Here is a 57,342-nt window from a genome sequence, read left to right on the forward strand (position 1 = left end):
GGTATAGGCGCTGGGCGCCCAGACGCCGTCCACCAGGGCCGCGTCCTTCAGCCAGAGATCAGGCGCCCTGGGCAATTCCCAGGCCCAGTAGCCGTAGCGGGGACCCAGCACCCGCCTGGGGCCGAGATAGGCCAGCGCGGCCAGAAGTTCCGGCGCATTGAGGTGGAATATCCAGGGGCCCGGGGCCGGCGCGGGCCCGGCCTTGCCGATCCAGTCGAGCTGGGCGGCGGAAACGTCGATGGTCTCCACCGGGACGCCAAGCGCCTCGAAGGCGCGGACGGCGAGGCGGGCCGAGGCGGCGATGCCGTGTGACCCTTCGAAATAGCCCACCACGCGGATCGGTCCGCCCACCGTGCCGGCGGCGTGGGGCGCCCGGGCCGACGACCGGACATAGGCCGACAGCGCCCGCGCCAGCACCGGCTGGGCGGCGCGGCGCAGAGGTTCGGGGATCAGGCCGCGCCAGAGGCGCCGCGCGCTGGCGACCGGGCTCATCGCCGCGCCGAACGCCAGGACACGCCGTGGGCCAACAGGGCGATGGCGTCGGCCGCGCTGAGTCCCGGTGCGGTCTGGAACACAACCTCACCCACCTGGGCGGGCGGCGGGACGACCTCACCGGAGGCGGCGCGGAAGCAGGTGGTGGCGCTCTCGAAGACCGGGGCGGCGGCGGTGTCGGTCCATCGTTCCATCACCATCAGGGTCTCGCAGGCGCCGGTGGCGGCAATGCGGCGCGGGACCAAGCCCGCATGGCGCACGCTGAGCCGGGCCAGGCGGAAGAGCGGGTGGTTGCGAACGGCGACGGGGAGGGCGGCCAGATCGACGCCCACCTCGGCCAGGCCGCCGCCGATCAGCCAGCGCAGGAAGGCGAAACGCTGGTGGAAGCTCGTCAAGGGAAAGAGCCTCTGCAGGTCGCCGCGACCCTCCCAGATGCGGAGGAAGAGGCGCGGGAAGGGCAGTCCCCGGGCGAGGTGCGTGACAGCCGCCTCAAGCGTGGGATCGACCAGTCCTGCCGGCCACCCGGCGCGGTCGGCCAGGCCATAGGCCGCGATCGCGGACGCCTCGCCGACCGCGTAGCGGGTTGCGCGGGCGACGACCTCGGGACCGGCGCCGGCCAGCAGGCGCGCGTCGAAGCGGCCGGCCAGGGCCTCGGGGCCCAGCAGCCAGGCCTGGAGGCCCGCGGGGTCGGTGGCGAAGCGGTCACGCAAATCCCTGCGGGCGGCCAGCATCGCGGCCACGGCCGCGGCCGGGTTGGCGTTCAGCCACGTCGTCAGGTCGCTGGACGCGGCGAGCCAGGGTCCCTCCGGCGGCGCCAGCGGCTGGCGGGCGTCAGCCTCGCCCGGGGCGTCCAGCCAGGCCTCGGCCGCTCGGCTCAAACCGCCGCCGAAGGCCTCGCCCGCCCGCGCGGCGTCCAGCATCCGGCGGCGTTCCTGAGGCGTCACCAGCCGGCCCGAGGGGAAGGCGCGGTGGCCGTAGGGGGTCTCCCGGGCCTGCGCATGGCCGTTGCGCAGCATGGCGGCGGCGTAGACCTGCAGCAGGTCGGCCAGGGCCGAGCCCGGGGCGACCTTGATGCGGTCCTGGTGCTTGGAGAGCAGGTCGGGTCGGGCGGGGTCGAAACCGGAGAAGTGGAAGAAGCCCAGGCGCTCCCCCTCTACCCGCCAACCGTCGGCGCCTTTGGAGAGCTCGCGGCCTTCCAGGTTCCAGTAGGCCAGGTTGAGGGTTGGCGTGCGCAGCAGGGCGAGATCGCTCACCAGGCCGGGCGCGAGGTCCATCCACTTCTGGTCGGTGAACAGGCCGGCGGCGAAGTCGACACGACAGTCGAACCTTAGCTTCTCCGCCCACCAATCCAGCAGGGCTTCGATCTGCGGCTCGTTGCGCACCGCCATGAAGCCGAGATTGTAGGCGCCCGAGGTCAGGATGACGTGGTCGTTGGGATTGGCCTCGCCCCGCAGCGGCCGGGTCAGGTGCGGCGTCAGGACCAGGGGCGCGCGGGACAGGCCCTCGCGCACCTCGGTGAGCGGCCGATAGACGAAGATGTCAGGGTCCAGATAGACCACCGAGCTCACGCCCGGCTGCGCCAGCAGGGCGCGGAAGGCATGCGGCTTGACCGCCGTGTTCAGTTCCAGGGCGTCGTAATAGGCGCACAGGTTGGCGAAGTCGGGGACGAGGTCGCCCGCCTCGATCACCCGGACGCCCTTGTCGGCGAAGGCGATGGCGCCGTCGGTGGCGATCACCACCCGGGCGACATCAGGCTCGGCCACGCCGAGGCTCTCCATCAGCGTCGCCGCCTGGGCCGCATAGTTGCGCGAAACGATGGTGAAGACGACGTCCACGGGGTCTCGCGCCTGTCTCTGGGATCGTTTGTCTAGCAGCCCGGGGCCGCGGCGTCAGGCGTCGGCGAGCAGGTCGTCCAGGTTCTTGACGCTGGTGACCGCAGAGGCGACGCCGCCCTTCATCACCATGACCTTGTTGCAGTAGAGGCGGATGAGGTCGATGTCGTGGGAGGCCAGGACCAGGATGCCGGCCCGCTCCATCAGCGACAGCAGACGCGCATGAGCGATCTTCTGGAACTGGGCGTCGCCGACGGCGATCCATTCGTCCATCAGCAGCACGTCGGCCTCGACGGCGGTGGCCACGGCGAAGGCGAGCCGCGCCTGCATGCCGGCCGAATAGGTCTTCAGCGGCATGGCCAGGAAGGGGCCCAGGCCGGTGAAGTCGCCGATCTCCTCCAGCTTGTCCTCGATCTCGCGGGCGGTGAGGCCGGCGATGCGGCCGCGCAGGCGGATATTGTCGTAGCCGGTGGCCGAGGCGTCGATGCCGAGGTTGAGGTCCAGCAGGGAGGCGATCTTGCCGTGGATCTCGATCTGGCCCTCGTCGGGCTCATAGGCTCCCGACAGCGCCCGCAGCAGGGTGGTCTTGCCCGAGCCGTTGTGGCCGATCAGCCCCAGGCGGTCGCCGGCCTTGAGCTTGATATTGACGCCGGAGAGCGCGGTGACCTCAGTGGCGCCGGTCAGGGACGAGCCGAGACGGCCGCCCACGGTGACCGTGGCCAGGCTCTTCTTCAGCGACTTGGCGTCCACCCCATAGACGGGGAAGCGCATGGTCAGGTCGCTGACCATGATGGAGACCTGGGGACCCTTCATAGGTAGTGCACGATCCGGCGGCGGGTGAGAGCGAAGGCGCTGAAGGCGCCGAGCCAGCCCAGCAACGCCAGCAGGGCCAGGACTGGATAGGTCCCCGATCCCGACTGGCCGCCCATCAGGGGCGTGCGGATGCCATCGATCATGTGGAAGAAGGGGTTCAGCACCAGCAGCGCATGGCCCCGGCCGCCGCTCATCCGGCCCGGCTGCCAGAAGATCGGGGTCATGAACATGGCGAACTGCATGATCGAGCCGACGATCTGCGGCACGTCGCGGAAGCGCGCCGAGGCGATGCCCACCGCCATGCTGACCCAGGAGACATTGAGCATCAGCAGCGCCAGGCCCAGCAGGGCCATGGGGATGTTGGACACCTTCCAGTAGCCGAACCAGATCAGCACCACGACCACGATCACCAGGTGGTGGGCGAGCGTGATCAGGTTGCGCAGCACCGTGCGCCACACGAAGGTGAACATCGGCAGGGATGTCTGGCTGAGCATGCCCGAGGCGTGGACGAAGGTGTCGCAGCCCTCGGTGATGACCCCGACGATGACGCCCCAGAAGACGATGCCCAGGGCCACGAAGGGCATGTATTCCTGGATCGGGACCTTGAAGATCTCGGCGTAAAGGAAGCCCATCCCCAGGACCATCAGGCCCATGGAGAGCGTGATCCAGAAGGGGCCGAGGATCGAGCCGCGATAGCGCGAGACGATGTCGTGCCAGGCGAGCGACCAGGCGAGGTCGATGCGTTTCGTCGAGGCCTTGAGGTCGGCGAACGCCATGCCGAATTCGTGCACGGCGCCGCGACGGCCCGTGCGCAGCATGTGTTCCGAGGTTTGCATCAACTCTCCCGACCGGGGCCGCTGGTAACAGGTCGCATTTTGCGGCGCAAGCGTGGCGCAGGGCGGCGAAACGCTCGGAAATCGGTGAATTTGCGGGCTGCTGCCTAGAGCTCGCTCTCGTCCTCGAAGGGCGGGGGGCTGGTCTTCATGTGGGCGTGGTCGGCGCGGTACTGGTTGAAGTGGCGGCGATCGGCGGGGCTGGGCTGGGCGGTGTCGCGCACCATGCCGCCATAGGCCAGTTCGCGGGCGGTGCGTTTGCGCACCACGAACTCGATGCCGCACTCGCCGATCGGGGTCAGGGTCTGGTCAAACCGGGGCAGGTCATAGCGGAAGGTGGCGTTCAGCAGGGCCAGCCGCTCGATATCGGCGGCCTCGCCCAGGCCCGAGAGCAGGTCCACCAGGTTGATGGACCTGTCGCTCCAGGAGCGGGCCTTCAGGATCGTGAAGGTCCACTTGTGGTCGCGGTTGTGGGTCGAGGGGAAGACGCCCTGCTCATAGAGATCCTCGTCGGGCACCGTCACCACCAGGAAGCCGCCGGGCTTGATGACCCGGAACCAGGAGGCGAGGCCCTCCTTGGGGTCGATCAGATGCTCGAGGCAGTGGCTGGAATGGACGAAGTCGAGGCTCTCAGGCGCCAGGCCCGCCAACTGCTGGGCGTCGCCGTCCTCCCAATCCCAGACCCGCACCGCGGTCAGCGCCGGGAAGAAGCCGGCGTACAGGGACAGGGGATCAGGCTTGCCGCCGATGTCGAGGCCGTCGCCCACGAACCAGCGCCGGGCGAAGTTGGGGTCGGCCATGCGCCGGACGATGGATTTCGAGAGCTCTTTCACGCCTTGGCTCTAACCGTTTTCGCCGCTCACCGCACCACCCAGGATTCGGCGCCCGCGCCGGTGAAGCGCGCCGACTGCGCCGCGCCGCCGAAGTTGGTCAACAGGCGCTTGAGGCCATCGCGCTTGGTGGGGTCGATCAGGAACATCATGAAGCCGCCGCCGCCGGCCCCGGAGACCTTGCCGCCGAAGGCGCCGAAGGCCTTGGCTTCCGCATAGACTTCATCGATCCGGGTCGAAGACATCCGGGTGGCGGTCAACTTCTTCGACGCCCAGCCGCTATCGAGGAGTTCGCCGAACCGCGGCAGGTCGCCGGCCAGCAGGGCCTCGCGCATGGCATAGGCGCTGGCCTTGATGTCGTGCAGGGCCTGCAGCGAGGCCGGCGCGTGGGCGCGCATGTTGGCGGTCTGCTCCTCGATGATCGAGGCCGACTCCCGCGACACGCCGGTGAAGTAGAGCACCAGCGAGGCCTCCAGCTCCTTCATCACCGTGGGATCGACGGCGACCGATTCGACGTCCACGCGGTCCTGGTCGTGGAAGTGCATGACGTTCAGCCCGCCGAAGGCCGCGGCGTACTGATCCTGGTGGCCGCCGGCGAGGCCGAGGTCGCGGCGCTCGATGTCATAGGCCAGGGCGGCCACCGCATGGGGCGTCATCTCGATGTCGAGGAACCGGCGGAAGGCCTCCACCATGGCCACCACAAGGGCCGAGGAGGTCCCCAGGCCAGAGCCCGGGGGGCAATCGGCATAGGTGGTGAGCGTGAGCGGGATGGCCTGGCCGCCGGTGTGCTCGGCCATGAAGCGGTTATAGACCCCCTTCAGCAGCCGCAGGGGCTCGTCGGTGGGCAGGGGGCTTGTGGCCGCGCCGTTCCAGAAGTGCTCGCGGTCGGCGGCCACCAGCCGGACCTGGCCGTCGGTGCGGCGCTCCAGGCTGACATGGGCGAACAGGTCGATGGCGGCGTTCAGCACCACGCCGCCATGCTCATCGCAATAGGGGGAGACGTCGGTGCTGCCGCCGCCGAAGCCGAGCCGGAGCGGTGCGCGGGCGCGCACCAGATCGTGGGGCATGAGTCTCGCCGGTTGGTGGACGTTGGCCCCTCGGGGTAGTCGCAGGCCGGGCGCTTTGCAACCTGCCAGGAGCCGTGTATCCGACCGGGTGAGGAAACCCCTGATGCCGCCGACAGACTCCGACGCCACGATGGTCCAGGCCCGCTCGGCCCGACCCCTTGGCGCGCCTGTGTCGGGCCTGCCCAGCCTGGAGGACTCCGGGACCTGGATCATCATTCCCTGCTACCGGGTCCGCGATCACATCCTGAAGGTGATCGCCAAGATTCCTGCCTGGGCCGAGGGCATTGTCTGCATCGATGACGGGTGCCCTGACAAGTCGGGCGATTTCATCGAGGCGGCCAAGGCCGACCGCCGTGTCGTCGTTGTGCGACTGTCGAAGAATCGCGGGGTCGGCGGCGCCGTGCTGGCCGGCTATGCCGAGGCCATCCGCCGGGGCGCCCGGGTGCTGGTCAAGGTGGACGGCGATGACCAGATGGACCTGGGCTACATCCCGCACCTGGTGGCGCCTATCCTGCTGGGGGAGGCCGACTACACCAAGGGCAACCGCTTCACCTCCATCAGCCACCTGAAATCGATGCCGGGCGTCCGCGTGTTCGGCAATGCGGCGCTGAGCTTCGCCGCCAAGGTCTCCACCGGCTACTGGAACGTCTTCGACCCCACCAATGGCTTCACCGCCATCGAGGGCTGCGTGGCCGACCGGGTGATGGAGAAGCAGATCTCGCAGCGGTTCTTCTTCGAGACCGACCTGCTCTACCACCTGGGCACGCTGAGGGCGGTGGTGCGCGATGTGCCGATCCCCGCCCGCTACGGCGAGGAGGTCAGCAACCTGCGGATCGGCGCCATCGTGGGGCCCTTCGCCCTGAAGCACTTCACCAACTTCTGCCAGCGGGTGATGGGCCAGTACTTCGTGCGCGACTTCCATGCCGCCACCCTGGAGCTGATCTTCGGCGCCATCTTCCTGGCGTTTGGCGGGACCTACGGCATCCACTGGCTGGCGACCCGCGACCCGCACCAGACGGCTTCGGCCGGCGTGGTGATGGCCGCCGCCCTGCCGGTGATCGTCGGCACCCAGATGCTGCTGCAGGCGATGAACTTCGACGTGCTCAACACCCCCTCGCGGCCGATCCACCCCTATCTGCGCACCATTCGCCAGATGGAAGCCGCCGAGCACGCGCCGTGAAGGCGGTCGACTACCTGCTATGCGGCGGCTTCGCCGTCGCCCTGCCGATCGGCCAGCTGCTGTTCAAGTGGGCGGCGCTCTATCAGGCCCAGATCGCCGGGCCGATGCCCTGGAAGCTGCTGAAGAACTTCCCGCTGATGGGCGCCTTCGGCTGGTACGGGCTCACGGCCCTGGTCTGGTTCTACATCCTGACCCGGACGCCGCTGTCGACCGCCTACGCCTTCTCGATCCTGGGCTCGGCCCTGGTGCCGCTGATGGCCTGGGTGATCTTCAAGGAGCCGGCCAGCTGGAAGTTCGCGGTCGGCTACGGCCTGATGCTGGCGGGCTTCCTGGTCATTCTGCAGGCCAGGCCGTCCTGATCGAGGCCGCCACCTCGGCATAGGTCACCCCATACATCCGCTCATAGAGGAGGGGCCCCGGATGGGGGCGCTGGCTGATGCGGATCGGGTCGAGGGCCTGGTGGGCGAAGCCTCTGCTCAGATAGGCCGCGAACATCACCGGCCAAAGGCCGAGCCAGGTCTTGGCCTGCGACGGGAAGGCACGGACCCCCACAGCGAAAGCCAGCCACTCCGCGCGCGACATCCGCGTTCGGACCAGCGGTCCGTTGTCGGCCAGCGGAATCCCGGCGCGAAACAGGCGGCCGGGCAGGCCGGGACCGTTGTAGAGGGTGACCTGATCAATGGGGGTCGCCCCCGCCACCTTCACCGCCAGCGCCGCGCAGGCGTCGTGGTCCATGTGGCCGCCCTCCCAGGCGGTGACGACGAAGCGCTCGACCGGTCCGATCCGCGCCAGCTCGGCGGCGAGCCGGGGCAGCAGGTCGGGCAGGTGGCGGTGGACCTGGCCGTCCAGGGCGCCGGAGCCGGCGCCGACGTGGATCACCCGCTCGGCCGGCGCCCCCAGTCCCGCCAGATAGGCCCGCGACTCAGCCAGGCGGCGGGCCGACAGCGCCGGCGTCGCGTAGTCGGCGATGTAGAGGAACCATTGATCCTCACCGGCCCGCGCGATCAGCGGCGTGGCGAAGTACTCATCGTCGAAGTGGGCGAGGATGTAGGCGACGGCCATGGTCAGTAGGGGTCGAAGTCGAGGAAGCCGATGGCCGTGCGCGCGGCATCCAGGCTTTGCGGCGCAGGATCTCCCAGGCGCCTGTAGATCAGGTTCAGCGGCGACGGCCGCAGCTGCCGAGGCAGCCGCAGGAAGCCCAGGGTGGCAAGGTCCACCCGCGGCTCCAGGCCGATGAACAGCGAAGCCAGTCCCGCGGCGCCACCAGGCTCGGTCAGGCCCTCGCTGACGAACCCCACGCAGCGCACCAGGGGCAGGTGGGTCGGCGCCGAGATCACCGTCAAGCCGTCGCGGTCGCGCACGCCGTAGGCGCTGGCGGGGTTGGCCAGCCGCCAGGCCAGCCGGCGCGGGGTCCAGTCGATGCGGAAGTCAGCGCCGGCGGCCTCGAACCGCCGCGGCCGGCGCAGCAGGACCCCCGCCTCCAGCGGCGCGACGAGTTGGAAATCCAGCTTATTGAGGAAGCCCGGCGTGGAGTTGGCGTTGGCCACCCCCATGACGAAGCCGTGGCCGCCCGCGGCGCCGGCCTCATAGGTCGCCTGGGCCAGGCGGGTGAACAGGCCCTGGCCGCCATAGTCCGGGTCGGTGACGGTGTTGAGCGACAGCAGTCCCCGCACCGAGGCGCCGCCGATCCGCGCCGTGGTGGGGCAGGTGACGTAGTGGGCGGCCAGCCGCTCGCCGTCCCAGGCGTCGAAACCCACCACCAGTCCGTCGGGATTGTCGCGATAGCGCCAGGCCAGGGCCTGCGGCGTGAACTTCGGCGCCTCCCCGAACACCTTGCCCAGCAGAGCCGAGTAGGCGTTGAGCTGCTCGGAGCTCGCCCCGGAGGCCCGAATCTGAAGGTTTGGCGCGGTGGTCATCTGGCGGCGATCATGGAAGCGTCGCTGCGTCGCGGCAACGGCGGCTTTTTGCACCTTCTCAGAGACCGCTGCCCGCCCTACCTCTCAAGGTGGATGGGGAGCGGGCGCATGGCGCGACGGGGACTGGATCTGACCGCCGACGATGTGGTGCGCGGCCTGCTGATCGCGGCCTTCCTGGTCATGCTGGGCGGCGCCATGCCGGGGCACCTGTCCCCCGATTCTATTTCCCAGCTCTATGAAGGCCGCATGGGGACCCGGGAGACCTGGGGACCGGCGGCCTACGCTGCGGTGCTGGCCGCCTTCGACTCGCTGGTGCCGGGCACGGCGCTCTATGTGGTGGGCAGCGGCTTCGTGTTGTTCGCCAGCCTCCTGGGTCTGCGCGGGTTGCGCCCGAAGGCGTCCTGGGCCGCGGTTCCCGTGGCCCTGTTGTTCCTGGCCTCCCCGATCATCCTGGTGTTCCAGGGCATCGTCTGGAAGGACGTGCTGTTCGCCAACCTGGCCGTGGCGGGGTTCTTCCTGCTGGCCCGAGCGAGCGCGAGCTGGCCCGTCGGCCGGCCGCCGTGGATCGTGCTCGCCGGCGCCCTGCTGGCCTTGGCGCTGGCCGCCCAGGTCCGCCAGAACGGCGTCATCATCGTCCCCTTTGCGGCCCTGGCCCTGGCCTGGACCGTGCGCGGGGAGGGCTGGCGGCGCAGCCTGATCTGGGGCCTGGGCGCCCTGGTGGCCATCATGATGGCGTCCCACCTGATCGGCGTCGCCTCCCAGCCGGCCAAGGCGGGGCCCGACAAGGCCGGCGGCGTGGGTGTCCGTATTCTGCAGCATTACGACATCATCGGCGCGGCGGCGCACGACCCGAGCCTGAGGCTCACCGTCTTCAACGCCGCCGATCCCGAGGCCGAGACCGTGATCCGCACCCGCGGCGTTCCGATCTACACGCCCGTCCGAGTCGACTATCTCGACCTGGATCCGGCGGTGGGGGGGGTACTCTGGCGTCAGAGCGACGAACTGGTCCGCGCCCAGTGGCTGGACATCGTGCTGCGCCATCCGGGCGCCTATCTCGCCCACCGGTTCGACGTGTTCCGCTGGGTGTTCCTGACGCCCATGATCGACTCATGCCTGCCCCTGTTCGTTGGCGTCGACGGGCCGCCCGAGACCTTGAAGAAGCTGCAGATCGCGCCGGGGAAGGACGCGTCCGACCTCGCCCTCTACAATTACGGGACCTGGTTCCTGGACGGGCCGCTGTTCTCGCACCTCAGCTATGCGGTGGTGGCGATGCTGACCGCCGGCGCCCTGCTGCTGCGGCGCGATCGGGCCGACGCGGCCATCGTCGCCCTGCTGGTCGCCGCGCTGGCCTTCACGGCGAGCTTCTTCGCCATCTCCATCGCCTGCGACTATCGCTATCTCTACTTCCTGGACCTGGCGGCCATGACCGGCCTGCTCTACCTGGCCCTCGATCCGCCTGTGGCCCAGGTTCGCCGACTGCTGAGACGCTGACATGACCGCTCCGCGCCTTCTCTCCCTGGCCCTCGTCCTGGCGCTCGCCGCCTGCGACCAGCCCGCGCCCCGCACGATGAAGCGGGCGCCGGTCCCGCAGCCCAGCCTGCCGGTGGAGAAGCCGGTCGCGCCGACCACGCGGGTTCAGCCGATCACCTGGGACGCCGCCGGCGAAACCTTCCGCCTTGGCGCGACTCCCTTGAAATCCGTGCGGATGTGGACCTTCGACGGGGCCAGCGACGGCTTTGTTCTCACCGGCGGCCTGACCGGCCTGGCCCAGAACGCCGGGCTGCGGCTCTCCAACCAGGCGCCCGATCCGGCCCTGCGGTCCCCCAGCGGTCTGGAGATCAACGGCGCGCGGGGGTCTCTGGTGCTGGTGCGCCTGACCCGCAAGCAGGCCAGTCCCGCCTGGGACGGCACGCTCTACTACACCACCGCGGGCCACGGGGAGGGCCAGGGGTTCTTCGCCAAACCGGTGATGGGCGGCAGTCCGGCGGTCAACGAGACGTTGATCCTGGCCTACGACATGGCTCATCCCATGGGCGGCGGCGACGACTGGACCACCTCGCTGATCAGTCAGATCCGCCTCGACACAGACGATTCGCCGGGCGGCGCCTTCGTGATCCGGCAGATCGCTGTGACGGAGAATCCTGGGCGGGAAGCGCTTGGTCTGGCGCCGCCGCCCAAACCGAAGCCGGCCGCTAAGCCCTAGCCAGCTCGTCCAGGCGGGCGGTGTAGCGCAGGCCCACGGCGCGGGCGCTGAAGTTGGTTCGGATGTGCCGGCTGGCGCGGCGACCCAGGGCGCGAGCCTCGGCCGGATCGTCCAGGATGCGGGCCATCAACTGCACCGCATGGTCCACATGGGCGTCGGCCCAGACTTGCCCCTCCGGGAAGAGATAGGCGTCGTCGGGCACCGGGATCAGGTCGCAGTCCACCAGCAGGCTGGCCTGCGGCGTCATGAAGTCCAGGTTGCCGGAGTAGTTGGTGGCGATGGCGACGCGGCCCAGGGACATGGCCTCGGCCGGCCCCCGCCCGAACCCCTCCGAGCGATGCAGGGAGACGAAGGCGTCGGCGCAACGGATCAGGTTCTTGTTCTCGTTGTCGCTCAGTTGGCGGGTGATCCCCTGGGCGCGGCCGCCCAGGGCGGCAAGCCGGGTCTCAAGCGCCTTGCGGGCCGGGTTCGTGTCGTCGCCGCCCTTGTACTTGACGATGGCGTGCAGCGGCGCGGCCGGCCGCAGGGCGCAGAGCCGTTCGAAGGCGTCCAGCATGGCCAGCGGGTTCTTGCGCTCCGAGAACGACGAGAAGTCGAAGGAGAACAGCACCACGAAGGCGTGTTCGGGGATGCCGAAGGCGCGACGCCCCAGGAAACTGGAAAGGCTCAGCTCGACCGCCAGCGGCAGATGAACCACCGGCTTGCTGACGGCGGGCGCGATGGCCTGGGCGATGAAGTCCGAGGGCGCCCAGACCTCGTCGAAGCGTTCCAGAATGCGCGCCCAGGGCTCGGGATATTTCGAAAGCTCCCAGGCCGGATAGATGATGTTGTAGGCGCTCTCGAAGGCGGGCTTCGACCCCGTCGCCTCCAGCACGCCCATGGCCTGCTCCACCTCGTCGGCGTTGATGCAGAACAGGTTGGTCCTGGGGCTGAGCTTCGGGACCACCTGCGGCCCGAACTCGCGTTCGAAATCGGGGTCCTTGTTGCGGTCCATGCCGTAGATGTCGATCAGGCCGGAGACCACCCCGGCGGCCTTGAAGGCCCGCCAGGCCGAGCGGACATGCTCGGCCATGCCGATGGCCGAGAAGGGATGGCCGATCAGGACGAGGTCGTCGCTCATGACTTGTCCAGCAGGTCGGCGTCGGCGGCGTTCTTCACCGCTTCGAGCCAGCCGTGGCCGAAGCGCTGGTCGGGTTCCAGGTGCGCGCCCTCGGCCCACTCGTTCCAGGCGTTGATGAAGACCAGGCGCTCATCGCCGAAGTTCTGCCGCCGGGTTTCGGCGAACATGGCTTCCAGCCAGGCCTGGAAGGCGCCCGGCGTGGCGTGGTGGTGCGACCAGCTGTTGTCCTGCCGGCGGGCGGTATTGTCCCAGCCCGGCATGGCGCCGCGGAAGCGGGTGTGGGGCGGGGTTGGCTCGGCCATGTAGCGGCGCACGATCTGGCGGTAGTCGTTCACCCGGCCCTCGAAGCGGGCGTTGTAGAGCGGACCCGGCGGATGGATCAGCGCCTGGGACCCGGCAGGGGGGAACTCGACGCTGGCGTCGAAGCCGAGGCTCGTGGGATCGGTCGCCCCGCCAGCCATCTCAAAGCCTTCGACATAGGCCAGATAGATCTCGCCGACGCCGTTCTTCGCGCACCAGTCGCGCCAATGGGCCGCCCACAGTTTCGCGTCCGGCAGCAGCCCCGGCCGATAGAGCAGCACCAGAGGCTTGCCGTTCACCCGGATGTAGTTGGGGCGCTTCAGATAGGGGCCCATCTCGGCCATCAGGGCCTCGGCGTCGCCTTCCTCGTAGGTCTGGGCCAGCAGCACGTCATTGGACTGGCCGTCCCAGGTGCGGGTCCAGTTCTCGTTGGCCCAGCAGAGGCAGAACGGGAAGTCGCCGGCCGCCCCGGTCAGCAGGTGCTCAAGCGGCTTTTCCAGCACCCGCCGGCCGCCGGAGAACCAGTAGAAATAGTGGCAGAAGCCGCCGATCCCGTACCTGGCGGCCAGTTCCCCTTGCCGCTGGAGGGCGCTGGGGTCCGACAGGTCGTAGAAGCCGAGGTCGGCGGGCAGGTGAGGTTGGTAGTGGCCGCGGTAGTTGGGCAGGGCCCGGGTGACATTGGTCCACTCGGTGAACCCCGCGCCCCACCAGCGGTCGTTCTCCGGGATGGCGTGAAACTGCGGCAGGTGGAAGGCGATGGTACGGACGGTGTTGAGCGCCTCCAGGCGTTCGCTCCAGCGCTGGACGAAGGCCTGCTGGTTGCGGGTCGCCAGCCGGTGCTTGTAGCCGACGTCGATGGAGTTGGCGGTGACCGACAGGTGGTGGACAATCTCCGAGGTCGGCTCGTAGAGGATCCGCAGGCCGCGCTCGCGCAGGCGGAAGCAGAGGTCGGCGTCTTCGCAATAGGCCGGCGCGAAGGTGATGTCGAAGCCGCCCAGCTCGGCGAACACCTTGCGGCGCACCGCCAGGCAGGCGCCCGAGGCGTAGTCCACCTCGCGGCGCACGTTCCAGCGGGGCAGGGACGGATCGTCGAACAGACCGATCATCTCCGAGGCGCCGTCGACTCCGATCCGCGCGCCGGCCTCCTGCAGGCGGCCATCGGGGAACAGCATCTTGGGCGCCGTCGCCCCGACACCGGTTTCCTCATCGAAGGGTGAAAGAAGCGCCGCCAGCCAGCCGGGCCGGGCCTGAACGTCGTTGTTCAGGAAGATGACGAACTCGCCCTTGGCCGTCTCCGCCGCCCGGTTGCAGGTGCGGATGAAGCCAAGGTTCTCCGGGTTGGTCAGCAGCTTGAGGCCCGGGACCTTGGCCAGCACCGCGGAGGTCGCGTCGGCCGAGGCGTCGTCGATGACGATGATTTCGGCGTCCTCAAGTCCGCCCGCCGCCTGCAAGGCGGCCAGGCATTCCAGGGTGAACTTCAGATTGTTGTAGGCTGGGATCACGATGGAGGCCCGCGGCTTTGCGGGCGTTGCGAAGGCGAGCGTGGCGGCGGTCTTGTCGAGGTCCTTCTCGCCCAGCTTGATCAGCTTCAGCGGCTTGACCTTCACATTGGCCTTGCGGGCCTCGTCCATCCGCCGGCGCTCGGCGGCCAGGTCACGATAGGCCTGGACGTCATAGAGGCTGGCGTCCTTGGCGCGGGCGGCGCGGAGCTGTTCGAACAGGCCGGTGTCGGAGCCCCCGGCGCGGACATGGCCAGCGCCAGGCTCGGGCTTGGGCGCGCGGCTGAGCGCCCAATGCTCCAGGGCCGAGATCGGCGCCTCGGCGGCCTTCGGGTTGGCGGTGAGATAGGCCAGCTCGTCGAAGTCCGGGGCGGGCGAGGCGCCCTCGAAGGCGCCCTCGCGCAGATAGTGCAGGATGGCGTGGACGTCCTCGGGCGCCTTCGGATTCTGCTCCAGATAGAAGGCGGTGTCGAAGTGCAGGCTGGGGTTCCGTCGGCCCTCCAGGCCGTGGGCCAGGAAGTCGGCCAGCGGGCTGGCCCCCAGGGCCGTGGCGTCGCGATAGCGGTCGGCGTACCAGCCGGTGTCGAACAGCGGATGGGGCGGGCGGCCCTCGCCGGCGCCTGAGGTGACGTAGTGCAGCAGGGGCGGGATACCGCGCTCGGCCACGTCGGGGTTCTGTTGCAGATACCAGGCGCCGGAGAACAGCGGGTGGGGCTCATAGCCCAGCCGCCAGCCCTCGCGCAGATAGTGCAGCAGCGGGTTCTCGCCGGACTTCGCCACCTCCTCGGCCTGGCCGACATAGTGGCGCAGATCAAACAGGGGGTGAGGATTGAAGCCCTCGCGGGCGCCTGTGAAGACGAAGTGCTGCAGCGCCGTCAGGCCGCTGGCGGCGATCTTGACGGCATGGCGCGAGCGGTAGTCGGCCAGATCGAACAGCGGGTGCGGATCGCGGCCTTCCTTGTCGCCGGCCACCAGATAGTGGGCCAGCGGCGCCCAGGCGGTGCCGGCCAGGTCGGCGTTCTTCTCGACGTACCAGGTCTGGTCGAAAAGAGCCTTGGGGTGTGCGTTGGAGTCCGGGCCGGCGCGGACATAAGACACCAGCCCCCGGGTCTCCCCGCCCTCGCGCCCGACGCCCTTGTCGAGGCCCGAGGTCCAGAGCCCGGAGCGCAGCACCAGGGCCACACGACCGGGCCACTTGCCCCGCGCCAGGGTCAGGTCGAAGCGCTGTTCGAGGCGGTCGCGCCGGCGGTCCCACTGGCGCCTGGCGGCGGCGGCCTGGAAGCGGACCCAGCGGTCCTGGGCGAGGGCGACATGGGCGGCGTGCAGCAGCTGGCGGCGGGCCAGGAGCTCCGTGGCGACGAGGGCGGTATCCGCCTTTTGCTTGGTGGGGCGTTTGGTCAAGGGATCAGCGGGTGGCCAGCATGGCGTCGACCTGACCCTCGATTGCGGCGCGTTCACGGCGCAGCAGGACGAGCTCGGTCTCGATCTCTTGGGTGTGGAGGCGTTCGCGCTGGCGTTGCTGGCGCTCTTCGTCCAGCTCGGCGCTGACCGCCGACAGGGCTGAGGTCACCGGTGAGACGAACACGCCCATCTTCGCCTTCAGTTCGGCGATCTGCACGGCGGCGGCCTCCAGCGGCGCCAGGGGCGGATGCGGCCCGACGGCGGCGGCCTCGAACCAGTCGTGGACGGTCTTGGCCAGGGGCCCGACGATCGGTACGGCGGCCAGGTCCCCGCCGCCGGCGTTGTGGCGCAGGTCGCCGGTGAGGAACTGGTCGATCTGCGCCTCGGCGTGCGGGCTCATCCGGGGCAGGGGCGCGCCGTGGGCGGTCTCGATGCGGCCGACCTCGCCGCGCCAGTCGGCCAGCAGGCCGTCATAGGAGACAAAGGCGCGGGGCAGGTCTCGGGAATAGAGTTCGGCGGCCAGCATGTAGACGCACCAGAGCAGGACAGACTTCTCCACCGGAAAGCGATCGCGCCGGGCCAGCGACCCAGCGACGGCGAGCGGCGACCGCACCGGAATCACCGCCCGGGCCGGCAGGCCCACGGTCTTCAGGACCTGACGCCACATGGGCGCCAGGACCGAGACCCGGGGATCCTTCAGCAGCGGGAAGCGGGCATCGCCGAACTCGTCGCGATAGAGGGCCAGGGCGCGCGCGGTCCACGCCGCCTCGTCGGCCTTGGGCAGGGCTGTGTAGGGCAGGGCGAAGACGTCATCCCAGGCGCTGCCGGCGGCGCGCAGGCGGGCGTCGTTGAACAGCGCGATCTTCCAGGGCTCGAAGTAGCCCTTCGCATTGTGCTCATCGCCGGGCATGACGTTTTGCGGCAGTTCGGCTCCGGCCAGGGCCAAGAGCTGGGTCACGGCCGAGGTGCCGGACCGGTGCATGCCCAACACGAGGTAGGCTGCGGACTTGGCCGGTCGGGTTGTCGTTCTCGCCATCGGGCCCCATCTGGCGCCTTGGAGGCGCGCGTGACCCTTGCCTCTATGACCGCAGGCGCGCGTGGGCAAGGGCGCGGTTGATCGGGGCGGTGTTCTGCGGCACAGGTCCAGCCTCGCGGAGTGTTTCGTCCCATGGCCGTCGGCCCCGATCGTAGCCTGCTGGTGCTGGGCCCGGCTCTGGACGCCGACTTCTACCGCGCGATCTACCCCGACATAGCCGACGCCGGCCGTGATCTGGTGACTCACTTTGCCGACGCTGGCTGGCGCGAGGGGCGCGATCCCGCCCCGTGGTTCTCGACCACCGGCTATCTTGAGCGCTATCCCGACGTGGCGCAGGGTGGGGGAAACCCCTTCTATCATTACCTTTCGGCTGGCCGCCGCGAGGGCCGCGAGCCGGTCGCTTCGGCCCAGGCCCTGGACTATCTGGTGGCGCTCAAGCTGGCCCGGGATGGGAAGGCCGACATTCCGGTGACCGCCGCCGACCGGGCGCTGGCCGCCACCGAGTTCGACGCGGCCTACTACCTGTTGAACAATCCCGACGTGGCCGCCTCCGGTCACGATCCGCTGGACCACTTCCTGGTGCGGGGCTGGAAGGAAGGGCGCGATCCTTCGCGGGACTTCCATCTGGGCGACTATCTTGAGCTCAACCCCGACGTCGCGGCGGCGGGCGTGCAGCCCTTCGTGCACTATCTGGCGCAGGGCCGCGCCGAGGGCCGAATCGGCCGGCGCCGGTTGGGGTTCCGTCACGATGCGGTCGCCCGCCTGCGGCCCCTCCAGGAACGACTGGCCGATTGCGAGGTCTGGGCCCGCGCCGTCGACCTGAACGAAGCCGCCGACGTGGTCGAAGGCCTGGCGCCGTCGCGCTCGGGCCGCCGCGACCTGCACGTGACGTTCAGCCACGACAACTACGCCGCCGGGGTGGGCGGGGTGCAGGCCAGCGTTCAGCGCGAGGCCGCCCGATTCGGCGAGCTGGGCCGCGACCACCTGCACATCTATCCGGCCTCTCCCTGGCCCATCGTCTCCACCGGCCTCGACGGCCCGCCGCTGGGGGTCCTGTGGAACGGGGCGCAAGTGGGCGCCTTCCGCCCGCGGACGCTGATCGAGGGGCTGCGGGCGGCGCTCGCCGACTGGCGGGACGGCCAGCGAAGCTTCGCCATCCACTCCATGCTGGGCCATTCCAGCCGCGAGGTGATCGACGTGGTGCGGATCGCCGGCGCCAATGCCGGCCACTACTGGACCCACGATTTCACCAGCCTCTGCGCGGGCATCCACCTTCTGCGCAACGACATCGCCAACTGCGGCGCCCCGCCGCCCGGCAGCGCCGCCTGCGGCATCTGCGTGTATGGCCCCTATCGGCAGCTGCACATCGACGAGCACACCCGGCTGTTCCGCCACCTGGACCTGACGGTGGCGTCCCCGTCGCAGGTGGTGATGGACACCTGGCGCGGCGCCGACTGGATGGACCCGGTGGACGCCAGGATTGCTCCGCTGGCCCGCCTCACACCCGCCCGGGCCAAGGCGGCCCCGCCCCGCGAGGGGCCGTTCCGGTTCGCCTTTCCGGGCGCACCCTCCCTGCACAAGGGCTGGCCGATCTTCGCTGACCTGGCGATCCGCTTCGAGAAGGACCCGCGCTACGCCTTCCTGCACCTGGGCAAGACCAAGATCCCGGGCCTGCCCCTGGAGCATCACCCGGTCTCGGCGACGGCGACCAAGCCCATGGCCATGCGCGACGCACTCAAACGCCTCGATATCGACGCCGCGATGATATGGTCCCTGTGCCTGGAGACCTTCTCGCTGACCGCCTACGAGGCGGCGGCGGCCGGCGCGGCCATCGTGACGGGACCCGACTCTGGCAATATCGCCGCCTTCACCCGCCAGGGCGGTCATGGCCTGGTCCTGCCACACGAGGCGGCGCTGAGCGCGATGTTCGAGAGCGGTGAAATCCTGAGCCTGGCGCGCGCGCGTCGCCGCCCGGCTCTGTATAATCTGGAGTTCAGCAACCTGACCGCCGATCTCATTTCGGAGCCTGCCTCGTGAAGGTCGTCTGCTTCTCCAGCTTCACCTTCTCCTACCTGAACCGCGCCCGGGTGCTGTTCCAGACCCTCAAGGCTCACCAGCCGGACTGGGAGCGGGTGGCCCTGATCACCGACGCGCCGCCGCCGGGGTTCCGGCTCGATCTGGCAAGCGAGCCCTTCGACCGCGTGGTCTACGCCCAGGACCTTGGCATCCCCGACTTCCAGGCCTGGCTCTTCAAGCACGATGTGGTGGAGGTCTGCACTGCGGTGAAGGGTCCCTTCCTGCACCAGGCGCTGGCCGCCGGCGCGGACGCGGTGGTCTATCTCGATCCCGACACCGCCCTCTTCACCAGCCTGGCGCCGTTGGAGGAGATGCTCGGCGTCGATGACATCCTGCTGACCCCGCACCTGCTCGACGCCAATGACGAGCTGGAGGCGATCCTCGACAACGACCTCTCGGCCTCCAGGACCGGGATCTTCAACCTGGGCTTCGTGGCGGTGAAGGCGGGCGGGGAGGGGGCCCGGTTCGGCCAGTGGTGGAACGACCGGCTGCTGAGCTTCTGCTACGATGACATCCCCAACGGCCTGTTCGTCGATCAGCGCTGGTGCGACCATGTTCCGGCCCTGTTCGACAAGGTCAAGGTGGTGCGCGACCCTGGCTACAACGTCGCCAGCTGGAACCTCTCCAAGCGCCAGGTCGCGGTGGGAAAGGACGGGGCGATCACCGTCAACGGCCATCCCTTGCGCTTCTGGCACTTCACCAAGCTGGGCCCCACCGGCGACGCCATGACCAAGCGATATGCGGGTGACAACCACGCGGTCTACGAGATCTGGCGCTGGTACAAGGAGGAGGTGGCCAAGACCACCGATCCAGTCATTCCCGAACGCTACTGGGCCTACGACGCCTTCAGCGACGGGACCAAGATCGCCAAGCCTCATCGGGTGCTTTACCGCGCTCGTCCCGACCTGCAGGCCGCCTTCCCCGACCCCTTCGAGGCTGGCGGCTATCTGGCCTGGCTCGCCAACGAGGGCCTTGCGGGATAGGCGAGCCGTCAGCTTGCGCGCGTCATCCCGCTTCCCTACCGTGCCGCTCCCTTCCCGCTAGGCTTCTCGATGCGCATCCTCGTCACCATCGCCCACTACTTCTCGGCTGAAGCCAACTCCCAGCACGGCTCCACCAGCGAGCGGAAGCGGCAGGATCGACAGCGCGCCATCGAGGAGGTGATCTGCGCCTATCGCGGCCAGTTCGGCGTCTCGTCCACCCTGGACGTGGGAACCCGTAGCTTCCAGACCGCTCCGGGGTCGGACGACGAGATCGATATCGTCGCGGTGACCACCAGCGAGAAGCACCTGCTGACACCGGAGTTCTGCACCCGCTACGGGGTGAGGGTAGCCAAGCTTGAGCTGGAAAACCCGCGGATGCTCGGGTTCGGCGCTCAACATATCATGGCCCAGCAAGCCAACAGGTACGACCTGTTCGTCTTCAGCGAGGACGACTTGCGGATCAACGATCCCAGCTTCTTCTCCAAGCTCGCCTGGTTCAATCAGACCTATGGACCCAAGCGGGTGTTGTTCCCCAATCGGATCGAGTGGAGCCGCCGCGCCGCCACCCTGAAGACCTATATCGACGGTGACCTAAATGCGGCGGCCGCCGACCGTATGGTCGCCCATGTCGAGGACGACGACGCCCTCTACGGTGCGCCCCTCGGTCGCCACACGGTGTTCCGCAGGGCGCGTAATCCGCACGCTGGCTATTTTGCCGTGACCCGGGATCAACTCAATTACTGGATGCGCCAGCCGCACTGGCTGGACCGCGACACCAGCTTCGTCACGCCGCTGGAGAGCGCGGCGACCCTGGGGGTCGCCAAGACGTTCTCGATTTACAAAGCGTTCGGCCGCTCGGCGGGATTCCTGGAAATCGAGCACATGGACAGCGCTTTTTCCGACCTGAAACTGCCCGTCGTCTCCACGCTCTGACGTGACCGGTTCCGCCACATCCGCCGCGGACGGCCCCGAACTCTCCGCCAAGGTCGAGAGCCTGGCCCTGCGGCACGCGGCCCTGCGCGAGGAGGTGCAGCGGGCCCAGGCCGCCGAGGCCCTGACCCGCTCGCGCCTGAGCCAGGCCCTGGCCGACGCTCTGCTGGCGGTGGCCCGCGCCGAGGCTGATGGCCGCGCCGCCGCGGCCAAGGCCTATCGCGCGGCGGCCGAGCCCACGATCCGCAATCGTCGCCGCAACCGCATCAAGCGCCGCCTCGACCGCGCCCTGGTCCGCCTGCGCTCGGTGGGCGGGGCCCTGGTGATCGCGCGCTCAGGCCTCTGGGCCAGAACGGGGGGCGGGTTCGCCGCCATGGCCGCCTATGCGCGGCGCGGCGCGGATCCCACAGCCCAGTCCGCCGCCCTGCTGGATCAGGCCTGGTACCTGGCCGCCTATCCCGACGTCGCGGCCGGGCGGCTTGCGCCGCTGGTCCACTACATCTCGCGCGGCTGGGCCGAGGGCCGCTCCCCGCATCCGCTGTTCGATCGCGACTTCTATACCGCCCGCAACGCCGAGGCCCTCGCGGCCACCGGCCTCTCGCCCCTCGAGCACTTCGTCCACCTCGGCGCGGCCCAGGGCCGCGATCCGCATCCGCTGTTCAGCATCGACCACTATGTCGCCCAGGCTCCGGAACTGGGCCAGACCGGCGAGAACCCGCTGGCGCACTATCTGCGCGAAGGCTGGCGGCGGGACCTCAGCCCCCATCCGCTGTTCCAGGCCGCGCGCTATCGCGGCGGGCTGGTCGAGGCCGAAGCGCAGCTTCCAGCCCTGGTCCACTATGTGACAGTGGGCTCGGCGCGCGGCTTGAAACCCCACCGACTGTTCGATCCGGTCTGGTATCGCGCTCAGTATCCCGACGTCGCGGCCTGCGGGTTTGAGGCTCTGAGCCACTATGTGATTGCTGGCGGCCATGAGGGCCGCAATCCGGGGCCTTGGTTCGACGCCGCCCGCTACATGGCGCTGCGAGGCGATGCGTTGCGCGCCGACGTCGATCCGCTGACCGACTACCTGCAGGGGGGGGCCTGGACCGTGGCCCAGCCCCTGGTCAGTGAGACGGCGGACCCGCGCCTGACCCCGCTGGAAAACTGGGCTTCGCTCTCCGACGACGCCTGATCGCGTTCTAGAGACCCAAGGCCCTGAGCTGGCCCCAGATGTCGCGATAATAGTCGGCGACGTAGTGGAAGGGGCTCAGGCCCCAGCGATGGCAGACGTCGCCAACCATCAGCCCGGGGTCGGCGCTCACCCGCGCGGCGCCGGTGAGGTCGGCGAATCGCTGCTGGTAGCTGCGCAGCAGAGCGTTGTGGGCGTCGAGGCTTCCGACATTGCCATCGAAGATCATCACATCAGGGTCGAAGTCTTGGAGCTGGCCGGCGCGATCCAAATAGCGCCCCGCCCATTGCGACTCATGCAGAATGATCCGGGCGTCGCTCAGGGGCGTTGTGCTCAGGAAGGCCGCGGTTTCAAGGGCGGCCTCGCGCCACAACTGGTCGCACTGCGCCGAGGCGCGCGGCACGATCCGTGCAGAGGAAAAGGCCGGTTGATCCAGGTAGCCGCTGACCTCGAGCTCCCAACTGTGCGTGACCAGCGTGTCGCGCGCCGCCAGCAGATCGAAGCGTTCGTCGATGAAGTCGAAGATGAGATGGGTGGGACGGTGAGCGACCAGGGCGGCCAGGGCCGATTTCTTGAGATCAGCGCGCAGGGCGTTGTGCTGATGGCGCGCCAGACCTGGCGGCGGGTCGTCAGCCAGCTCCACGCCGGCGAGCGGCCGCGCGAACAGGCTGGGCAGGCTGGTGCGCGAAATGTAGAGCAGATCGGCGGGGGCCTCGCCAAGGATCGGCCACAAATCCCGCGTTATGCAGCTGCCGATTATCGCCACCCTGGCCACTCGGGCACGCCTCCCATCAAACCGATTTCCTCCGTTCCTTACCACAGCTCGCTTCGCCGCCACCCCGGGCAGGGCGAAACGCCCGCCGCGCCCGCCCGCCGGGGGGGTGTGGCATTGACATCACGAGGGGCGCCGATCATCTCTCGCGCGCTCATGCCGCCTTCTGTCGTAACAGTTGGCGTATACGACCCTATTCGGCGCAGCGATCCTTCGCCCGCAAGCAACGAGACGGCCTGGCGCCCATGAAGATTTTCAAACTGCTGTCGGCGGACCAACCGGACAACCCGCTCACGCGCGCCATCCGCGAGGGCTATCCGTCCCTGTCCGTCGCCGCGGCGTTCAGCCTGGTCTCGAACCTGCTCTACATGGCGCTGCCGCTCTACACCTTCCAGATCTACGGGCGGGTGATGAGCAGCGGCAGTATTCCCACCCTGCTGGTGCTGACATTCGGGGTGCTTTTCACCTTCGCCGTCTCCGGGGTCATCGACCACTACCGGTCCAAGGTGCTGGTCAGCTATGGCACAGTCATGGACCAGCGGGTCTCCGGCCACGTGTTCTCAGCCCTGTTCGATGGGGTGACGCGGGGCAATCCGGGGCTGCGCTCCCAGGCGATGCGCGACCTTGACGCCTTCCGCCAGATGCTGACCGGCCCGACCTTCGGCGTGGTGTTCGACCTGCCCTGGATGCCGGTGTTCCTGGTGGTGCTGTGGGTCATCGATCCCCTGGTGGGAGTCGTGACGCTGGTAGGCGCGGTTGTGCTGATCGCCATCACCCTGATCCAGGACCGCGCCACGCGGCCGGCGCTGGCCGAGGCCAATGACGCGGCCCTGCGCAGCTATGCGTTCACCGATGCGGCCCTGCGCAACGGCGAGGTTGTGCGCGCCATGGGGATGGTGGAGACGCTGGGCGGCCGCTGGGCCGGATTCCGGCGGACCACGATGGACCGCAGCGCCGACGCCAGCACGGTGGCGAGCGCCTATTCCAACGTCAGCAAGTTCTGGCGCCAGGCGATCCAGGTGCTGATTATCGCCATCGGCGCCTATCTGGTGGTGAAGGGCACGATCCATGCTGGCCTGCTGTTCGCCAACATGATCCTGGCCGCCCGCGCCCTCCAGCCCATCGACCGCCTGGTGGGTTCTTGGGACGGGATGCTGCAGGGCACGAGGGCCTTCGATCGGCTGATGCTGGTCTTCGGTGACTACAAGCCCGCCACGCCGGTCACCGGCCTGCCGCGCGCCACGGGCCGCCTGTCGGTTGAGGGCGTCAACTTCGCCCCTGCCGGCGCGGAGAAGTTTGTCCTGCAGGGGATCAACTTCAAGATCGAGCCGGGCGAGATGCTCGGCATCATCGGCCCCTCCGGAGCCGGCAAGTCGACCCTGTCGCGGTTGATGATGGGCATCTGGCGGCCCAACAATGGCAATGTCCGCCTCGACGGCGCCGACGTCTTCACCTGGGACCGGAAGGATTTCGGCCGCAACGTGGGCTACCTGCCGCAGGACACCGAGCTGTTCGCCGGGACGATTCGCGACAATATCGCCCGCTTCCAGCCTGAGATCACCGACGCCGAGGTGATCGCCGCGGCGCAACTCGCCGGGGTCCACGAGTTGGTTCTGCGTCTGCCCAAGGGCTACGACACCGACCTTGGCCAGAACGTCCATGTGCTGTCCGCGGGCCAGCGCCAGCGCATCGGCCTGGCGCGGGCCGTGCTCGGCCAGCCGCCGTTCATCGTCCTCGACGAACCCAACGCCAGCCTGGACGCCGAGGGCGAGGACGCCCTGATGAAGGCTCTCGACACCCTGAAGGCCGCCGGAGTGACCATCGCGGTGGTCTCCCACAAGCCCAACCTGTTCCGGGCCGCCGACAAGATCCTGGTGCTGCGCGACGGGCGGATGGAGCTCTTCGGGCCGCGCGACCAGGTTCTGGCCCGCTTCACCCAGCCGGCCGCCGTGCAAGCCATAGGGGCGGCCCGATGAGCCACGACGTCACGCCGATCAAACCTTATGTGACCCCGACCTTCAGCGGTCATGACGAGGCCCTCGATCCCGACCTGAAGCGCAAGCTGCAGCAACCGATGATCATCGGCGGTCTGATCGTCGCCGTCTTCGTTGTCGCTGTGATCCTCTGGGCGGCGGTCTCGCCAGTCCGCAGCGCCATCATGGCCCCCGGCCTGGTGCGGGTTGAGGCCAACCGCAAGATCATCCGCCACCGCGAGGGCGGCACCGTCAGGGCGATCCCCGTGCGCGAGGGCCAGCATGTCGCCATGGGCCAGCCGCTGCTGATTCTCGACGACGTGCAGCCCCGCGCCGCCGTCGATGTGTTCCAGAATCAGACCGACGCCCTGTTGGCCCAAAGCGCCCGCTTCGAAGCCGAGGCGACCGGTCGCCGGGTCATGAACTTCCCCGCGACCCTGACCAGCCGGATCGCCGATCCGCGCGTTGCGGGCCTGATCCAGGACCAGCAACTGCTGTTCTCCACCCGTCTGCAGTTCTTCGACAGCCAGGCCGACGTGCTGAACCAGCGCCAGAGCCAGATCGAGTCGCAGATCTCCGGGGTGCAGGCCCAGCTTGACGCGCTGGAGGAGAGCGTCCGCCTGACCAAGGAGGAACTGGCCGGCTATCAGACGCTTTATGAGAAGGGCTACGCACCCAAGACCCTGATCCTGCGCTACGACCGGACCCTGGCCGACCTGGCCGGCCGCCGCGGCGCCCTGAACGCCGAGATCACCCGCCTGCGCCAGCAGAAGGGCGAAACCCGGCTGCAGCTCAATTCCCTTCGCGACCAACGGGTCAGCCAGGCCGCGGACGGCCTGCGCCAGATGCAGTCGGGTCTCTCCGACGTCTCGCCGAGGTTAACCGCCGCGCGCCAGACCCTGAACGGCGCGGTTATCCGCTCCCCCGCCGACGGCTATGTGCTCGATCTCAGCCAGTCGACCGTGGGCGGGGTGATCGGGGCGGGCGAGGTGTTGATGAACATCGTGCCGGCCAATTCGCCGCTGATCGTTTCGGCCAAGATCAAGCCGTCAGACATTGATGATGTGAAGATCGGCATGAAGGCCCAGGTGCGCCTGACGGCGTTCAACTTCCGCAAGGTCTCGCCGGTGATGGGTGACGTGGTCGCGGTCTCCGCCGACCAGCTGAGCGACGCGAAAACCGGTGAGGGTTACTTCCGAGCCGATGTCCGGATCCCGCCCAAGGACCTTGCCAGCCTGCCAAAGGGCGCCAAGCTCAGCCCCGGCATGCCGGCGACGGTGTCGATCGTGACGGGGACGCGGACGATTCTGTCCTATGTCGTCAGCCCGCTAACCGACACCATCAAGGACTCACTCAAGGAAGAGTGATGAGGGGGCGAACCGCCCTCCCCAAGCGCTGTCAAAGGGGTGGGTTTCGCGCCGTTTTTACTGTTGCGCATTTTCGACGGTTCCGATACGTCTTCCTCGGGCTCGTTTAACCTTCGCCACGACCACGTTATGGCGGACGGTAAGGACTTCCTGGGACCGCGCCATTCGGCAAGGGTGGCCAGGCGTTTTCAGGCGGTCCGTGTGACACATGACTGGAGAGACTCATGGCGACTTATAATTTCGACTCGATCACGGCGACGCAGGCTGCGGCCTTTACGCCGGCCGACACGCTGAACTTCCCGACCGCGGCCACGGCGCAAGCCGTTTCCGTCGTCTATGTCGCGGCGGCGGGCGCCAGCCCTTCGCGCATCGACGTGACCTATGCCGGCAAGACCATCTCGCTGGGCATCAACGACGCCAACTTCACGGGCGGCGCCAACAACCTCAGCTTCTTCAGCGACGGCACTGTGCTGGTCATCGGTTCCAACAGCGGCGACGCCACCGGGATCACCGGCCTCGCGGGTCGTGACGCCCTCTACGGCGGCGGCGGCGCTGACACCCTGATCGCTGCTGATGGTGCGAACTACCTTCAGGGCAACCAGGGCGCTGACACGCTGATCTCCGGCACGGGCGCCGACACCGCGCTCGGCGGCCAAGGCGATGACAGCATCTCGGCTGGCACGGGCGCCAACTACGTTCACGGCAACCTGGGCAACGACAGCATCCTGGCCGGCGCCGGCACCGGCGCTGACACGATCCTGGGCGGCCAAGGCAACGACAACATCAGCGCCCTTGACGGTGCGAACCTGCTGTTCGGCGATCTGGGCAACGACACCATCGCCGCCGGCACCGGCGCTGACACGATCACCGGCGCCGACGGCACCGACAGCCTCGTCGGTGGCGATGGCGCGAACCAACTGTACGGCGATGCCGGCAACGACACCCTGACGGCGGGCACCGGCAACGACGTGCTCTTCGGCGGCGACGGCGATGACAACATCTCCGCCGGCGACGGCACCAACTCCGTCAACGGCAACATCGGCAACGACTCCATCACCGGCGGTCTGAACAACGACAGCCTGCTCGGCGGTCAAGGTAACGACACCATCGACACTGGCGCGGGCTCCAACTACGCCCACGGCAACCTCGGTGATGACTCGGTCCTGGGCGGCGCGGACACCGACACCATCCTTGGTGGCCAAGGTTCGGACACCATCAACGGTCAGGGCGGCAACGACCTGGTCTTCGGCGACCTCGGCAACGACTCGCTCGTGTCGGATGCCGGCAACGACACCGTCTATGGCGGTGACGGTGACGACGCCCTCTCCAACGCTGGCGGCGGCAACGACATTGCCGACCTGGGCAATGGCAACGACGCCTACACCGGCGGCGCCAACAACGACACCGTGACCTCGGGCGCCGGCAACGACGCCGTGAACCTCGGCGACGGCGTCAACTACGTCACCGGCGACGCTGGCAACGACTCCATCACCGGCGGCGCTGGTGGTACGGGTCGTGACACGATGTTCGGCAACGACGGCACCGACACCATCACGGGCGGCAACGACACCAACTACGCCGACGGCGGCGCTGGCGCTGACAGCATCCTGGGTGGCACGGGTCTCGACACCATGCTCGGTGGCGACGACGCTGACACCCTCGCGGGTGGCACTGGTGGCACCAACCTCGCCGACGGCGGGGCCGGTGCTGACCAGATCACCTTGCTGGCCGGCAACGACACTGTCACCGGTGGCGCCGATAACGACACCATCGACGGCGGCGCCGGCAACAACAACGTCTCCGGCGGCGCGGGCAACGACTCGATCACGGTCGCGGCGGGTGCTCAGACGATCACGGGCGATGATGGCAACGACACCATCAGCAGCACCGCGGCCGGCACGGGCAGCCTTTCGGGCGGAGCCGGCAACGACTCCATCCTGGCCAGCACGGGCGTTGAAACCCTCAGCGGCGGCGCGGGCGCCGACACCATCGCCGCTGGCGCTGGTGGTGACGCCGATCGCTTCGTCTTCGCGGCGAGCGACTCGGCCACCGGCACCCCGGACCTGATCACCGGTGTGGTGGACTTCGCCGGCAGCGACACCTTCGCTCTGGGTGTTGTTGGTTCGGCGTCGAACTTCCTGGTCGGCACTTCGGCGACGAGCTACGCGCAAGCGCTGCAAGACGCCACGTCGCTGATCGGCGGCGGCTCGCGCGACATCGTGGTGATCACGGTGACGGGCACTGACGCGGGGACCTACATCTTCGCCGACAGCGCTGGCGCCAACACCGTGACCAACGCGATCAAGATGACCGGAAACACCGGCACCATCGATCACACCGACTTCGTCGCCTAAGACTGACGACGACGGACCAAGGTTTGGGGCCGCCCTTCGGGGCGGCCCCTTTCTTTTGGGCGGATTTGTGGAGCCGCTGAATATCCGCTACGGCCTAGGGCGATGAACAACGCGGCGATCTATTTTCACCCCGATGGCTACGACACCACCGGCGCCCAGCTCATGGGCCGGCACTCGGCGGGCGAGAGCTTCCTGCGAGGCTTCCTGCGCCACGCGCAGATCGACCAGCTGCACCTGCTGAACGCCAGCAGCCGACCACCCGACCAACTTCAGCCGCTTCTGAACCGGATCGAGACCAGTCCCCGGCCCGTGAGATGGCTGGACAGGATGTCGCGCGCGCAACTCGCCAACCCCGGTTGCCTTTATCTCCCGCAGCCTACCCTCGGACCAGAGGCCTGGACCCGGCGTGCGCTCGGCCGCACGCGCTACAGCCTGTGCGGCATCACCCACACCACGGCGACCCATCGCGCCAGCGATCTCATCGCCGATATGGTGACGGCCCCCGTCGAGGCCTGGGATGCGCTGATCTGCACCTCTGACGCCGTGAGATCCGGGGTCCAGGTCGTTCTGGACCGGACTCGCGAGGATCTACGGTCGCGCCTGGGCGCCACGCGCTTTCCCGATCCCCAGCTGATCACCATCCCCTTGGGCGTCAACGTATCGGACTTCACCCCCTCGCCCGACCAAGGCGCGGAATGGCGGGCCCGGCTGGACATCCCGCAAAACGCCGTCGTCGCCCTCTACCTCGGTCGCTTCCACGCCACCGCCAAGATGAACCCGGCGACCATGGCGCTCGCCCTCGAGGCCGCCGCCGTGGCGACCCGCAAGCCCATCTATTGGATCGTGGCCGGCTGGTCCGCCAACGACGAGACGACAGCCAGCTTCCACACGCAGACCCAGGCCTTCTGCCCCAGCATCCACTACCGGGCCGTCGATGGCCGCGCGCCGGAGACCCGGTTCTCGATCTGGTCGGCGGCGGACTTCTTCATCTCGTTTTCTGACAACGTTCAGGAGACCTTCGGTCTGACGCCGGTCGAGGCGATGGCCGCCGGCCTGCCCTCCGTGGTCACCGACTGGGACGGATACCGAGATACCGTTCGGCACGGCATTGACGGCTTCCGCATCCCCACCACGGCGCCACGTCCGGGACTGGGCCGCGATCTGGCCTATCACTTCGCCAATGAGTGGATCACCTACGAGACCTACCTCGCGGCGGGCGCGCAGGTGACAGGGGTCGATCACGGCGCCGCGGTCGCGGCGATCACCGCCCTGGTCACCAATCGCGACCTCCGTCGGTCCATGGGCCAGGCGGCGGCCCGGCAGGCCCAGCACCACTTCGACTGGTCCGCCATCATCCCGCGCTATCAGGCGCTGTGGACCGAACTGGCGGCCCGCCGCAAGGCCGCCGCTCCGGAAGCCCCCGACGCCGCGGCCATTGTGGACAATCCCCGCCGGCTCGACCCTTTCCTGGTCTTCGCCACCTATCCCACCGCGTTGCTGACCTCATCGACCCTGCTGCGGGCGACGAAGGGCCTGAGCCGCGAGGCGATCCGCGCCCGCCTGTCCGAACACCTGGCCGCGCTCGGTCGCTGGGCGTTGCCGACGGAGGCCGAGGCCGGGGTGGTGCTCGACCATCTGGCCAATGCGCCTCAGGCCAGCGTCGCCGAATTGGTCGCGCTCTTCCCTTTCCCGCGCCAAGGGTTCCTGGAGCGCGGCCTTCTGTGGCTGGTGAAGTTTGGGGTCGTTGAGCTGGTCTCGCCACCAGAGGTGTCAAATCGCACCGAGGCCTGACAGCCCAGGGTTCGCCGCCCGCGAGGGCTTGGCGTAGACAACGCTGTCGGAAGAAGCGAGAGGCCGGGCGGCAAACCCTGGGGCTGACCGCCCGGCCAAAGCGACACAGCCTTGGAGAGCTAGGCTGACAAAAAACTGTAATCCAATTCAACGGGAGACGAAAGAAAATCCCGCCCCACGCGAAATCAACAGTTCGAGAGGACGGGTTTGACGATGGGTCTCTGCAACGTGCGCTGGCGCCAACCGGGGCGCTAGAAGGTCAAGCGGTACTCCCGCTGCACCGCCGGGGCGCCGCCGCGGATCACAGTGTAGCGCGCTGTGTAGGCCCCCCTTGGCCAGCCCGACGCGGGGCGTTTCTTGCCGACATAGACGAGATACTGGGCCTTGTCCCGGTCGAGCGGAGGTAGGCGCGACTGGGCCAGGACCTCGCCGCCCGGACCTGTGAGGGTGACTTCCTGAGTGTCGCCGCTCTTCAGGCCGATGGCGCGCACATAGGCGATCAGCATCGCGCTGTCGGGAGTCGGGGCCGCGATGCCGCCGGCCTCCACCGCCTCGTTTGCGACCGGTCCGGCCGCGAAGCCGCCGTTCATCACCGCGCCGGTCTGGTAGGCCAGCGTCTCGCCCGTCGCGCGATCCCAGAGGCTGGAGCCCGGGCCGGACCGCGGGTCGCAGCTCGCCCCGGGGGTCGGTGCGAAGGGGTCGATGGCGACGCCGTTGTGGCGCACGGTGAGGTGCAGGTGCGGGTACTCGGTATTCCCCGACAGCCCGACCTTGGCCAATGGCTGGCCGGTCGTGACAGCGTCGCCAGCCTTCACGATGATGCTGCCCTTGGCCAGGTGACAGTATTGCGTTTCCCAGCCGGCGCCGTGATCGACCACAACGCCGTTGCCGCACTGCCGGTTGGACACGTCCACGCCGGCGGTCCGCACGGAGATGTCCTCCACGCCGTCGCGCAACCGGCTGACTGTGCCTGGGGCGGCGGCGAGGACCGCGACGCCGGCCCGTTGCGCGGCCATGTCGGGAATGCGGAAATCGATCCCCCCGTGGGCCTCATAGGTGCGCTCGCCGCAGCGGTAGTCCTGCACGCCGCCGCCCGGATCGCGGTCCAGGTAGTTCTGAATCTCGCACGTCACACCGATCTTGCAGGCGATCGGCAGGGCCAGTTTCGGGGCGTCGACGGGGGGCGGGATCACCGGCGCGGCGATAGGCGTCGGCTGCGGCTTGGGTTGGGTGGCGGCCGGCGATCCGCGCCCGCACGCGGCCAGCAGGGCCAAGACCGAGAGGGTGGCGAAGCGGGCGATGGTCATCGGCAAGGCTCCCATGTCCGATGATGCTCGGCGGATCCTGAGACTGAACTAAGGCCGGTCAGAAGACGATCCCCGTGAGGTCCTTCAAGCGGCCCAGGTCGCGCGCATAGATTTCCTGCAGATGAGCGATGTCTGCCGGCTGGAGACCGTCCATCTCCTGTCCGACATGAATGGCGCGCGGGGTGGTGGGCGGAGGCGCGGGCGCCCCCAGGAAGGCGCAGATGGAGGCCAGGACGGTGTTGGGGTCGGTGCGCAGATCATCGGCCTTGAGGAACAGGACCTGATCGCGCGGAAAATGTTCGAACAGGCGCGCGACCTGCTCCGCGTAGAAGCCCCGTTCGACATAGGAGAATTCCCGGTGATGCCCCCAGGGTTCGCTGGCGAACAGCCGCTGCCGCCCCTGGCGGATGCACCAGCTGAAAGGCTCGCGCTCGACGCCGCGGGACGTCTCCATCCGCCACTGGGACCAGGCGCGTTCCACCGGATCGCGCAGCATGACGATCAGGCGCATGGCCGCGTTGTAGGCGGCGATGCGCTGCAGGACGTTTGGCCAGTAGAGGTAGATCGGTGTCGCCTCGCCGACCACCGCGCCTTCGATGGATGCGAACTGCGCCTCGTAGGCTCCGTAGTCAGGCCGGGCCCAATCGATGCTCTCATCATCGAAGAAGTGCACTTCCTTGGTGGTCGAAAGCGCCACGCCCGGCAGGTCGCCCAGATGGTCGAACAGAGCCGTGGTGCCGGCCTTCTGGAAGCCCGGGATGATGAAATCGACGCGCGGCATGGTTCCTCTTCGGTTCACCCTGGACGCGAGGGGCCGGGCTGCGACCTACGCCTAGCGTGGATACGACTTCATGCGCGCGACGACACGCGATATTAGGGGAGGGACCGCGCCGACCGGCTCCCAAAAGTCTCCGGCGACGCCATTCCAGAACGGGTTTCAGAGCCTTGATCGCCACCTTCGACCCCGCCGCGTCCGTCGGCCATGCCCCCGCGAGCGCCCGATGAAGGCCGTCATCCTGTGCGGCGGGCTCGGAACCCGCATCTCCGAGGAAAGCCACCTCAAGCCCAAGCCGATGATCGAGATCGGCGGACGGCCGATCCTCTGGCACATCATGAAGCTGTTCTCCCACTACGGGTTCAACGAGTTCATCATCTGCCTTGGCTACAAGGGCTATGTGATCAAGGAGTACTTCTCCAACTACGTGCTTCACAACGCCGACTTCACGGTCGACCTGGCCAGCGGGTCGATGGAGTACCACGCCACCAATCACGAACCCTGGAAGGTCACCCTGGTGGAAACCGGGCCCGACACCATGACCGGCGGTCGCCTGAAGCGGGTGGCCAAGTACCTGACGCCGGGAGAGTCCTTCTTCTTCACCTATGGAGACGGTGTGGCAGACGTGGACCTCAAGGCCCTGGCCGCCTTCCACAAGTCGCACGGCAAGCAGTCGACGGTGACGGCGGTGTCGCCGCCTGGCCGCTATGGCGCGCTCGACATCGTCAACGGCGCGGTGGAGCGGTTCATCGAAAAGCCGCCCGGCGACAACGGCCTCATCAACGGCGGCTTCTTCGTGCTGCAGCCTGAAGTCGTGAGCCGCATCGCCGGCGACGAGATCCCGTTTGAGTCCGCGCCCCTGGAGAGCCTGGCGGCCGACGGTGAACTGATGGCCTGGCGCCATGAGGGCTTCTGGGCCGCGATGGACACCCTGCGCGACAAGAACCAGCTCGAGGCGCTGTGGGCCTCGGGCAAGGCGCCGTGGCACGTCTGGAAATGAGCCGGCCCGATCCCGCCTTCTGGTCGGGCAAGCGCGTCCTGCTGACCGGCCACACCGGTTTCAAGGGCTCGTGGGCGGCGATCTGGCTGGCCCGTATGGGCGCGCGGGTCACCGGTCTGTCCCTGGACCCTGACCAGACGCCGGACCTGTTCGAGCAGGCCGGCGTCGGCGATCTCATCGACTCCCGCATCGCCGATCTGCGCGATCCGGCGGCGGTGGACGCGGCCCTGGCGGACGGCGCCTTCGACCTGGTGCTGCACATGGCCGCCCAGCCGATCGTGCGGGCCTCCATCGAGGACCCGATCGCCACCTTCTCCTCCAATATCCTGGGCACAGCCCACCTGCTGCAGACCCTGCGCCGGCAGAGCGCCCTGAAGGCGGTTCTGGTGATCACCTCGGACAAGGTCTACGCCAACGCCGAGACGGGCCGGGCCTTTACTGAGACCGACGCCCTGGGCGGCAAGGATCCCTATTCGGCCTCCAAGGCGGCCGCCGAGATCGTCACCCAGAGCTTCGCCCGCAGCTTCTTCGACAAGGCCGGCGTGCCGGTGGCCACAGCGCGCGGCGGCAACGTCATCGGCGGTGGCGACTATTCCCGCGACCGGATCGTCGCCGACATTGTACGGGCCGGCCAGGCCCAGGGCGTCACCGTCCTGCGGCATCCCGAAGCCACGCGCCCCTGGCAGCATGTGCTGGACTGTGTGGCCGGCTACCTCGTCTATCTTGAGCGCCTGGCCACCGATCCCGCCACGCCGCGCGCCATGAACTTCGGGCCGCGTCCAGGTGGGCCTGAGGTGACGGTGGGGGAGCTGGCGACGACGGCGGTGAAGGCGCTGGGCGCCAAGCCCTGGCGGCATGAACCCGACCCCAATTCCCTGGAAGCCAAGTCGCTCGGCATCGACGCCAGCCAGGCCAAGAAAATCCTCGGCTTCGAAAGCCGGCTGGACGCCCCCGTCGCGGTCGAGTGGACCATGGACTGGTATCGCCTGCAGGCCGACGGCGGCGATGCGCTCACCCTGTGCCGGGACCAGATCTCGCGTTACGAAGGCCTTTGATGACTGTTCCCACCTGCCGCTTCTGCCGCGCGCCGCTCACCCAGAACTTCGTGGACCTGGGCTTGCAGCCGCTCGCCAACTCCTACCTCACCCCGGCCCAACTCGCCGCGGGGACGGAGAAGACCTACCCCCTGCACACGCGGGTCTGCGGGACCTGCTTCCTGGTCCAGGCCGACGATCCCGTCGCAGCCGACGCCATCTTCGACGACGGCTACGCCTATTTCTCCGCCTATTCCGCCAGCTGGGTCGCCCACGCCAAGCGCTATGCCGAGGCGATGGCCAAACGCTTCAGCCTGGGTCCCCAGTCGCTGGTGATCGAGGTAGCCTCCAACGACGGCTACCTACTGCAGCATTTCAAGGCCATGGGCGTGCCGGTGCTGGGAATCGAGCCCACCGCCAACACCGCGCAGGTCGCCGTCGAGGAACGGGGCATTCCCACTGAGGTCTCGTTCTTCAACGACGCCACCGGCCGTGACCTGAAGGCGCGTGGCATCGCCGCCGACCTTATGGCCGGCAACAACGTGCTCGCCCATGTGCCGGACATCGGTGACTTCGTGGCAGGCTTCCAGCATGTGCTGAAGCCCGAGGGCGTGCTGACCTTCGAGTTCCCGCACCTGCTCAACCTTATTGAGCTGGTGCAGTTCGACACCATCTATCACGAGCACTACTCCTACCTGTCGTTGCTGGCGGTGGAGCGGGTGCTGCGGGCCAATGGCCTGCGGCCCTTCGACGTCGAGCTGCTGCCGACCCACGGCGGGTCCCTGCGGCTGTTCTGCGCCCATGAGGCGTCGAGCCATCAGGAAACTCAAGGACTCAAGGACCTGCGGGCCCGTGAGCACGCCGCGAACCTCGACAGGCTGTCGGGCTATGAGGGCTTCACCGCCCGGGTGGAGGCGGTGCGCGCCGGCTTCCTGGCCTTCCTCGCCAAGGCGAAATCCGAGGGCAAGACGGTGGCCGCCTATGGCGCGGCCGCCAAGGGCAACACCTTCCTGAACTATGCGGGCGTGGGGACCGGCGACATCGTCGCGGTGTTCGACGCCAATCCGCACAAACAGGACCACTGCATGCCGGGCAGCCACATCCCGATCTACGCGCCGGCCAAGGTGGACGAGATCAAGCCGGACTACCTGCTGATCCTTCCCTGGAACCTGAAGGACGAGATCATGGGCCAGCTGGCGCACATCAAGGGCTGGGGCGGCCGCTTCGTCACCGCCTCGCCGGAGACGAAGGTCATCAGCTGATGCGGTTTGCGGCCACCGCCATCGACGGCGTGACGATTGTTGACCTCGATCCGTCTACGGACGAGCGGGGCTCCTTCGCCCGGCTCCACTGTCCCGACGCGTTCGCCGCGGCGGGCCACCCCTTCGTTCCGGCCCAGACCAGCCTGTCGCGGAACACCGCCGCCCGGACCCTGCGCGGCCTGCACTACGAGGCGCCGCCCCGCGCCGAGGTGAAGTTGGTGCGGGTTACCCGGGGCGCGATCTTCGACGTGGCCGTGGACCTGCGGCCCGACAGCCCGACCTATCTGAAGTGGACGGGCGCCGAGCTCTCGGCAGACAACGGCCGCGCCCTGCTGATCGGGGCGGGCATGGCCCACGGCTTCATCACCTTGGCGCCCGACACCGACGTCCTCTACCAGATCGACAAGATGTTCGAGGCCGGTCACGGGCGTGGCGTGCGCTGGAACGACCCGGCCTTCGGCATCGTGTGGCCCGAGCCCCCCGTGGTGATCTCGGAGCGCGACGCGACCTACCCGGACCACGCCTGAGATGGCCCGGGTCCTGCTGACCGGCGCGACCTCCTTCACCGGGGTCTGGATCGCCCAGGCCCTGGCCGAGGCGGGTCACGAGGTCATCGCGCCCTTGAAAAGGTTGGAGGCCGACTATGACGGCCTGCGGCGGGACCGGGCGGACAAGCTCAAAACCGTCGCCCAGATCGCCTTCGACACGCCTTTCGGATCGCCCGCCTTCCTGGATCTGCTGAAGACCGCCGGGCCGTTAGATGTCCTGGCGCACCACGCCGCCGACATCCCGGGCTACCGCAACGCCGACTACGACGTGGCCGCCGGGGTGACCCGCAACCTGACCGGCGCCGGCGTGGTGTTCGAGGCGGCGGCGACAGCGGGGGTGCGCGGCGTGATCGCCACCGGCACCGGCTTCGAGGACGCGGCGGGCGGTCTGGCGGTCTCGCCCTATGGCCTCTCGAAGAAGCTGACCAATGACGGCTTCCGGCACCTGGCCCTTTGGCGGGGCCTGGCCTTCGGACGGTTCATGATCAACGGGCCGTTCGGGCCTCTGGAGGAGGGCCGGCTGGTCTGGTCGCTCTTCCAGGCCTGGTTCGCCGGCAAGGCGGGCATTGTGCGCACGCCCGCCTATGTGCGCGATAACATCCCCGTTGTGTTGCTGGGCCGCGCCTATGCCGCGCTGGTGGACGAGATGCTGGCGAACCCGAAGCTCGACCGGGTCTGCCGTCCGGCGGGCTATGTCGGCGCCCAGGGCGAGTTCGCTCAGCGGGTGGCCCGCGAAGCCTCCGCCCGGCTGGGGCGGGACTGCCCGGTGGACTGCCTGGAGCAGACTGCCTTCCCCGAACCCCGGGTGGTGGCCAATGACGAGCCGACGCTGGATAGGCCGTGGGATGAGACCGGTTTCTGGGACGCCTATGTCGACTACTACCGCGAGGTGGAGCGGCGTGGCCTGCTGGGCGCGCCCGCCTAACCCGTCACGGCCTTCTCGATCAGGCCGAAGAAGTCGTGGGCGAACTGGGTTGTCTGGCCGATGGGGCTGGCGCGCATGCGTTCCCGCAGGCCGGCCCGCAGTTCTACGATCCGGTCAGGGTCTGTGCCCAGTTTCACCGCGGCGGCGATATAGCCTTCGGTGTCTCGGGCGCAAAGCTCGGGCAGGCCGCCGTTCATCAGGCTGGAATAGCTGAGCCGCTCGAACAGGGTTTCGCCCACCAGGGTGATCACCGGGACGCCCATCCACAGGCTTTCGCAGGTGGTGGTGCCGCCCGTCTGGGGGAAGCTGTCCAGGGAGATGTCCATCTCGTTGTAGAAGGGCAGGTGGGCGCCGCGCACCGCCTCGAAGCGCAGCCGGTCGGCGCTGACGCCCTCCGACGCGAACAGAGCCGCCAGGTTGTTGCGGAAGCTCGCCGAGCCGCTCTCAGGCCGCACGAACATGAACTTCGAATTGGGCACCTGGGCAACGACCTTGGCCCAGGTTCGCACCATGTCGCGGCTGTACTTGTAGGGATTGTTGGCGGTGCCGAAGGTCACATAGCCGTTGCGCGCCACGGGCGCGGGGTTCTGCACCGCGACTCGCTCGTTGAAGGCCCCTGACGACAGGGCGAACCAGCCATGCGGCAAGACCAGAGGCTTCTCGATCAGCAGGCCATCGCGCTCGGGCAGCATGAAGGGGTCGACGATCAGGTAGTCGATGGCCTTGAGGCCGGCGGAGTGTGGGTAACCCAGCCAGCTCGCCTGGATCGGGGCGGGCTTGTAGCCCATCACCGTGATCTTGTTCATGTGGGTCGAGCCGCCAAGCTCGATCAGCATGTCCAGTTGGTCGTTGGCGATGAGCTGGGCCGCGTCCCGGTCGTTGATGTCGGGGTTCCAGCGGAAGCCCTCCACCATGTCGGTGATGCGCTTCTGGGTCTGGTCTTCCTGGCCCGTATAGTAGGAGTAGCAGTAGACCTCGAACTTCTCCCGATCGTAGTGCTCGAAGAGCGGCAGCGAGAAATAGGCGACCGGGTGCGAACGCAGGTCCGAGGACATGAAGCCCACGCGGATCTTGCCGTTGGGCGTGCGCGGCGCGGGGTGCGTGATCGGCCGCCGGGCGACGGCGGCCTCCACCAGCTCGGCCCAGATGCGGTGCTGGTGGACCAGTTCGTCGCGATCCTGCGAGGTGCGCACCCGGGCCAGGTGGGAGAGCAGGGCGGTGTGGCGGCCATTGGAGGCCCAGAGCCGGCCGAGGTGCTGGAAGTCCCCCAGGGCGTCGGCGGCGTCGTAGTCGGCGACCCGGACGAAGATGTCGCTCGCCACCTTCACGGGACCGGCGCCCCCGCCCACCTTGTCGATGATGGGCTTGAGCAACTGATAGGCCCGTTCGAGATTGCCCGCCTCGTCGCCGCTGCGGGTGCGCGAGTAGCTCTCGGCGAGGGCGAGCTGGAAATCGGCATTGTCAGGCGCCAGTTCGTGCGCCTTCTCGAAGTGCCGGTTGGCCTCGTCCCGGTCGAAGTCGGCGAGGGTCAGGCCGAACTGGTAGTGGATCCAGGCTTGCTCGCCGAGTTCTGTGAGCAGGTCGGCGAAGTAGGTCTCGGCGTCCTTGTTGCGCCCCGCGCGACGAAGCATGACGCCCAAGGATTCGCGCATCCTCTGGTCGTTCGGCAGGGCCCGGACGGCGCGCTCCAGGATCGGCAGGGTCTCGACCGGTCCCTTGGTTTCGGCGGACAGCGAGGTCAGATCGAGCCAGGCGTCGACATAGTCGGGCTTCAGCTTGACGGCCAGGTTGAAGCGCATTTCCGCCTTTTCCAGATCGCCGGCGAACCAATAGGCCCGGCCGAGGGAGCGCTGGTGTTCGGCGTTGGTGGGTTGCTGGCGGATGATCTTGGTGAAGACGTCAATGGCGGCCGGGCTCTTCAGATCGTTCAGGATGTTGCCGCGATTGATCTGAGGCGCCAGGTTCTTAGGATCGATCTTGATGGCGCGATCCAGGGCCTTGAGACCCTCGGCATGGCGGTCGAGCCGGCGCAGGGCGACGCCCAGGATGTTCCACAGTTCGAGGTCGCGCGGATACCGGTCGGTGGCTAGTTTCGCCCACTGCTCGGCCTGATCGTACAGCTTGTGGCGGACCAGCATGGCCGTGAAGTTCTGATAGACCCGGGCCGGAGCGTTCGGATCGAGGGTCAACTGTTCCGCCGTGAGGCGAAGGCCCTCGTCCCGATTCCCCGCCTTGAGGGCGGCATCGGCGGGAGCAAAGCGTTCCATCGACATCGGGCGTCCTGTCACGCGTGAGGGCTCGGGGATCCGAGGCGCCGTCCGCGGCGATTGGGGGTTGGTCATGTGCGGGCGAACGCCCGCGGTTGGCGGGCAATCTAGTGCGCGGCGGGGGCGGCGCCAACCGGGGCGGCGGTCAGGCGTGGTATTCGCGGAACCGCCACTTCAGACCCAGAATCGCACCCGACAGGATCAGACAAACTGTGTTGGAGGCGGCGACGGGCCAGCTCTCGATCAGAACGCCGTAGCCGATCCACAGCATGAAGCCAGTCACCGTCACCACGTACATGCGCAGCGACACCGACGTGGCGTCCTTCTCGCGCCAGATCTTGGCGATCTGAGGCACGAAACTGGCCATGGAGCACAGGGCGGCCAACGTACCTACGAGGTCGGTCGGGGAGAGATTGGTCATGGTTCGGGCCCTCTTCGACGCCAGGAAACGGACGTCCCCTGCCTCGGGTTGCGAGGTGCTCACAAGAAAGAGGTGAAGGGCGTGCCGCCGCCGGACGCCAACACGCCGCGGCGCGTTGGCGTCTTGAAGTCTTCACTCTTTGAGGCCCGGTTCGAGGGCGGCTTAGAACGCGACCTGCGACCGCAGATTGAGCGCGCGGTAGTCCTGACCGATGGCGGCGCCGGCGGTGTTCTTCCGGTCCACGCTGACGTCGTAGTAGTCGAGCATGAACTTGACGGCCGGGTTCGGGAACCAATTGACGCCCAGGGTCCAGATGTCCTGCTCGCCACCGCGGACGCGGTCTGCCGCGATCAGACTGTTTTCCGAGTAGTTCAGGTCGATTGTGGAATATCGCGCCGCCAGCTCCCAGGCGCCCCACTGGCCCTTCGACGGGTCGAAGGGCTTGTCCACACCGGGCGCGTCGAAGGCCGCCGTGCCGATGTTGTACTTGCGGCGCTCGCCCGTCAGCACCCAGCTGCCTTGGGCGTACCAACCGTTGAAGCTGGGATCTGAGGCTCCGGGCGCCGGGTTGCGGCGGTCGATGGAAATGTCGAAGTACTCGGCCTGGACATAGAGGTTCTGCTTCTGGGCCGCGAACTCCAGGCCATAGGCCCGGGCTCCCTTGGCGTCGATCTGGCCGGTGTCCACCAGGCGCGCGCCATCAACCCGCAGCTCGGGACGCTCGCGCACCTGCAGGGCGTAGCGGGTCGCCGCGGCGGCCCCCAGGTCAGTCGGCTGGGCCACGATGCTGGCGTTGGCGCCGACATGGACCATCCAGTCCAAGCCATAGAACGGGGCGCCGGCGACGCGCAGGGCGTAGCCTTGCTGTTCGTCGAATATCGGGGCGTTGAAGGCCGTTGCGCCGGAGTTCAGGCTCTGGACCAATGGGCCGGTGGCGATGGCCGAGGCAAACCAGTGGTCGCCATTGCCGATGACGCCGCCGCCGATGCGGGTGTCGCCGCCGGCCAGGCCACGGGCGATGTCGGCCGCGGCCGGACGTTCGGGGAAGAGGGCGCCGTTGGTGGAGGCCGCGTCCTCAAGGCCCAGGGGCGGGGCGAAGGCGCCGACCCGGAAGCGCAGGGGCTTCAGGCCGGAGTACTGGACCCACATCTCCTGCACGCGACCGGAGTCCTCGGCGCCGGAGCCACCGAAATCGAAGAGGATGTTGTAGTCGAAGTTGCCGAAGACCTTGCCGTCGACGCCGATGCGGGCGCGGCGGAAATTGGCGCCGCTCGACAGGTCGCGGGCCGTGACGGCGGCCGGCAGGCGGTCGTCCTGGTCGTATTTCGCGGCGTCGAGCTGCATCACGCCGTGCAGGGTGGCCGCGAACTTGCCGTCCGAGGTGGCGATGCTCGGCTTGCCGCCAGCGATCGAGGCCGCGGCCGTGGCCGAGGGGGCGGCTGGGCGCAGGGCTGCCAGACTGGCGCCGGTGGAGACCTTCAGGTCGGCGATCTGGGCCTGAAGCAGTTCCAACTGTTCCTGCAGCGCGGCGATCTTGGCGTCGGTCGCCGGATCAGCCGCGGCCAGACCCGGCCAGGCCAGGGCGAGACCTGCCGCCCCTGCAAGTAGTTTCGATTTCCAAGCCATTTGGCTCTGAGCCCTTCGACTGTTGGAGTTTTTCAAACTCACGCCCACAAAGACCCGATAAATCCTATGGGAAGAATAGATATTGATTTGAGGCGGTCACCGATTTCCTGGCAGGCCAGCCAACGCTGGCCGTTGTCATATCAGTGTCATAAGTCTCGGGCCTGCTTAGATTTTGCAATCTGGGAGATTCGCCTTGTCGCAGACGCCGCGTGGATGGCCCTGGCTTTCGGGCCCGGCGCTGATCACGGGTGGCCTAGGCGTCCTGGCCCTGCTGGTTCTGGCGCCGCAGGCGCCCGGCGCGGTCTGGATGGCGGGGTTCTTGGCGGTGCTGGTGCTGGCTGTCGCCTGGCGCGCGGGGCGGACCGCTGACACAGCGGGAGAGGCGCCGCTCGCACCCACGCGACCGCCGCACGAGAATGCGCCTCCCTATGTCAGCATCATCAACGCGCTGCCCGATCCGGTCCTGGTGATCGCCGCCCATGAGCCTGATGACCTCACGGGTCGGCGTTTCGTGATGGTCAACGAGGCGGCCCGCGACCTCCTGCGGATTCAATATGACGCAGGCCTGCTGGTGACCGCGATCCGCGATCCCCAGGTGCTGGAGGCCGTGGACGAGGCCCTGTTCGGCGGCTTCGACAGCCAGGCGGTCTATGAGCTGGGCGGAACACAGGCGCGGGTCCTGAAGGCCTTCGCTAAGCCGCTGGGGACGGCGCCCGATGGTTCGCGTCTGGCCCTTCTGGTGCTGCGAGACGAGACCGACATCCGCCGGGCCGAGCAAACCCGCGCCGATTTCCTGGCCAACGCCAGCCACGAACTGCGGACACCGCTGGCCTCCCTCAGCGGCTTCATCGAAACCCTGCGCGGCCATGCCCGCACGGACGAGGGCGCGCGCGAGAAATTTCTGACCATCATGTCCACCCAGGCCGAGCGGATGGCCCGGCTGATCGACGATCTGCTGTCGTTGTCTCGGATAGAACTCAATGAGCACATCGCGCCCCAGGGCGAGGCCGATCTCGCCTCGGCGGTGATGGATGTGGTGGACGCCCTTGGGCCGCTGGCCCGCGAGCGGGGTGTGATGCTTACGCCTTGCCTACCGACACGCGGCGAGGCCCTGGTGTCCGGCGACCGTGACCAGATCGTTCAGGTGGTCCAGAACCTGGTGGACAATGCTCTGAAGTACGCGCCCCGCGGCAGTTCGGTGAAGATCGGGCTCGCCAGCGGCCTGACCGCCGAGGCCGCCGCCGCCCCGCTGCGGCCTCAGGCGGCGCGGTTGTCCTTGCTGACCCCCGACCACGGCCAGGGTGTCTACGCGGCCCTGCGGGTGAGCGACGAGGGCCTGGGCCTGAAGCGCGAGCACCTGCCCCGGCTGACCGAGCGGTTCTACCGGGTCGAGGGCCAGAAGAGTGGTGAGCGGTCCGGGACCGGCCTGGGTCTCGCCATCGTCAAACACATCATGAACCGACATCGCGGTGGCCTGGCGGTGGAGAGCGTAGAGGGCGAGGGGGCGACATTCAGCGCCTATTTCCCCCTGGCGCATCAATCTGTGACGCTTCCGCAAACGCCGCGCCCGGAGGCTGTTGCAAAACCGTCGTAGAAATGTCGTAAGCCGACAGCATTGCGCAGGCAGGTTCCGCGCGGCGTAGGACGACCCTCGTTCACGCACCTTGTTCTGGCTTGGGAGCCCCGATGCTCACCTGGATCGCCCTGCTGGCGCTCTTCCTGTTCTCCGGCGCGACCTATGCCTTCGGCCGTCGCAAGGCCCAGGGCCTGGCCGCGACAGGCAAGGCCGGCGCTCTTCATTCCCTGCCGGGCTACCACGGCGGCTATGTCGCCCTCTGGGCCGGCCTGCCCGCGGCTCTGATTGTGCTGGCCGCCGCCCTGTTTGGCGGCCGCATGGAGGCGGCCCTGTTGCGCGCCGACACGCCCGCCGCCGTTCAGGCCCTGAGCGCCCACGGCCAGGACGTCTTCTTCGACGACGCGCGAGCCATGGCGCACGGCGGCCAGGCGAGTGAGACGACCTATGAGGGTGATCTCAAGACCGCCATCGACGACAAGGCCGTCCAGGCCAAGCGCCTCGAGCAGCTCATCCAGTACGGCGCCCTGGCCGCCGGCGTGGTGGTGGGCCTTGCAGGCCTGGCGATCGCCTATCCCCGCATCAGCCCCACCTTCCGCGCCCGAAACCGGGTGGAGGGATGGATCGCGGTGCTGTTCATCGCCTGTGCGGTCACCGCCATCCTGACCACGGTTGGCATTGTCGCCTCCCTGGTCTGGGAAAGCTGGCGGTTCTTCCAGTCGGTTTCACCCTTGGACTTCCTGTTCGGGACCGACTGGGACCCGCAGATCGCCATGCGCAGCGACCAGTACGCCTCCAAGGGGGCGTTCGGCGCGGTTCCGCTATTCGCCGGCACCTTCCTGATCATGCTGATCGCCATGCTGGTGGCCGCGCCCATCGGCCTCTACTCGGCGATCTATCTCTCTGAGTACGCCCGACCGCTGACCCGCGGCGTGGTCAAGCCGCTGCTGGAGATCCTCGCCGGTGTGCCCACCGTGGTCTACGGCTTCTTCGCCGCCCTGACCGTGGGGCCGATCTTCCGCGAGGGCTTCAACAACCTGGGGGCTCTGCTGATTGGCGGCCCCTTCGACGGCCTCGGGATCTATCTCAGCCAGGTTCAGAACCAGATGGCCCTGGTCGCCGGCGCGGTGATGGGGATCATGCTGATCCCCTTCGTGTCCTCGCTCTCCGACGACATCATGAACGCGGTGCCGCAGTCTCTGCGAGACGGCAGCCTGGCCATGGGCGCTACCCGCTCGGAGACGGTGAAGCAGGTGGTCCTGCCGGCCGCATTGCCAGGCATCATGGCCGCCCTGTTGCTGGCGGTGTCGCGGGCAATCGGCGAGACCATGATCGTCACCATGGCCGCCGGCCTGCAGGCCAAGACCACCCTCAATCCCCTGGATACGGTGACCACAGTGACGGTGCAGATCGTCACCCTGCTGACCGGCGACCAGGAGTTCGACAGCCCCAAGACGCTCTCGGCCTTCGGGTTGGGTCTCACCCTCTTTGTGGTCACCTTCATCCTGAACGTGATCGCCCTGCGCATCGTCCAGAAGTACCGGGAACAGTATGACTGACGCCGCCATTCCTACGGACAAGACCGCCTTCCGCCAGGGGCTGGAGACGCGTCTGAAGAAGCGCTACGCCCAGGAGCGGCGCTTCCGCCTGTACGGCCAGTTGGCCATCGTCTTCGCCCTGGGCTTCCTGGTGCTCCTGGTGGGTCGGATCGCCCTGCAGGGCTACTCGACCTTCATCGACTATGAGGTCACCCAGACCATCTATGTCGACCCCGCCAAGGTCGACGCATCCGATATCGGCGGCTCCAATTTCGACCTGCTGGTCGCCGACCAGATGCTGGCCAAGCTGGGCGAGGCCGACGACGAACTGGGCGAGGCTTCGGGCAAGATGATGGACATCATCTCCAACGACTTCGGCTTCCAGCTGCTGAAGATGGTCCGCGAAGACCCGACCCTGATCGGGAAACAGGTGACTCTGACAGGCCCGGTCAAGGCCGACGCGGCCCTCTACTACAAGGGGGAGCTGAAGCGCTCGACGCCGCAGGACGAACGCAAGCTCGATGATCGGCAGCTCAATTGGCTCGACAAGATGCAGGCCTCCGGCGCGGTGTCGAAGGGCTTCAATGTGGGCTTCCTCACCAAGTCGGACTCCACCGAACCGGAACAGGCTGGCGTGCTCGGCGCGGTGGTCGGCTCGGCCATGATGCTGCTGGTCACCGCCGTCCTCGCCGTGCCTATCGGGGTGCTCGCGGCGACCTATCTGGAAGAGTTCGCGCCCAAGAACCGCTGGACCGACCTGATCGAGGTCAACATCAACAATCTCGCCGCGGTGCCCTCCATCGTCTACGGCCTGCTGGGCCTGGCGGTGTTCATCAACTGGCTGCACGTGCCCAGGTCCTCGCCCCTGGTGGGGGGATTGGTCCTGGCCCTGATGGCCCTGCCGACCGTGATCATCGCCACACGCTCGGCGCTCAAGGCGGTGCCCCCTTCGATCCGTGAAGCTGCCCTCGGCGTCGGCGCGTCGCGCACCCAGACGGTGTTCCACCACGTCCTGCCCCTGGCCATGCCAGGCGTCATGACCGGGGCGATCCTCTCGCTGGCTCACGCCCTTGGCGAGACCGCGCCCCTGCTGATGATCGGCATGATCTCCTTCGTCCCCGGGGTTCCCGAGGGCTTCACCGGGGCGGCCACCGTCCTGCCCGTCCAGGTCTTCATCTGGGAAAACGCCTCGGAGCGCGCCTTCCACGAGCGCACGGCCGCGGCGATCCTGGTGCTTCTCGCCTTCATGATCGTAATGAACCTGGCCGCGATCCTGCTTCGCCGTCGCTTCGAACGCCGGTGGTAGTCCGATGATCCCGCGTCAAACCCCAAGGTCCCCCATGCCCGCTCAGCGTGACGACAGCCAGGCCCGCGGCTCGGCGCCCGTCCAAATCGCCGTAGACCGCGCCCACACCGGCGGACCGCAGCACGCGATCAAGATCCGCGCCCGCGACGTCAACGTCTTCTACGGCGACAAACAGGCCCTGTTCGATGTCTCCCTGGACGTCCCGGAGAAGGCGGTCACCGCCCTGATCGGCCCCTCCGGTTGCGGCAAGTCCACCTTCCTGCGCTGCATCAACCGGATGAACGACACCATCCCCGGCGCCACCGTGCGCGGCCGGATCGAGTTGGACGGGGAGGACGTCAACGACAAGGCCATCGACCCGGTCATCCTGCGCGCCCGGGTCGGCATGGTGTTCCAGAAGCCGAACCCCTTCCCCAAGACCATTTTCGAGAACGTGGCCTACGGCGCCCGCATCCATGGCCTGACCAGCAGCAAGGCCGAGCTGGAAGCGGTGGTGGAATCCTCGCTGAAGCGCGCGGGCCTGTGGGGCGAGGTGGCCGACCGGCTTCACCAGCCTGGCACGGGCCTCTCCGGCGGCCAGCAGCAGCGCCTGGTGATCGCCCGCGCCATCGCCGTCTCGCCTGAGGTCATCCTGATGGACGAGCCCTGCTCGGCGCTGGACCCGATCGCCACAGCGCGGATCGAGGAACTGATCGACGAGCTGCGCAACCAGTACTGCATCGTCATCGTCACCCACTCCATGGCCCAGGCCGCGCGGGTGTCGCAGAAGACCGCCTTCTTCCACCTGGGCAAGCTGGTGGAGGCCGGTCCCACCGGCGAAATCTTCACCAACCCGCGGGACAGCCGCACCCAGGACTACATCACCGGCCGGTTCGGTTAGGGAGTTCGACATGAACGAGCACATCGTCAAATCCTACGAAGACGAGCTGAACACGCTCACCGCCGAGTGCGCCCGGATGGGCGGCCTTACCGAGGCCCAGGTCGGCGACGGCATCGACGCCGTGGTCCGCCGCGACACCGCGCTCGCCGAGGCCGTGGTCGGCCGTGACGAGCGGCTGGATGTCCTGGAGGCCGACATCGAGCGCAAGGCCATCCGCCTGATCGCCCTGCGCCAACCCATGGCCAACGACCTGCGCAAGACGGTGGCGGCGATGAAGATCGCCATGAACCTGGAGCGCTGCGGGGACCTGGCCAAGAATATCGCCAAGCGCACCCTGGTGCTGACCGAAGCCGAGCCGCTGACCCCGCTCACCCGCTCCATCGAGCGGATGGGCAAGCTGGTCCTGGGCCGGCTGAAGGACGTGCTGGACGCCTATACCGCCTCGGACCTCGACCGGGCGCTGGCGGTCTGGTCCCGCGACGACGAGGTGGACGAGCACTACAACAGCCTGTTCCGCGAGCTGCTGACCTACATGATGGGCGATCCGCGCACGATCACCGCCTGCGCCCACATGCTGTTCGTGGCCAAGAACCTGGAACGGATCGGCGACCACGCCACCAACATCGCCGAGATCATCCACTACGAGATCACCGGGGCCGAGACGATCGGATCGGCGCGGCCCAAGACCGACGCCCTGGCGCGGGAGGTATGAGCATGATTCCCCACATCCTGGTGGTGGAGGACGAGGACGCCCTGTCGACCCTCCTCCAGTACAATCTTGAGAAGGAAGGCTACGACGTGGCCGTGGCCATGGACGGCGAGGAAGCCCTGACCCAGGTCAGCGAGCGCCTGCCCGACCTGGTGGTGCTGGACTGGATGCTGCCCAAGGTCTCGGGGATCGAGGTCTGCCGCAGGCTTCGCCAGCGCAGTGAGACCCGCAACATACCGATCATCATGCTGACCGCGCGCGGCGAGGAGAGCGACCGCATCCGCGGCCTGGACACCGGCGCCGACGACTACATCATCAAGCCCTTCGCCATGAGCGAGCTGTCGGCCCGCATCCGCGCCGTCCTGCGCCGCATCCGGCCGGGCCTGGCCGAGGATCGGGTGCACATCGGCGACCTGGTGATTGACCGCGTCGCCCACCGGGTGAAGCGCGCGGGCTCGGAGATCCACCTGGGCCCCACCGAGTTCCGCCTGCTGGACTACCTGATGCAGCACCCGGGCCGCGTCTTCTCCCGCGAGCAACTGCTGGACGCCGTCTGGGGCTCCGACGTCTATGTCGAGGCCCGCACGGTGGACGTCCACATCGGACGCCTGCGCAAGGCCCTGAACCGCGACGAGGCCGAAGCCGACCCGATCCGCACGGTGCGCTCGGCGGGCTACTCCCTGGACATGGACACCTAGGCGCCCTGGTGCAGGCGCTCAATGTGCGCCACCTCGGCGCGTGATCCCAGCATCACCGAGATGCGCTGGTGCAGGTCGGTGACCTCGGCGTCGAGGATCGGGCCGCGGCCGTCGAAGGCCGCGCCGCCGGCCTGTTCCACCAGCAGGGACATGGGGTTTGCCTCGTACATCAGGCGCAGCTTGCCCGCCCGGTCCGGCTCGCGCTTGTCCCAAGGATAGAGGAAGACGCCGCCGCGCATCATGATGCGGTGGACGTCGGCCACCATGGAGGCGATCCAGCGCATGTTGAAGTTCTTGCCCCGGGGGCCGGTCTCGCCCGCCAGGCAGGTCTCGACATAGCCACGCACCGCCGGCGCCCAGTGGCGCATGTTCGAGGCGTTGATGGCGTATTCCTTGGTCTCGGCCGGAATGGTGATTGCGGCGCCGGTCTGCAGCCAGTCACCCGTGTCGGGGTCGAGGGTGAAGGCGTTGACGCCCTCGCCCAAGGTCAGGACCAGGGTCGTCTGCGGGCCATAGACCACATAGCCGGCGGCGACCTGGGCGCGACCCTTCTGAAGGAAGTCTGCGAGCACCGCGGGACGCGGCATGTCGGCCTTCGGGGCGGGCAGGACTGAGAAGATGGTGCCGATGGAGACGTTGACGTCGATATTGCTGGACCCGTCCAGGGGGTCGAACAGCAGCAGGTAGCCGCCCTTGGGGCCCGCTGCGCGGACGGGGTGGATGTCGTCCATCTCCTCCGAGGCCATCGCCACCAGGGCCGGTGACGCGGCGCAGCGCTGCAGCAGCATGTCGTTGGAGATGACATCGAGCTTCTTCTGCACTTCACCCTGGACGTTCTCGCTTTCCAGCGCCCCCAGGACCTCGCCGAGCGCACCGCGGCGGACCAGGGCGCTGATCTCGCTGCAGGTCTCGACCACCGTGACGATCAGGTCGCTCAGGGCGGGCTCAGCCTCGGTGGTGGCAAGATAGTCGCGTAGGTTGGTGGGCATCGATCGTCCGCTGGAAAGCGCCCGCCGGGGGCTTGCGGACCTAAGATCACAACCGGGTGCGCCGGGACAAGCCCTGGCGGCTTGACCGGGGTGGCCTGTCGGGCGAAAGCGCGGGTCATGAACATCCTCCTCGTCGGTTCCGGCGGGCGTGAACACGCCCTGGCCTGGAAGATCGCGGCCTCGCCGCTCCTCGGGCGCCTGGTGATCGCGCCCGGCAATCCGGGCATGGCCGCTCTGGGCGAGCTGAGGGCCATTAAGGCGACCGACGTTCCGGCCCTCGTGGCCCTGGCCCAGGAGATCACGGCCGATCTGGTGGTGATCGGACCCGAGACCGCCGTCGAGGCGGGGCTGGCCGACGCCTTGGCCGAGGTCTCCATCTCGTGCTTCGGGCCGACCGCATTCGCCGGGCAACTGGAAAGCTCTAAAGCCTTCACCAAGGCCTTCTGTGACCGCCATGACCTGCCGACCTCGGCCTATGGCGTCTTTGACGACGCCGCCGCCGCCAAGGCCGCCCTCGACCGCTTCAGGCCGCCCTATGTAATCAAGGCCGACGGCTTGGCGGCCGGCAAGGGCGTGGTTATCGCCGAGGACCGCGCGACCGCCGAGGCCGCCATCGACGACACCCTGGGCGGCCGGTTCGGCACGGCCGGGGCGCGGGTGGTGATCGAGGAGTTCCTGGTGGGGGAGATCGGCTCACTGTTCGCGCTCTGCGACGGCAAGACCTCAATCCTGTTCGGTGGGGTGCAGGACCACAAGCGCGCCTATGACAACGAGCAAGGCCCCAACACCGGCGGCATGGGCACCTATTCGCCCGCCCCAGTCTTCACCGACGAACTGATGGACCTGACCCGCGAGCTGCTGGCCGAGCGGGCCTTCAATGGCATCGCGGCGGAGGGCGCGCCCTATCGCGGCGTATTGTTCGTCGAGCTGATGGCGACCGCTGACGGTCCCAAGCTGGTGGAGTTCAACGTCCGTTTCGGCGATCCTGAATGCCAGGTGTTGATGCTGAGGCTGGAAAGCGACCTGATCCCCTACCTGCTGGCCTGCGCCACCGGGACGCTGGATCAGATGCCGCCGCCGGTTTGGCGCGACGAGGCCGCCGTCTGCGTTGTGATCGCCGCCGAGGGCTATCCCGACGCGCCGAAGACCGGCGCCGCCATCATGGGCGCCGAGCAGGACTTCGGCCCGGACGTGATGGTCTTCCATGCCGGAACCACCCGCGACGCCGACGGAACTCTGCGCGCCAGCGGCGGCCGGGTGCTGAACGTCTGCGCCCGGGGCGCGACCCTGCAGGCGGCGCGCGACAAGGCCTATGCGGCGGTGGCGAAGATCGATCTGCCCGGCGGCTTCCACCGGCGCGACATCGGCTGGCGAGCGCTCGGCAAGCCCACCTGAATTTTCGAAGTTCCGGTACGAAGATCGCCTCTTGCCTTGCCGTGAGGGCAGGGGGGTCGGTATGGTGTTTTCAAACACGCGTAAGAGAACAAGGGGAACGCCCATGGCCGAAGTCACCGAACAGGCGCGCGAGCAGCTCAACACCGGCACCAAAGAGGTTGTGGAGAGCCACAAGTTCGACGAAGCCGCCCTGGCCGCCTGGATGGAAGCCAATGTCGAGGGCTATTCCGGTCCCCTCGAAGTCCGCCAATTCAAGGGCGGGCAGTCGAACCCGACCTACCAGCTGGTGACCCCGAACAAGAAATACGTCCTGCGCCGCAAGCCGCCGGGCAAGCTGCTGCCCTCGGCACACGCGGTGGACCGCGAATACAAGGTGATCACCGCCCTGCACACCACCGGCTTCCCGGTGGCCAAGTCCTGGGGACTCTGCACCGACGACAGCGTCATCGGCACCATGTTCTACGTGATGGACATGGTGGAGGGCCGCATCCTCTGGGATCAGAGCCTGCCGCAGTACGAGCCGGCCGAGCGCCACGCCATCTACATGGCCAAGCTCAAGACCCTGGCTGACCTGCACAACACCGACCATGAGGCCATCGGACTGGGCGACTATGGCCGGCCCGGCAACTATATGGGCCGTCAGGTCGATCGCTGGACCAAGCAGTACAAGGCCAGCGAGACCGAACACATCGAGGAGATGGAGCGGCTGATCAAGTGGCTGCCCGAGAGCCTGCCCGAGCAGGAGCGCACCTCCGTCGTCCACGGCGACTACCGGCTGGACAACATGGTGCTGCACGCCACCGAGCCGCGCGTGGTGGCGGTGCTGGACTGGGAGCTCTCCACCCTGGGCGAACCCCTGGCCGACTTCACCTACCTGCTGATGAACTGGGTCAATGGCGGCATCTCGGCCATCCCTGACCTCAAGGCCCATGGCATTCCGACCCTGGACGAGTACGTCGCCGAGTACTGCCGGCTGACCAACCGGGAGGCCCTGCACGACCTCAACTGGTTCTTCTCCTACAATATGTTCCGGCTGGCCGGGATCTGTCAGGGGATCGTGGGCCGGGCCCGCGACGGCACGGCCAACAGCCCGCAGGCCGCCGCCATGGCCCTGCGCGTGCCGCAACTGGCCAAGGCCAGCTGGGCCTATGCCCAGAAGGCCGGCGCTAAGGTCTAAGCGCTAGGTCGAGCAGCGCTTCGAGGGCGGTATCGTCCTCGAAGGCCGCCGCTACAGGCCAGGCGGTGATGCGCGCACGCCATGCGGCGGGGAGGCGCGCCCAATCCTTCTCGGTGGTCACCAGGCCGGCGCCGAAGTCCGCGGCCCGGTCGGCCAGGGCCTGAAGGGTCGCCTCGTCATAGGCCATGTGGTCAGGGAAGGGCGCGAAGTCCTTCAGGTCGCAGCCGGCCGCCTGCAGCGACCGCTCCACCTTCCACGGCTTGCCGACCCCGGCGAAGCCCACCTGTGGCCCTGAGGGCGGCGGAGCCACGGGTGCGAGCCGGGCGACCAGAACGGGTTTGCCGGGGAACAGGGCCACCAGTTCCGGATCGGGTGCGTCGAGGTCGGACGGCATCATCAGGATCACCGCGTCGGCGCGGGCGAGGCCTACGTCCAGGGGCTCGCGCAGGGGGCCGGCGGGAAACACCGATCCGTCCCCCAGCGGCCACTCGCCGTTCCGCGTCTCGCCGTCCACCACCACCAGGGACAGGGTCTTCCGCACCGAGGGGTTCTGGTGGCCGTCGTCCATCACCAGGGCCTGGGCCCCGGCCCAGCCGGCGGCCAGCGCGCCCTTGGCCCGGTCGCGGGAAATCCAGATCGGCGCGTCGGCGGCCAGCATCAGCGGCTCGTCCCCCACCTCGGCGGCGGTGTGCCTGGCGGGGTCGACCTGGATGGGTCCTGCGAGCGAGCCGCCATAGCCTTTCGAGAGACCGTGGGCGTCGACATGTCGCGCGCGCAGGCGCTTCAGAAGTTCGCGCACCACCGGGGTCTTGCCCGTGCCGCCCGCGGTGAGATTGCCGACGCAGATCACCGGCACCCCAGGATCAATGGGGACTGTGTGGGCGATCCTCCGCGCCGTCACGGCCGCCCAGATCCAGGAGATTGGCGTCAGCAGGGCGCGCGATACCGGCGCCGGCGCGCCATCGCGGACATACCACCAGCGGGGCGTCGACAACTTCATCGGGGCAGCAGGGGTTCGAGCAGAGCCATCGCCTGGTCCAGGGCGCCACCTTGCCGCTGAGCGTAGGCGAGGGCGGCCTCCCCCATGCGGCGGCCGATGTGAGGATAGTCGTTCAGCCCCTTCAGGTGGCGGGCGAGGGCCGCGCTGTCAGCCGCTTCAATGGCGGCCGCGTCGGCAAACAGATCGGCGTAGAGGGCGGTGGCGTTGAACGTATGCGGCCCGGTGAGGATCGGACGCTCCAGGCGGGCCGGCTCCAGCGGATTGTGGCCGCCGATCCCCGGCAGGAAGCCGCCGCCCATCACCACCACGTCGGCCAGGCTGTAGAGCAGGCCCATCTCGCCCAGGGTGTCGGCGACATAGGCGGTGGTCCTCGGGGTCAGAGGCTGGTTGGCCGCGCGGCGGGCGACGGTGAAGCCGCTCAGCAGGTCCGCAACCGCCGCGCCGCGCGCCGGATGGCGGGGCGCGATCACCAGCAGGGTGTCGGTGAGGCCGGCCCGCCGGAAGCCCTCGATGACGATCTCGTCCTCGCCGGGATGGGTGTTGGCGGCTAGTACCACGCGGCGCCCGCCGACAGCAGTTCTCAACCGCGCCAACTCCAGGGCATCGAAGGGCAGGGACTCGCCGACCGTCTTCAGATTCAGCAGAGGGCCGGTACGGGCGCCGAGGCTGCTCAGCCGCGCCTGGGTTCCCGCCTCTTGCGGCAGGATCAAGTCAAAGGCGTCCAGTACGACCTTGGCGGCGGCGGGCACGCGCGACCAGCCCCGGGCGCTGCCCTCCGTCATCCGCGCCGACAGGAGAGCCAGCTTCACCCCGCGCTCATGGGCGCCGAGGATCAGGTTGGGCCAGAGTTCGCTCTCGACCAGGACGCCGAGGTCGGGTTCCCAGTGGTTCAGGAACCGGGTCACGGAGCCCGGCGCATCCAACGGAGCGTACTGGTGGATAACGCCCTCGGGCAGACGCCGGGCCAACAGGTCGGCGGAGGTGCGGGTGCCCGAGGTGACGATCAGGGCCAGGTCGGGCCGCCGGGTCTTCAGGGCGCCGACCAGGGGCAGCAGGGACATGCTCTCGCCGACGCTGACCCCGTGCAGCCAGACGAGCGCGCCTTCGGGGCGGGGGACGGTGGAACGGCCCAGGCGCTCATCCAACCGCGCGGGGTCTTCCTTGCCCGCCTTTACGCGACGCTCCAGCAGGGGCCGGGCGAGCGGCTCCAGAAGACCGAGGGTGGAGGCGTAGAGCTTGAGAGAGAGCGGGCGTCTCACACGGCTTCCGCGGGCGAGAGCCGGCAGACCTCCGCCCCGCCGGTCTCCACCTGCAGGGTGCAATGGCCGATCTTGAACCTTCTCTCCAGGCCCTCGCATGCGGCATGCAGGAAGGCGTCGCAGTCCGGATTGTCGGGCCGGGTCACGTGGGCGGTCATGGCCGTCTCGGTGGTGCTCATGGCCCAGACGTGCAGGTCGTGGACATCGGTGACGCCGGGCAGGGCGTTGAGCCAGCCCCGCACCTCGCCCACGTCGATCCCCCTGGGCGCGGCGTCGAGGGCCAGGTTCACGGAGTCCTTCAACAGGCTCCAGGTCCCCAGGACGATGACGAGGGCGATGACCAGGCTGAGCGCGGGGTCGATCCAGCCGAAACTGGTGATGGCCATCAGCCCGGCGCCGACCACCACGGCCAGGCTGACGGCGGCGTCACTGGCCATGTGCAGGAAGGCGCCGCGTACGTTGAGGTCGTCGTGACCGCGCATGAACATCAGGGCGGTGGCGGTATTGATCACCACCCCGATGGCCGCGACGATCATCACCGGGGCGGTGGCGACATCGGTGGGCTCGGCGAAACGGCGCACAGCCTCAGAGACGATCACCCCCACCGCCACCAGCAGCAGGACGGCGTTGGCCAGCGAGGCCAGGATGGTGGCCTTGCGCAGGCCGTAGGTGCGGTTGGCGCTGGGCGCCCGGCGGGCCAGTATCGTGGCGCCCCAGGCCAGTAGCAGGCTCAACACATCGGAGAGGTTGTGGCCGGCGTCGGCCAGCAGGGCCAGCGACCCGGACCAAAGACCCGCCGCCACCTCAGCCAGGACAAACGCGAAATTCAGCGCCACCCCGATGGCGAAGGCGCGGCCGAAATCCTTCGGCGCATGGCTGTGCCCATGGCCACCGTGGGCGTGGCCGTGCCCGCCGTGATCGTGGTGATCATGATCATGGTCGTGGTGGGCGTGATCGTGATGGGCCATGACCCTATGTCTCACCGTGGGCGCGCCGGATCAATCCGCCGCTACCCGTCCTTCGGCCTTGCGGGTCGCCGCCGACAGCCTGGCGGCCCAGTCTGCAGTCAGGGCCTCGATGGCGGCGTCATCGGCGTCGGCGGGGACGTAGTAGGGGCCTTCCCAGATCGCCGAGCCCCTGCCGAAGGGCGCGGCGACCATGGCGGTATCCCAGCTTCCCAGCCGCTTGGCGGGGGAGGCGGCCAGGCCCACCAGCAGCACCGGCGCGCCGGTCCGCTTGGCGATCTGCAGGGCCCCGGGGGCCATCACCTCGTTGGGCCCCCGCGGGCCGTCCGGCGTGACGATCAGCACCCCGCCGCCTTTCACCCAGGCCATGGCCTCGCGGAAGGCGGCCACCACGGCGCGGGCCTTGGCCGAGTCACCCTTCTTGGCGGAGGAGGCGCGGATCGACGGGAAGCCGTTGTGGGCCATGGCCTGGGCGAAGAATTCGCCGTCGGCCGAGGGCGACACCAGGCAGTGGGCGAGCTTGGTCTGTTTCAGGATCGGCGCGACGGTAAGCGCCACCGGGATGCGACCGTGCCAGAGCAGGGCGATCACCCCCGGCTCGGCGGTGAGCACGGCGTCGGCGCCCTCCAGGCCCTCGTGCCGCCAGCGGACGCTATGGCGGATCAGGCTCATATATCCGGCCAGGATCCAGCCCAGGAAGGCCTGCACGGCCGGACGGCGGATGAACTTCTTCACGCGGCGGTCTCGGCCTCAAGGTCCTGGCTGCGGGCCAGCCGGGCATAGAGGCCGCGCTTCTTGATCAGCGAGTCGTGGTTTCCGGTCTCCACCACCTGGCCCTTGTCGATCACATAGATGCGGTCGGCGCCGCGCACGGTCGACAGGCGGTGAGCGATCAGGATGGTGGTGCGGCCGGTCATCAGGCGGGCCAGCGCGGCCTGGACCTGGGCCTCGCTCTCGGTGTCGAGCGCGCTGGTGGCCTCGTCCAGCAGCAGGATGGGGGCGTCCTTCAGGAAGGCGCGGGCGATGGCGATCCGCTGCCGCTGACCGCCAGACAGGCGTGCGCCGGCCTCGCCCACCAGGGTCTCGTAGCCGGCGGGCAGGGACAGGATGAAATCGTGGGCCGCGGCGGCCCTGGCGGCGGTCTCGATCTCGTCCTGGCTGGCGTCGGGCCGGGCATAGGCGATGTTGGCGCGGATGGTATCGTCAAACAGGAAGGGCTCCTGCGTGACCAGCGCGATCTGGGCGCGCAGGGACGCGAGCGTGACCAGGCGGATGTCCACGCCGTCGATGGTCACCCGGCCGGCGGTGGCGTCATAGAAGCGTGGGATCAGGTTCAGGATCGTGGTCTTGCCGCCGCCCGACGGGCCCACCAGGGCGACAGTCTCGCCCCGGCGGACCTCCACGGTCACGTCGCGCAAGGTGGCCGGTCCGCCGGCATAGGCGAAGCTGACCTCCTCGAAAGCGATGGTGGTCTCGCCGTGGGCCAGGGGGGCGGCGCCCGGCTGCTCGCGGACCTCTGGCTCCACGTCCAGGGCGGCGAACAGGCGGCGCGCGGCGCTCATGCCCTCGGCCATCACAGTGGCCAGGTTGGAGAGCTGGCGCAGGGACTGGGAAGCCAGGCCCAGGGCCAGGATGAAGGCCATGAAGGCGCCGACGTTCATGGCGCCCGACTGCGAGCGCCAGCCGGCATAGGCGATGACGGCGGCGGTGATCAGGGTCATCACCAGTTCGGTGGCCGGTGCGGCGCGGGCCCGGGCGTTGGCGCCCTTCACCAGGTGCTTCTGGCGGCGCTGCACCACCTCGGCGACGCGCGCCTCTTCATAGGACTCGCGGTTCTCGATCTTCACCACCCGGACCCCGTCGAGGCTCTCCATGATCGCGGTGGAGAGCGCGGAGGTCTCGGCCATGGCGCCCTTGGCGGCCTTGGTGGTCTTCTTGGAGAACCGTCGCATGATGAAGCCGGTGATCGGCGCGGCGGCCACCAGGGTCAGGGACAGCAGCAGGTCGTTGGACACCATCACCGTCACCGCGCCGATCACCGTCAGGGCATGCTGGGTGTAGTTGATGACGCCCGAGGTCGCCGCCTCGCGGATCAGGCTGGCGTCGTAGAGCACCGAGGAGACATAGGCGCCGGAATGCTGGGTGCGCAGGTGAGCCAGGTCGGCGCGGACCAGCTTGCCGAACAGCTGCACCTGGACATCGCCGACCACGGCGTTGCCGATCTGGTTGACCAGGGAGGCCTGGATCACCTGGGCCAGCGCCCGGCCGATGGCCAGGGCGCCAATGGTCAGGGGCACCATCACCAGGGCGCCGGGCTTGTGGTTCACCAGCAGGTCGTTGATGGCCGGCTCGAAGATCTGCACCAGCTTGGCCGACAGGAACGCCACGGCGATCGCCGCCAACATGGCGCAGGACCAGGCCTTCCAGCGGGGCCGCATATAGACCCCGGCGATCCGCGCGATCAGGGCGCGGGCCGAAAGCTCGGGCTCGGTGGTGGGGCCGGTCATCGTCCTGGGGTCGGCTGTCAGGGGCGGGAAGTCAAGCTTCCGGCGATGCGCTAGGATGCGACGCCGCCTGGTGGAGGGAGTGCGCCACATGAAGATCTACGGACTGCGGATCTGGGTCGATGACATAGCCGCCGCCAAGCGATTCTATGGGGAGACCCTAAGTCTGACGGCCAAGTGGGACATGGAAATGGCCGTCGGCTACGACCTTGGGATCGACCTGATCGTCGAGCGCGACGATGGGA

General features: G+C 68.4%; 49 protein-coding genes (2 of these 49 running past the window's edge). 26 read left to right on the forward strand and 23 right to left on the reverse strand.

Going from position 1 to position 57,342, the window contains the following annotated elements:
- The 6 genes from Q7J39_RS10555 to Q7J39_RS10580 all read right to left on the reverse strand — a co-directional run.
- Nucleotides 1-492 carry the 5' portion of a glycosyltransferase family 4 protein gene (locus Q7J39_RS10555; protein ID WP_304824052.1) on the reverse strand. Its footprint begins 723 nt before the window's first position, so only the first 492 of its 1,215 coding nucleotides appear in the window; its start codon is at nt 490-492; the stop codon falls past the left edge of the window.
- Nucleotides 489-2,327: a hypothetical protein gene (locus Q7J39_RS10560; RefSeq protein ID WP_304824055.1), complete on the reverse strand. Its 1,839-nt coding sequence runs from the start codon at nt 2,325-2,327 to the stop codon at nt 489-491. The genes Q7J39_RS10555 and Q7J39_RS10560 overlap by 4 nt, the downstream gene beginning before the upstream one ends.
- Nucleotides 2,328-2,381: 54 nt before the next feature.
- Nucleotides 2,382-3,137, reverse strand: coding sequence for an ABC transporter ATP-binding protein (locus Q7J39_RS10565; RefSeq protein WP_304824057.1), 756 nt, complete (start codon nt 3,135-3,137; stop codon nt 2,382-2,384).
- Nucleotides 3,134-3,973 (reverse strand): ABC transporter permease, encoded by an 840-nt coding sequence (locus Q7J39_RS10570; RefSeq protein ID WP_304824060.1) that lies wholly within the window; start codon nt 3,971-3,973, stop codon nt 3,134-3,136. The genes Q7J39_RS10565 and Q7J39_RS10570 overlap by 4 nt, the downstream gene beginning before the upstream one ends.
- 104 nt (nt 3,974-4,077) lie before the next feature.
- Entirely contained in the window at nt 4,078-4,803 is a 726-nt protein-coding gene (locus Q7J39_RS10575; protein WP_304824063.1) for a methyltransferase domain-containing protein, read from the reverse strand.
- Between the two features lie 26 nt (nt 4,804-4,829).
- Nucleotides 4,830-5,867: a dehydrogenase gene (locus tag Q7J39_RS10580; protein WP_304824066.1), complete on the reverse strand. Its 1,038-nt coding sequence runs from the start codon at nt 5,865-5,867 to the stop codon at nt 4,830-4,832.
- Nucleotides 5,868-5,970: 103 nt separating this feature from the next.
- Here Q7J39_RS10580 and Q7J39_RS10585 point away from each other — a divergent pair, with 103 nt between their 5' ends.
- Entirely contained in the window at nt 5,971-7,047 is a 1,077-nt protein-coding gene (locus Q7J39_RS10585; protein WP_304824069.1) for a glycosyltransferase family 2 protein, read from the forward strand.
- Nucleotides 7,044-7,406, forward strand: a complete 363-nt coding sequence (locus tag Q7J39_RS10590; protein ID WP_304824072.1) for a hypothetical protein — start codon at nt 7,044-7,046, stop codon at nt 7,404-7,406. Before Q7J39_RS10585 ends, Q7J39_RS10590 begins: the two co-directional genes overlap by 4 nt.
- On the opposite strand, the gene Q7J39_RS10595 is transcribed toward Q7J39_RS10590, so the two are convergent.
- Both Q7J39_RS10595 and Q7J39_RS10600 read right to left on the reverse strand, forming a co-directional pair.
- Nucleotides 7,381-8,109: a hypothetical protein gene (locus Q7J39_RS10595; protein ID WP_304824075.1), complete on the reverse strand. Its 729-nt coding sequence runs from the start codon at nt 8,107-8,109 to the stop codon at nt 7,381-7,383. The two genes, Q7J39_RS10590 and Q7J39_RS10595, sit on opposite strands and share 26 nt — an antisense overlap.
- A gap of 2 nt (nt 8,110-8,111) precedes the next feature.
- Nucleotides 8,112-8,963 (reverse strand): GNAT family N-acetyltransferase, encoded by an 852-nt coding sequence (locus Q7J39_RS10600; RefSeq protein ID WP_304824078.1) that lies wholly within the window; start codon nt 8,961-8,963, stop codon nt 8,112-8,114.
- Between the two features lie 108 nt (nt 8,964-9,071).
- Between Q7J39_RS10600 and Q7J39_RS10605 the strand changes: the two genes are divergently transcribed.
- Nucleotides 9,072-10,454 (forward strand): hypothetical protein, encoded by a 1,383-nt coding sequence (locus Q7J39_RS10605; protein WP_304824081.1) that lies wholly within the window; start codon nt 9,072-9,074, stop codon nt 10,452-10,454.
- Nucleotide 10,455: 1 nt separating this feature from the next.
- Entirely contained in the window at nt 10,456-11,166 is a 711-nt protein-coding gene (locus tag Q7J39_RS10610) for a hypothetical protein (protein WP_304824085.1), read from the forward strand.
- Here the strand turns inward: Q7J39_RS10610 and Q7J39_RS10615 are convergent.
- From Q7J39_RS10615 to Q7J39_RS10625, 3 genes are read right to left on the reverse strand one after another with little or no spacing between them, the layout of a single operon-like run.
- The gene (locus Q7J39_RS10615) at nt 11,156-12,286 is read right to left on the reverse strand and encodes a glycosyltransferase family 4 protein (RefSeq protein WP_304824088.1); all 1,131 of its coding nucleotides are present in this window, start codon (nt 12,284-12,286) and stop codon (nt 11,156-11,158) included. The genes Q7J39_RS10610 and Q7J39_RS10615 overlap by 11 nt on opposite strands.
- Nucleotides 12,283-15,486: a glycoside hydrolase family 99-like domain-containing protein gene (locus Q7J39_RS10620; protein ID WP_304824092.1), complete on the reverse strand. Its 3,204-nt coding sequence runs from the start codon at nt 15,484-15,486 to the stop codon at nt 12,283-12,285. Before Q7J39_RS10620 ends, Q7J39_RS10615 begins: the two co-directional genes overlap by 4 nt.
- A gap of 4 nt (nt 15,487-15,490) precedes the next feature.
- Nucleotides 15,491-16,522, reverse strand: coding sequence for a sulfotransferase family protein (locus Q7J39_RS10625; protein WP_304824095.1), 1,032 nt, complete (start codon nt 16,520-16,522; stop codon nt 15,491-15,493).
- A 132-nt stretch (nt 16,523-16,654) separates the two neighbouring features.
- Here Q7J39_RS10625 and Q7J39_RS10630 point away from each other — a divergent pair, with 132 nt between their 5' ends.
- The 4 genes from Q7J39_RS10630 to Q7J39_RS10645 all read left to right on the forward strand — a co-directional run bounded on the left by Q7J39_RS10630 (nt 16,655) and on the right by Q7J39_RS10645 (nt 21,685).
- Nucleotides 16,655-18,559: a hypothetical protein gene (locus Q7J39_RS10630; RefSeq protein WP_304824098.1), complete on the forward strand. Its 1,905-nt coding sequence runs from the start codon at nt 16,655-16,657 to the stop codon at nt 18,557-18,559.
- On the forward strand, nt 18,556-19,581 hold the full coding sequence (locus Q7J39_RS10635; RefSeq protein ID WP_304824101.1) for a hypothetical protein: 1,026 nt from the start codon (nt 18,556-18,558) through the stop codon (nt 19,579-19,581). Before Q7J39_RS10630 ends, Q7J39_RS10635 begins: the two co-directional genes overlap by 4 nt.
- Before the next feature lie 69 nt (nt 19,582-19,650).
- A complete protein-coding gene (locus tag Q7J39_RS10640; RefSeq protein ID WP_304824104.1) occupies nt 19,651-20,514 on the forward strand; it encodes a hypothetical protein in 864 nt (287 codons plus the stop codon).
- Between the two features lies 1 nt (nt 20,515).
- Nucleotides 20,516-21,685 carry a hypothetical protein gene (locus Q7J39_RS10645; protein ID WP_304824107.1) on the forward strand — a complete coding sequence of 390 codons (1,170 nt, stop codon included), beginning with the start codon at nt 20,516-20,518 and terminating at the stop codon, nt 21,683-21,685.
- Nucleotides 21,686-21,692: 7 nt separating this feature from the next.
- On the opposite strand, the gene Q7J39_RS10650 is transcribed toward Q7J39_RS10645, so the two are convergent.
- Nucleotides 21,693-22,520: a DUF6270 domain-containing protein gene (locus Q7J39_RS10650; protein ID WP_370690043.1), complete on the reverse strand. Its 828-nt coding sequence runs from the start codon at nt 22,518-22,520 to the stop codon at nt 21,693-21,695.
- 179 nt (nt 22,521-22,699) lie between these two features.
- On the opposite strand from Q7J39_RS10650, the gene Q7J39_RS10655 reads away from it, so the two are divergent.
- The 4 genes from Q7J39_RS10655 to Q7J39_RS10670 all read left to right on the forward strand — a co-directional run bounded on the left by Q7J39_RS10655 (nt 22,700) and on the right by Q7J39_RS10670 (nt 29,939).
- Nucleotides 22,700-24,430 (forward strand): type I secretion system permease/ATPase, encoded by a 1,731-nt coding sequence (locus tag Q7J39_RS10655; protein WP_304824110.1) that lies wholly within the window; start codon nt 22,700-22,702, stop codon nt 24,428-24,430.
- Nucleotides 24,427-25,794 carry an HlyD family type I secretion periplasmic adaptor subunit gene (locus Q7J39_RS10660; protein WP_304824113.1) on the forward strand — a complete coding sequence of 456 codons (1,368 nt, stop codon included), beginning with the start codon at nt 24,427-24,429 and terminating at the stop codon, nt 25,792-25,794. The genes Q7J39_RS10655 and Q7J39_RS10660 overlap by 4 nt, the downstream gene beginning before the upstream one ends.
- 224 nt (nt 25,795-26,018) lie before the next feature.
- Entirely contained in the window at nt 26,019-28,148 is a 2,130-nt protein-coding gene (locus Q7J39_RS10665) for a calcium-binding protein (protein WP_304824115.1), read from the forward strand.
- 102 nt (nt 28,149-28,250) lie between these two features.
- Nucleotides 28,251-29,939 (forward strand): glycosyltransferase family 4 protein, encoded by a 1,689-nt coding sequence (locus Q7J39_RS10670; RefSeq protein ID WP_304824118.1) that lies wholly within the window; start codon nt 28,251-28,253, stop codon nt 29,937-29,939.
- Between the two features lie 251 nt (nt 29,940-30,190).
- On the opposite strand, the gene Q7J39_RS10675 is transcribed toward Q7J39_RS10670, so the two are convergent.
- Both Q7J39_RS10675 and Q7J39_RS10680 read right to left on the reverse strand, forming a co-directional pair.
- Nucleotides 30,191-31,246 carry a M23 family metallopeptidase gene (locus Q7J39_RS10675; protein WP_304824122.1) on the reverse strand — a complete coding sequence of 352 codons (1,056 nt, stop codon included), beginning with the start codon at nt 31,244-31,246 and terminating at the stop codon, nt 30,191-30,193.
- A gap of 58 nt (nt 31,247-31,304) precedes the next feature.
- Nucleotides 31,305-32,027, reverse strand: a complete 723-nt coding sequence (locus Q7J39_RS10680) for a sulfotransferase domain-containing protein (RefSeq protein WP_304824125.1) — start codon at nt 32,025-32,027, stop codon at nt 31,305-31,307.
- Between the two features lie 220 nt (nt 32,028-32,247).
- On the opposite strand from Q7J39_RS10680, the gene rfbF reads away from it, so the two are divergent.
- Genes rfbF through Q7J39_RS10705 form a run of 5 tightly spaced genes read left to right on the forward strand, consistent with a single transcriptional unit; the run spans nt 32,248 to nt 36,790 of the window.
- Nucleotides 32,248-33,021 carry a glucose-1-phosphate cytidylyltransferase gene (rfbF, locus tag Q7J39_RS10685; RefSeq protein WP_304824128.1) on the forward strand — a complete coding sequence of 258 codons (774 nt, stop codon included), beginning with the start codon at nt 32,248-32,250 and terminating at the stop codon, nt 33,019-33,021.
- Nucleotides 33,003-34,076 carry a CDP-glucose 4,6-dehydratase gene (gene rfbG, locus Q7J39_RS10690; protein ID WP_304824131.1) on the forward strand — a complete coding sequence of 358 codons (1,074 nt, stop codon included), beginning with the start codon at nt 33,003-33,005 and terminating at the stop codon, nt 34,074-34,076. The genes rfbF and rfbG overlap by 19 nt, the downstream gene beginning before the upstream one ends.
- Nucleotides 34,076-35,317: a class I SAM-dependent methyltransferase gene (locus Q7J39_RS10695; RefSeq protein ID WP_304824134.1), complete on the forward strand. Its 1,242-nt coding sequence runs from the start codon at nt 34,076-34,078 to the stop codon at nt 35,315-35,317. The genes rfbG and Q7J39_RS10695 overlap by 1 nt, the downstream gene beginning before the upstream one ends.
- The gene (locus Q7J39_RS10700; protein WP_304824137.1) at nt 35,317-35,844 is read left to right on the forward strand and encodes a dTDP-4-dehydrorhamnose 3,5-epimerase family protein; all 528 of its coding nucleotides are present in this window, start codon (nt 35,317-35,319) and stop codon (nt 35,842-35,844) included. The genes Q7J39_RS10695 and Q7J39_RS10700 overlap by 1 nt, the downstream gene beginning before the upstream one ends.
- A 1-nt stretch (nt 35,845) precedes the next feature.
- On the forward strand, nt 35,846-36,790 hold the full coding sequence (locus Q7J39_RS10705; RefSeq protein WP_304824140.1) for an NAD(P)-dependent oxidoreductase: 945 nt from the start codon (nt 35,846-35,848) through the stop codon (nt 36,788-36,790).
- Here Q7J39_RS10705 and Q7J39_RS10710 read toward each other — a convergent pair.
- The 3 genes from Q7J39_RS10710 to Q7J39_RS10720 form a co-directional block, all read right to left on the reverse strand.
- A complete protein-coding gene (locus Q7J39_RS10710) occupies nt 36,787-39,057 on the reverse strand; it encodes a tetratricopeptide repeat protein (protein WP_304824143.1) in 2,271 nt (756 codons plus the stop codon). The two genes, Q7J39_RS10705 and Q7J39_RS10710, sit on opposite strands and share 4 nt — an antisense overlap.
- Before the next feature lie 145 nt (nt 39,058-39,202).
- The gene (locus tag Q7J39_RS10715; RefSeq protein WP_304824146.1) at nt 39,203-39,478 is read right to left on the reverse strand and encodes a SemiSWEET family sugar transporter; all 276 of its coding nucleotides are present in this window, start codon (nt 39,476-39,478) and stop codon (nt 39,203-39,205) included.
- Between the two features lie 162 nt (nt 39,479-39,640).
- The gene (locus tag Q7J39_RS10720; RefSeq protein ID WP_304824150.1) at nt 39,641-41,104 is read right to left on the reverse strand and encodes an OprO/OprP family phosphate-selective porin; all 1,464 of its coding nucleotides are present in this window, start codon (nt 41,102-41,104) and stop codon (nt 39,641-39,643) included.
- Nucleotides 41,105-41,297: 193 nt separating this feature from the next.
- On the opposite strand from Q7J39_RS10720, the gene Q7J39_RS10725 reads away from it, so the two are divergent.
- From Q7J39_RS10725 to phoB, 6 genes are all read left to right on the forward strand, one after another.
- Nucleotides 41,298-42,698, forward strand: a complete 1,401-nt coding sequence (locus tag Q7J39_RS10725; RefSeq protein WP_304824153.1) for a cell wall metabolism sensor histidine kinase WalK — start codon at nt 41,298-41,300, stop codon at nt 42,696-42,698.
- Nucleotides 42,699-42,790: 92 nt separating this feature from the next.
- Nucleotides 42,791-44,236 (forward strand): phosphate ABC transporter permease subunit PstC, encoded by a 1,446-nt coding sequence (pstC, locus tag Q7J39_RS10730; RefSeq protein WP_304824157.1) that lies wholly within the window; start codon nt 42,791-42,793, stop codon nt 44,234-44,236.
- Nucleotides 44,229-45,521, forward strand: coding sequence for a phosphate ABC transporter permease PstA (gene pstA, locus Q7J39_RS10735; RefSeq protein WP_304824160.1), 1,293 nt, complete (start codon nt 44,229-44,231; stop codon nt 45,519-45,521). Before pstC ends, pstA begins: the two co-directional genes overlap by 8 nt.
- A 34-nt stretch (nt 45,522-45,555) precedes the next feature.
- Complete coding sequence (gene pstB / locus Q7J39_RS10740; RefSeq protein WP_304824163.1) at nt 45,556-46,401, forward strand: phosphate ABC transporter ATP-binding protein PstB; 846 nt, start codon at nt 45,556-45,558, stop codon at nt 46,399-46,401.
- A 10-nt stretch (nt 46,402-46,411) separates the two neighbouring features.
- Nucleotides 46,412-47,113, forward strand: coding sequence for a phosphate signaling complex protein PhoU (gene phoU / locus Q7J39_RS10745; RefSeq protein ID WP_304824167.1), 702 nt, complete (start codon nt 46,412-46,414; stop codon nt 47,111-47,113).
- Nucleotides 47,114-47,115: 2 nt separating this feature from the next.
- The gene (gene phoB / locus Q7J39_RS10750; protein WP_304825025.1) at nt 47,116-47,808 is read left to right on the forward strand and encodes a phosphate regulon transcriptional regulator PhoB; all 693 of its coding nucleotides are present in this window, start codon (nt 47,116-47,118) and stop codon (nt 47,806-47,808) included.
- Here the strand turns inward: phoB and Q7J39_RS10755 are convergent.
- Nucleotides 47,805-48,797 carry a class 1 fructose-bisphosphatase gene (locus tag Q7J39_RS10755; RefSeq protein WP_304824169.1) on the reverse strand — a complete coding sequence of 331 codons (993 nt, stop codon included), beginning with the start codon at nt 48,795-48,797 and terminating at the stop codon, nt 47,805-47,807. The genes phoB and Q7J39_RS10755 overlap by 4 nt on opposite strands.
- 117 nt (nt 48,798-48,914) lie before the next feature.
- Between Q7J39_RS10755 and purD the strand changes: the two genes are divergently transcribed.
- Both purD and Q7J39_RS10765 read left to right on the forward strand, forming a co-directional pair.
- Nucleotides 48,915-50,192: a phosphoribosylamine--glycine ligase gene (gene purD / locus Q7J39_RS10760; protein ID WP_304824172.1), complete on the forward strand. Its 1,278-nt coding sequence runs from the start codon at nt 48,915-48,917 to the stop codon at nt 50,190-50,192.
- A 103-nt stretch (nt 50,193-50,295) separates the two neighbouring features.
- Nucleotides 50,296-51,369 carry a phosphotransferase family protein gene (locus Q7J39_RS10765; protein ID WP_304824174.1) on the forward strand — a complete coding sequence of 358 codons (1,074 nt, stop codon included), beginning with the start codon at nt 50,296-50,298 and terminating at the stop codon, nt 51,367-51,369.
- On the opposite strand, the gene lpxK is transcribed toward Q7J39_RS10765, so the two are convergent.
- From lpxK to Q7J39_RS10790, 5 genes are read right to left on the reverse strand one after another with little or no spacing between them, the layout of a single operon-like run.
- Nucleotides 51,359-52,369 (reverse strand): tetraacyldisaccharide 4'-kinase, encoded by a 1,011-nt coding sequence (gene lpxK, locus Q7J39_RS10770; protein WP_304824177.1) that lies wholly within the window; start codon nt 52,367-52,369, stop codon nt 51,359-51,361. The genes Q7J39_RS10765 and lpxK overlap by 11 nt on opposite strands.
- On the reverse strand, nt 52,366-53,628 hold the full coding sequence (locus Q7J39_RS10775; protein WP_304824181.1) for a 3-deoxy-D-manno-octulosonic acid transferase: 1,263 nt from the start codon (nt 53,626-53,628) through the stop codon (nt 52,366-52,368). Before Q7J39_RS10775 ends, lpxK begins: the two co-directional genes overlap by 4 nt.
- Entirely contained in the window at nt 53,625-54,596 is a 972-nt protein-coding gene (locus Q7J39_RS10780) for a cation diffusion facilitator family transporter (RefSeq protein ID WP_304824185.1), read from the reverse strand. The genes Q7J39_RS10775 and Q7J39_RS10780 overlap by 4 nt, the downstream gene beginning before the upstream one ends.
- Nucleotides 54,597-54,626: 30 nt before the next feature.
- Nucleotides 54,627-55,328 (reverse strand): lysophospholipid acyltransferase family protein, encoded by a 702-nt coding sequence (locus tag Q7J39_RS10785; protein ID WP_304824188.1) that lies wholly within the window; start codon nt 55,326-55,328, stop codon nt 54,627-54,629.
- Nucleotides 55,325-57,100: an ABC transporter ATP-binding protein gene (locus tag Q7J39_RS10790; RefSeq protein WP_304824191.1), complete on the reverse strand. Its 1,776-nt coding sequence runs from the start codon at nt 57,098-57,100 to the stop codon at nt 55,325-55,327. The genes Q7J39_RS10785 and Q7J39_RS10790 overlap by 4 nt, the downstream gene beginning before the upstream one ends.
- A gap of 88 nt (nt 57,101-57,188) precedes the next feature.
- Between Q7J39_RS10790 and Q7J39_RS10795 the strand changes: the two genes are divergently transcribed.
- Nucleotides 57,189-57,342, forward strand: the beginning of a protein-coding gene (locus Q7J39_RS10795) for a VOC family protein (protein WP_304824193.1). 191 nt of this gene lie beyond the right edge of the window; 154 of the gene's 345 nt are visible here — the first part of the coding sequence; the start codon lies at nt 57,189-57,191; its stop codon lies beyond the right edge, outside the window.

This window comes from Phenylobacterium sp., from assembly GCF_030651185.1.
Classification (GTDB): Bacteria; Pseudomonadota; Alphaproteobacteria; order Caulobacterales; family Caulobacteraceae; genus Phenylobacterium.

Coding starts and splice junctions, on each gene's coding strand:
- Q7J39_RS10790 (WP_304824191.1), bottom strand. CDS start 57,100: ATGACCGGCCCCACCACCGAGCCCGAGCTTTCGGCCCGCGCCCTGATC.
- Q7J39_RS10600 (WP_304824078.1), bottom strand. CDS start 8,963: ATGACCACCGCGCCAAACCTTCAGATTCGGGCCTCCGGGGCGAGCTCC.
- Q7J39_RS10675 (WP_304824122.1), bottom strand. CDS start 31,246: ATGACCATCGCCCGCTTCGCCACCCTCTCGGTCTTGGCCCTGCTGGCC.
- Q7J39_RS10610 (WP_304824085.1), top strand. CDS start 10,456: ATGACCGCTCCGCGCCTTCTCTCCCTGGCCCTCGTCCTGGCGCTCGCC.
- pstA (WP_304824160.1), top strand. CDS start 44,229: ATGACTGACGCCGCCATTCCTACGGACAAGACCGCCTTCCGCCAGGGG.
- Q7J39_RS10755 (WP_304824169.1), bottom strand. CDS start 48,797: ATGCCCACCAACCTACGCGACTATCTTGCCACCACCGAGGCTGAGCCC.
- phoB (WP_304825025.1), top strand. CDS start 47,116: ATGATTCCCCACATCCTGGTGGTGGAGGACGAGGACGCCCTGTCGACC.
- Q7J39_RS10710 (WP_304824143.1), bottom strand. CDS start 39,057: ATGGAACGCTTTGCTCCCGCCGATGCCGCCCTCAAGGCGGGGAATCGG.
- pstB (WP_304824163.1), top strand. CDS start 45,556: ATGCCCGCTCAGCGTGACGACAGCCAGGCCCGCGGCTCGGCGCCCGTC.
- Q7J39_RS10655 (WP_304824110.1), top strand. CDS start 22,700: ATGAAGATTTTCAAACTGCTGTCGGCGGACCAACCGGACAACCCGCTC.
- Q7J39_RS10695 (WP_304824134.1), top strand. CDS start 34,076: ATGACTGTTCCCACCTGCCGCTTCTGCCGCGCGCCGCTCACCCAGAAC.
- phoU (WP_304824167.1), top strand. CDS start 46,412: ATGAACGAGCACATCGTCAAATCCTACGAAGACGAGCTGAACACGCTC.
- Q7J39_RS10780 (WP_304824185.1), bottom strand. CDS start 54,596: ATGGCCCATCACGATCACGCCCACCACGACCATGATCATGATCACCAC.
- Q7J39_RS10700 (WP_304824137.1), top strand. CDS start 35,317: ATGCGGTTTGCGGCCACCGCCATCGACGGCGTGACGATTGTTGACCTC.
- lpxK (WP_304824177.1), bottom strand. CDS start 52,369: ATGAAGTTGTCGACGCCCCGCTGGTGGTATGTCCGCGATGGCGCGCCG.
- Q7J39_RS10765 (WP_304824174.1), top strand. CDS start 50,296: ATGGCCGAAGTCACCGAACAGGCGCGCGAGCAGCTCAACACCGGCACC.
- Q7J39_RS10605 (WP_304824081.1), top strand. CDS start 9,072: ATGGCGCGACGGGGACTGGATCTGACCGCCGACGATGTGGTGCGCGGC.
- Q7J39_RS10705 (WP_304824140.1), top strand. CDS start 35,846: ATGGCCCGGGTCCTGCTGACCGGCGCGACCTCCTTCACCGGGGTCTGG.
- Q7J39_RS10720 (WP_304824150.1), bottom strand. CDS start 41,104: ATGGCTTGGAAATCGAAACTACTTGCAGGGGCGGCAGGTCTCGCCCTG.
- Q7J39_RS10715 (WP_304824146.1), bottom strand. CDS start 39,478: ATGACCAATCTCTCCCCGACCGACCTCGTAGGTACGTTGGCCGCCCTG.
- Q7J39_RS10630 (WP_304824098.1), top strand. CDS start 16,655: ATGGCCGTCGGCCCCGATCGTAGCCTGCTGGTGCTGGGCCCGGCTCTG.
- Q7J39_RS10585 (WP_304824069.1), top strand. CDS start 5,971: ATGCCGCCGACAGACTCCGACGCCACGATGGTCCAGGCCCGCTCGGCC.
- Q7J39_RS10615 (WP_304824088.1), bottom strand. CDS start 12,286: ATGAGCGACGACCTCGTCCTGATCGGCCATCCCTTCTCGGCCATCGGC.
- Q7J39_RS10625 (WP_304824095.1), bottom strand. CDS start 16,522: ATGGCGAGAACGACAACCCGACCGGCCAAGTCCGCAGCCTACCTCGTG.
- Q7J39_RS10665 (WP_304824115.1), top strand. CDS start 26,019: ATGGCGACTTATAATTTCGACTCGATCACGGCGACGCAGGCTGCGGCC.
- Q7J39_RS10595 (WP_304824075.1), bottom strand. CDS start 8,109: ATGGCCGTCGCCTACATCCTCGCCCACTTCGACGATGAGTACTTCGCC.
- pstC (WP_304824157.1), top strand. CDS start 42,791: ATGCTCACCTGGATCGCCCTGCTGGCGCTCTTCCTGTTCTCCGGCGCG.
- Q7J39_RS10680 (WP_304824125.1), bottom strand. CDS start 32,027: ATGCCGCGCGTCGATTTCATCATCCCGGGCTTCCAGAAGGCCGGCACC.
- purD (WP_304824172.1), top strand. CDS start 48,915: ATGAACATCCTCCTCGTCGGTTCCGGCGGGCGTGAACACGCCCTGGCC.
- Q7J39_RS10565 (WP_304824057.1), bottom strand. CDS start 3,137: ATGAAGGGTCCCCAGGTCTCCATCATGGTCAGCGACCTGACCATGCGC.
- Q7J39_RS10660 (WP_304824113.1), top strand. CDS start 24,427: ATGAGCCACGACGTCACGCCGATCAAACCTTATGTGACCCCGACCTTC.
- Q7J39_RS10640 (WP_304824104.1), top strand. CDS start 19,651: ATGCGCATCCTCGTCACCATCGCCCACTACTTCTCGGCTGAAGCCAAC.
- Q7J39_RS10670 (WP_304824118.1), top strand. CDS start 28,251: ATGAACAACGCGGCGATCTATTTTCACCCCGATGGCTACGACACCACC.
- Q7J39_RS10580 (WP_304824066.1), bottom strand. CDS start 5,867: ATGCCCCACGATCTGGTGCGCGCCCGCGCACCGCTCCGGCTCGGCTTC.
- rfbF (WP_304824128.1), top strand. CDS start 32,248: ATGAAGGCCGTCATCCTGTGCGGCGGGCTCGGAACCCGCATCTCCGAG.
- Q7J39_RS10570 (WP_304824060.1), bottom strand. CDS start 3,973: ATGCAAACCTCGGAACACATGCTGCGCACGGGCCGTCGCGGCGCCGTG.